Source organism: Novosphingobium sp. HR1a, from assembly GCF_015594425.1.
Taxonomy (GTDB): Bacteria; Pseudomonadota; Alphaproteobacteria; order Sphingomonadales; family Sphingomonadaceae; genus Novosphingobium; species Novosphingobium resinovorum_A.
On record NZ_JABXWS010000077.1, the window covers coordinates 1 to 57671 of the forward strand.

A 57671-nucleotide genomic window follows, 5' to 3' on the forward strand; every position below is an offset into this window, starting at 1 on the left:
GAAGGAAGCGCGTCCTGCGGAAATCCGGCAAGTATCGGGTGCCGACGGCAAACCGCACGGCCTCCGACACTTGCCGGTTCCAGCCGTCCCTCACCGGTTAGAACAGATATCCGATGCCGTGCAGGTAATCGTCGGCATTGACGAGCGTGACGACCTTGCGCCCGATCCGCCACTGGCCGTCTTCGGCCGCTTCGAGATGGTGCTCGACATCGGCGGCGATCGTGCTCAGCCGTTCGAACTTGTATTCGGCGATCTGCATCGCCGAGCGCACGACGAGAACGTCGCCGTCCCGCTCGAACACGAAGCGCGAGATCGTGCGAACCGTCCGCGCCGGCGGTGAGGCAGACATGGAGAAGCCGCTGCGCAGCCGCTTCACGCGAGCCTCGCGCATTTCGGCGTCATCATAGGCGACGTTGAGCGCATCGGCGTGGTCCTTCACGCCGAACTCGGTGGGAATGATGTAGAGGCCGTCCTGCGACCACAGCGGCAGCCATGCCTTGTAGTCGAGCCGGTCGAGAATCTCGGCCTCGCGCCAGATGAACTGCATGGCGCCGAAGGCTTCGGCGGCATCGACGGTTGCGGTCATCGCCTCGGTGCTCATGCCGTCATCATCCTCTTCCACTGCTGATAGGCGGCACGCATGCCGGTTTCGGCGCTGACGTCGCCTGCATCGTGGCCGGCTTCGGCTACCCCCTCGGGCGCATCGACTCCTCGGTTGACCATGATCCACAGATCATCGCCCGCCGCTGCACCGCGCTGGACGCGCTCCCAGCCCTCGGCGTCGTCAGGCGTGCCGAAGCCCATCGGTCCCTGGAAGTGTTCGTGCAGGCGCAGGCGCATGCGGTTGCCCGCGACAGGGCCCTCATCCATGCCGATGGCGACGTGAGTAATCTCGGTCTCGTCCACGGCCACCGGGCGCAGCACGCGGAAGAACGCCATCGAGCAGGCGACATTGGGGAACAGGTTGAGGTTGAACCCGGTGCCGCCCACCGCGCGCACCACGCGGCGCACGGTCGCGTCGTCGTGGCCTTCGGCCACCAGTTCGGCCGCCAGGTCGGCGAAGCGATCGGGGATCGGTGCCTCGAGATTGTCCTCAAGGTCGATGAGATCGGGGATCATCACCATGACGGAGTGCCCGTTGCCGAGGTTCTCTACCCAGCCGCCATGGCCCAGCACGTCGAAGATATTCTCGGTCTCCGCATCGAGGCTGTCGAGGAAGGTCTTGTGGACGATCGGGAAGTGGTAGGCGTCGGTCGTGTTCTCGAGCTGGATCTTCCAGTTTCCGGGAAAGCGGAACTTGTGTTCGCCCAGCGTCTTCACGCCGAAGCCCGCCCCCTGCTTCATGAACAGATCGATCCACTTCTTCGCGGGGCCGAGGAATTCGGCGAGCGGCTCGATGTCATCCTTGAAGGTGGCGAAAATCATGCCGTTGTAAGTTTCGACGCGCAGCGAGACGAGGCTCAACTCCGCCTTTTCCGGCTCGCTCTGGTAACCCGAGGCGTGCGGCACCTTGCGCAGCGCGCCGTCCACGCCGTAGCTCCAGCCGTGGTAAGGGCAGACGAAGACGCTCGACTTGCCCTTCTTCTTCTCGCACACACTCGCGGCGCGGTGGCGGCAGCGGTTGAGCAGGACGTGGATGGTGTCCGTCTTGTCGCGCGTGACGATGACCGGCTGGTCACCGACCCACGAGGTCTTGAAGGTGTTGGCCTTGGGCACGTCGCTTTCATGCGCGACCCAGACCCAGGTGTTCCGGAAGATCCGGTCCAGCTCCTGATCGAAGATCGCCGGATCCTTGTAGAGCGAGGTATGGACGCGGTCGTCGCGGACGAGGTGTCCGCAGTCGATCGCGACGCCGCCCCGGGAGGTCGTCGTGGTCATGGATTTTCCCTTGTTATGAAGGCCCGCAGACCGCGATTGCGATCGGCGGGCCTCTATCTTCGAACTCAGCTTGCGGCGGTGAGCCGCTTCTCGATTTCGCGCGCGCAGGCGCAAAGCCGGGCGTCGCCGTTCATGCGGCCGACGATCTGGAGACCGACCGGCAGCCCGCGATCGGACAGCAGCGGCAGCGTCACAGCCGGGTGGCCGGACAAGTTGAAGGGGCGTACCAGCCGGGTGAGCGGTACGCAGGTGCGCGGGTCGGCGGCTTCCTCGATCGTCGGCGGGACCACCGGCAGGGTCGGCAGAAGCAGCACGTCGAACCGATCGAGCAGTGCATCGATCTCGGCGGCGAACCGGGCGCGGATGGCTTCGGCTTGGATCAGGTCTTCGGGGCGTACCATGCTGCCCGCGCGAACCCGGGCGCGTACGTCCTCGCCCATGCCCGGGTGATCGACATGCTCGCCGATCGCGGTCCAGGTTTCGGCGCCCATGACCGTGATTCCCGCTGTGAAGGCATCCACGAACGAATTCGCGCGGCACGTCTCGACGTCGCCCAAGCGGGTCATGGCCGTCGCGAACGCCGCGCGCACTTCGCCGTCCGCCTCGACGTCGAGCACGCCGATCCGCAGCGCGGCAGGGGCTTCCTCGGTCGGCCACTGTTCGACGATCGTGGCCATGGTGCGCTCGACGTCATCGATTTTCGTGGCGAAGACGCCGACGCAGTCCAGCGTACTCTCGCGCGGATGAGCGCCCTCGCGGCTGACGAGACCGAAGCTGGGCTTGAAGCCGACCAGCCCGCAGCAGGCGGCGGGCATGCGGACCGAGCCGCCGGTGTCAGTACCGATCGCGATATCGGCGATGCCCGCCGCCACGCCCACGGCCGAGCCGCTCGACGAGCCGCCGGGAATGCGATCGGGCCAGCGAGGATTGACGGGCGTGCCCGCCCAGGCATTGGCGCCGGTCACGCCGAATGCGAATTCGTGCATGTTGGCCTTGCCCACGATGGTCAGCGAAGCGTCCCGGCGCAGGCGCCGGACAACCTCGGCGTCATCGGCTGCCGGCGCGGTATCCGCCATGACCGCGCTGCCCTGGAACGTCGGGTAGCCCGCGATGTCGAGGCAATCCTTGACCAGCACGCGCACCGGGCCGTCGCCGATATCGAGTTTCCGCGCGACGGCACCAAATTCGTCGGTCACTTGTCTTCACTCCCCAGGCCAAGTTCATCGAAGGGGTTAAGCGCGACGAAGCGCAGCCGCGCGTTCTCGATGAAGCTGAGCATCTGCTCGTAGACGTAGAGCGAGTCGCGGCGGCGGAAGCCCGCCAGCAGCGTGCTGGCGATCGTCACCGAGATCGCCCGCGTCTCCTTGTCGTGCAAGGTGGCCAGGCGGACCGCGTTGACTTGGTCGAAGTGCCTGTGGATCATCGCCACCAGGCGCACGTTGGGCACCACCGCCAGCCACGCCTCGCGAAACGCGACGTTGGCGTTGAACAGCGCCATCATGTCGTCTTTCTCGTAGGCTTTCTGCGCGTCCGCGAATGCAGCCTCGAGCGTGGCCAAGCTCTCCGGAGTCATCTCGACCACAGCCATTGCCGCCGCGCGAGGCTCGAGCATCTTGCGGATCTCGAAGATCTCCAGAATGTCCGCGTTGCTCGGCGTCGGCAGTCTAAAGCCTCTCGTCGAACCGACAAGGTAACCTTCGTGGACCAGCCGCAGCAGGGCTTCGCGAGCCGGCATGCGCGACATTCCCAGTTCCGCAGCAAGCGCCTTGTCCACGATGCGGTCGCCGGGGGCGATCAATCCCAGGCGCAGGCGGCCGAGAACCTCGGCGTAAGCCTCTTCGGCATTGCTGCCTTTTTCAGCATCTTCGGGGAGGAAAGCGGTCATGAACACCTCGCGCTAAGTGCATACACTTTACGCACGTATATTTCATCATGCAACCATATTTGACGCATTTATACATTTTTGGTTTGACATGGATCAATTTTCGAATGAGAACGGTATGCAGATATCGCGCTACCGCAACGAGTGGCGCAAGCGAATCGAAGCCCTTCAACGGCCGCAACAATGACCATGGCAAAACATGCATGCCTTTCGGCTTGCGTGTTGGCTTCGGGCGGCGGTGGCTGAGCGAAGTTCAGGGACAGTGCGCTTATGCAAGTCGATCCAATCCCATCGGCATTCCCGCCTCAGGCACCATCGTCGATGCAAACGCGCGGTGCCTGGGTCATCGTCGGGCTGCTGACGGTGGTATACCTGCTGTCGTATGTGGACCGGCAAATCCTTGCGCTGCTGATCGAACCGATCAAGGCCGACCTCCAGATCGACGACTTGCGCTTCAGTTTCCTGACGGGGCTGGCGTTCTCCGTGTTCTTCGCCGTCGCCGGAGTGCCGCTGGGCTGGGCCTCGGACACCTTTCGGCGCAACCGGGTCATCGGAGCGGGCATCCTGTGCTGGAGCCTGGCGACGATCGCGTCGGGGCTGGCAGACAGCTACGGCCACATCTTCATCGCGCGCATCCTTGTCGGCGTCGGCGAAGCCGCGCTGACGCCTGCGGCCTATTCGCTGATCGCCGACATCGTCGCGCCCGCCATGTTGGGCCGCGCGATCGCGTTGTTTTCCATGGGCTCCCAGTTCGGCGCGGCGACGGCCTACCTGCTTGGTGGCGGGCTGGTCGCGATGCTGTCGCGCCCCGGCGCAGGCCTGCCGCTGTTCGGCGATCTGGCCGTCTGGAAGCAGATGTTCGTGATCGTCGGCCTGCCGGGCCTCGTGCTTGCGCCGGTGATCCTCTTCGGGGTGCGCGATCCGCGCCGCAATACGGCGGCAGATCGCGTGTCATTGGCAGCAGCCTGGGCACAGCTCAAGCCGCAGCGCGCCTTCCTCGTGCGGCACTACTGCGGGTTCACCGCGCTTGCGGCGGCATTCTTCTCGATCATGGCGTGGCTGCCGGCGATGCTGGGGCGGCGGCTCGGACTGGATGCCGCGCATTTGGGGCTGACCGCGGGCGCGCTCGTCCTGGTCTGTTGCCCGCTGGGGACGTTGACCGCAGGCTGGCTGGCCGATCGCCTGTCCGCCGCCTATGGGCGCAGTGCGCCTCTGCGTGCGGCGATCATCGGCATGCTGGTCATGGTGCCCGCGATGGTGATCATCGCCGTCGCCGGGAGCGGGCCGATGCTGATGCTCGGTACGGCGATGGCGCTGTTCGTTGCGCCCTGGCCGCTCGTCCATGCATCGCAGTCGTTGCAGACCAGCGTGCCGCCGCGTGTCAGAGCGCAGATTACCGCGCTGTTCCTGCTCATCGCCAACCTCATCGGCCAGACCGGCGGGGTGAGCCTGGTAGCGCTGCTGACCGACAAGGTCCTGCGTGATCCGGCAAAAGTCCACCTGTCGCTGGCAGCGGTGTGCATCGTCGCCATGCTGTTGGCCTGGCAGCCCTTGCGCAGCGCCGCCGCGCTCGTCCGGGAGGCGCGTGATGTCTGAATCGTCCGGGACCGATGCCGCCATCGGGCAGATTTGCGAATTGCAGGCCGAGCTGAACCAGCTTCGCGCGGACGTGGCGCTGCTCCAGGCCGAGGCCGGAGCGCGCCGCACGCTGGGCCGCTACATGCGCCTGTGCGACGTGCCACGCCTCATGGCCGGGGCGAGCGAGGAGGAGCGGGCCCGGGCCATCGCGGCGCTGTTCACGCCCGATGCGATCTGGGAAGGCGTGGGCGGTGCGCATGGCGCGCAGTTCGGCAGCCAGGTCGGGCGCGAGGCGATCGCCGCGCATTTCTTGAACTTCTATACGCAGCGCGAACCCGTGCAGGTCTTCAATACGCATTACCTGTGCACCGAAAGCCTCGAGGCCACGGGCGACAGGGTCACCGGCGACTGGGTCCAGTTCCAGCCCTGGGTCGATGCCGCAGGCGGCTCGCTGCTGCGCTCCAGCCGCCTCAACGTCGCGTTCGAGCAGGTCGGCGGCGAATGGCTGATCGCGCACTATCGCACCGAAAATCTCTTCATCGCCGCTCTGCCGGACAACTGGTGGAGTTCACTCATCGCAAGGCCCGCGCTGGAAATATCCGGCGCAGGCTGACCACCGCCGAAACCGAATTTGCCGCAGGAACTATCGTGCCGGGAGAAGCAAGATGCTCGCCGGTGCTCCCATTCACTTTACCATGAGGGTTACCATGACGAAGGCTGCATTGTATCTGCGAGGCACGTTCCTTGCCACGTCTCTGATGTTCACGCTGCCCGCCAGCGCGCAGGAAGCGCCCGCTGCGGCCGACGAGCAGGCCGGCGGTGACATCATCGTCACGGCCCAGAAGCGCCCCGAACTGCTGTCGAAGGCGCCGCTGTCGATCAGCGCGGCGACCGGCGACCAGCTCAAGAGCGCGGGCATCACCGATGCATCGAACCTTGCTACCGTCATTCCGACCGTGCGCATCGATCAGGCGAACGGTCTGCAGGTGACCATCCGCGGCGTATCCAGCGCCGACGGTACGGAAAAGGGCGATCCCTCGGCAGCCTTCATGCTCAACGGCGTCTATGTGGCTCGCCCGCAGATGCTTTCGGGTGCATTCTACGACATCGGCCGCGTCGAGGTTCTGCGCGGACCGCAGGGCACGCTCTACGGTCGCAATGCGACGGCGGGTGTCGTCAATATCATCGCCAACCGTCCTTCGACCGACAAGTTCGCGGCGGCGGTCAATGCCGAATACGGGAACTACGATACCTACCGCGTCGATGCGATGGTCAACGTGCCGTTGAGCGACCGCATCGCCGTGCGCGCCGCCGGCGCCTACAACAAGCATGATAGCTACCTGATCGCGGGAACCGGCGTCGGCGACCACAAGCTCGGGCAGGACCAGGACGAATATGCCGGGCGCCTGAGCCTCGATGCCAAGTTCGGCAGCGACGACCAGGGCGAGCTTTATATCGTAGGTGACTACACCCATCAGGGCGGCGCGGGCACGCAGGCTGTCACCATGGCCAACTTCTACGGCGCGGCCACCACGACCAGTCCGGTGTACCTGCATCCCTCGTCGAGCGAGGCGCGCACGGTCAATTATCCGGTCGTCAGCGACCCCTATCAGGACAATAAGATCTACGGCGTCACGGCCGAAGCGAAGTGGGATTTCGGTCCGGTGAACCTGACGTATCTCGGTTCCTACCGCATCTTCGACCAGGACCAGCGCAGCACTTACGTCAACTACAACGCGAACCGCTACGCCGAGCAGTACCAGTACACCAAGAACAAGTCGAATTCGCAGGAACTGCGCCTCGCCACTTCCGGCGACGGACCGCTGACGGCAGTTGCGGGCCTTTACTACTTCAAGGAGAAGTCCGACTACGCGGACACGGTTCTGCATGGCTATGCGGGCTTCCCGCTCTATACCTTCCAGCAGGGGCCGGTCGAAGCGGAATCGAAGGCGGCCTTCGGCCAGGCGACTTACGAGGTGGTCAAGGGGCTGCGCCTGACCGGCGGCCTGCGCTATTCGCACGATCAGAAATCGCGCCTAGGTGCGACGATCTACGATCGCAGTTCCTCGGTCATCGGCGCGGACACCAATGTCCTCTCGTCGATCAACGATGCCGCGCGCACGGACTCCAAGCTGACCTGGAAGGCCGGCGCGGAATACGATGTCACGCCGGACATCCTGACGTACGGCACCGTATCGACCGGCTACAAGGCCGGCGGCTTCAACGACGGCTGCGCGGCCGGTTCGCCGGGCTGCACCAGCCCGGTGGTCAACCTGTACTACAACCCGGAAGAACTGACCGCCTACGAGGTCGGCGTGAAGGGCAAGGCTCTGAACCGCATGATCACGTTCAGCCTCGCGGGCTTTTATTATGACTACACCAACATGCAGCTCAGTTCGCCGGGCCTGATCGGCCTGACGACGCTCAATGCCGGCAAGGCGACGATCAAGGGCATCGAGACGCAGTTCACACTGATCCCGACCTCGCAGGATCGCGTCGATCTGTCGATCAACTACCTCGATGGGCACTATACGGAGTATCGTCCCACCACGACGGTCGATTTCGCCGGGCGTCCGCTCGACAACTCGCCCAACTGGGTGGTGACGGCGGGCTACACGCACACGTTCCCGCTCGGCAACGGTGGCGACATTGCGGCGCATGTCGATACGATGATCAGCGATGACTACTATGTCACCTATTTCGGCAATGGAACGCAGTTCCGTAACCCGAGCTATATGAAGAGCAACGCGAACATCGCGTACAATGCGCCCGATGATGCGTACTATATCAGCGCTTTCATCAAGAACATCGAGAACTCGGTGCAGTTCTCGGGCTATGGCGCGGGCCGTGTCTATGTCTCGCAGCCGCGGGTCTACGGTGTTCGGGCAGGCATGAAGTTCTGACCGAACGACGGCGCCCGGAGCATTCTCCACCCAACCCGGGCGCCGTCACGCCTTTGCAGACCAGAGAGTACCCAACCGTCATGCTCAACCGGCGTCATTGTCTGATCGCGATCGGCAAAGCCGCATTTGCGGCGGGGTTGCCTTTGCCTGCCATGGCGGCTCCCCCGCATTTCTTCGGGACTGCCGGGGCAGAGCTCGGTCTCCAGTTGTTCATGCTGGACGCACAGGCCCGGACCGATCTCGAAGGTACGCTGCGGGCCGTGGCGAGCATGGGTTACCGCGAAGTGGAGATAGCCAATCTCTATGGCCGCTCGGGTGGTACGATCGCGGCGATGCTGCGGGCCGCGGGCCTTTCGTGCCCCAGCATCCACGTGCAGGGGCGCAGTCGCGGCGACGATGCGCCCAGCTTCGACGGTCCGCTCGGCGCTCTGGTTGGCGATGCGCAGGCCATCGGCGCCCGTACCTTGACGCTGGCCTCGTTTCGATTTCCCGACGACGCTCCGGCGAGGCTCCCTGACGAGCGTTTGCGCAAATACGTGGCACGCATCGGCAATCTGATGGATGCCGGTGCGTGGCGCCGCAATGCCGACTTCCTCAACCGGACCGGCGCGATGCTCGCACGCGAGGGCTTGCGCATCGGCTATCACAACCACAACGCCGAATTCGCGCCGCTGCCCGAAGGCGGTTGCGGGATGGACATCCTGCTGGGCGAAACCGATCCGGCCTGCGTCGATTTCGAATTGGACGTGGGATGGGTCGCGGCGGCCGCGCGTGACCCGATAGCGTTGCTGCGCGCTCATCAGGGGCGTTTCACCCAGCTTCATGTCAAGGACGTGGCCGCCGCCACCCCCGATTATGCCTTCGTTCAGAAGTCCGCACCGCTCGGCCTTGGTGTGCTGGACTGGCGAGAGATCCTGCCTGTCGCCCGGAAGGCGGGCGCGGTGCACTATTTCTTCGAACAAGATCCGCCATACGAAGAAGATCCCGCCGGAATCGCGGCGCGTGCCCATTCGTATCTGGCTGCCTTGCCGACCTGACGCAAAGTCATCATTCCATAGGAAGATCCCGATGCCCATGACCTCCAGATCCCGATCGCCGCGCCGCCGCGCCGCCGCGTTGCTGCTCGCCTCGGCGCTCGCAAGCCCGATCGGGATGATGCCTGCGGCGGCCCAGACCGTCGCCGCGACTGCCGCCCCTTCGGAGCAGGAGATCGCCGCGCGGGTGAAAAGTCTGCTGGGCGAACTGACGCTGGAGGAGAAAGTGTCGCTTCTCGCTGGTGGATCGCGCATTGCGACCGCCGCGGTGCCGCGTCTGGGCATTCCGGCCGTGCGCATGGCCGATGGCCCCAATGGTATCCGCGCCAACGAAACATACAAAGCCACCTCGTTCCCGGCCAGTTCCGCGATGGCGGCTACCTGGAACCCCGCGATGGCAAGCCGGGTGGGTGAAGCCATCGGAGAGGAAGCTCGCGCGCTCGACTATTCGATCGTCCAGGGCCCCGGCCTCAACATCCAGCGCGTGCCGGTGGGCGGTCGCAACTTCGAATATTATTCCGAGGACCCCTACCTCAGCGGCCGCATGGCAGTGGGCTGGGTCAAGGGCCTCCAGTCCACCGGCGTCATGGCCACCGCCAAGCATCTGGCGGTGAACAACCAGGAAACCGATCGCCAGACCGTCAACGTCATCGTCTCGCAGCGGGCGCTGCGCGAGGTCTATCTGCCCGGCTTCGAGGCGGTGGTGAAGGAAACCGACCCGGGGCTGATGATGGCGGCCTACAACAAGGTCAACGGCTTCTATTCGACCGAGAACAAGTGGCTCCTGCGCGATGTCCTCAAGGGCGACTGGCACTATCCCGGCGTCGTCATTTCGGACTGGGGCGCAACCCATTCCACCGCGCCTGCCATCAATGCCGGACTGGACTTCGAGATGCCCGCGCCGGCCAAGTTCTTCGGCAAGGACATGGTCGCGGCGGTGCGACGCGGCGACGTGTCCCTGGCGACGCTCGACGATTCGGTGTCGCGCATGTTGCGCCTGATCATTCGCTCGGGCCGGATGGACGGCTGGACACTGCGGCCGCAGGACAAGGTGGACAGCGTAGAACACCGCGCCACTTCGCTGGCTGCCGCCGAGCAGGCGATCACCCTGCTCAAGAACGACGGCCATGCGCTTCCGCTCGATCCGGCCAAGATCCGCCGGATCGCGGTGATCGGCCCGAACGCCGATGCCCGCATGATCCAGGGCGGGGGCAGTTCCGAAGTCACCGCCATCCGCGTCACCACGCCGCTGGAAGGGCTGAGGGCGGCGCTGCCCAAGGCCCGGATCGATCACGCCATCGGCGTCACCAACGATCGCTTCGCGGCGATGGCCGACCCGCGCATGTTCTCGACCACCGCCGACCGCCACGAACAGGGGTTGACGCAGAAGCTGTGGACCAGCGGCAGCATGGACGGCGCCCCGGTGCGCACGATGACCGACGACGTCTTCATGCGCTTCTACTTCGGCCCGGAACTGTCGGAGGATGCCGGGAACAAGGTCGTCATGCAGTGGACCGGCTACTTCTGGCCGCCCACCACCGGCGACTATGATTTCAGCATGATCGACCGGGGCAACACCAGCGTGTGGGTGGACGGCAAGCCGGTCATCGCGCCGTCACAGCCCAACTCGCCCTCGCCGCTGTTCGGCGGCTTCGGCTGGCGGGAGCGCCGGACCAGCGTGCATCTGGAGGCCGGCCGCGCCTATCCGTTCCGCATGGACTTCATGCCCGCCCGGCACTGGAACCTGGCCTATCGCTTGGGCATCCAGCAGCCGGTCGGCTCCATCGCGCAGGCGGTCGAGGCGGCGAAGGGCGCGGATGCGGCGATCGTGTTCGTCGGCAGCTCGGTGACCTCTGAAAGCGAGGAGGCCGATCGTCCCAACCTGAAGCTCTACGGCGAGCAGGACAAGCTGGTCGAAGCGGTCGCGGCCGCGAACCAGCGCACCATCGTCGTGCTCAACACCGGCGGGCCGGTTGAGATGCCGTGGAAGGACAAGGTCTCGGCGATTGTCGAGGGCTGGTTCCTGGGCGGCGAGGTCGGCAACGCAGAAGCGAACGTGCTGACCGGCCGCACCAACCCATCGGGCAAGCTGCCGGTCACGTTCCCCAGGCGGATCGAGGACAACCCGACCTTCGCGACGTTCCCCGGCAAAAACCTAGAGGCGCATTACAGCGAGGACCTGCTGGTCGGCTATCGCTGGTATGACGACAAGGCGATCGAACCGCTGTTCCCCTTCGGCCACGGCCTTTCCTACACCAGTTTCGCCTATGGCGGCATGAAGCTGGTCAAGGCAGACAAGGGCTGGCGGGTCAGCTTCACCGTGCGCAACACGGGCAAGGTGGCGGGCGCGGAAATCGCGCAGCTCTACCTCGCGTTCCCGCAGGCCGCGGGCGAGCCGCAGCGCCAGCTGAAGCGTTTCGAGCGCGTCGAGCTGAAGCCCCGCCAGACCCAGCGCATCTCGTTCGACCTGACGGACGCCGACTTGCGGATATGGGATACTGCGGCGAACGACTGGAAGGTCGAGAACGGGACCTACAAGGCCTTCGTCGGCGGATCGTCGCGCGTGCTGCCGCTTTCGGTGCAGTGGACGCGTTGAGCGTGGCAGCCCTCGCGCAGGTTCGCAGCATCGCCGCCGCGCTCATCGATGCGCGGCGGCGGCAGGTAGCCCTGCCGCTGTTTCCGGAGGCCGTGCCGGACACGCTCGATGCGGCCTATGCCATCCAGCGCTGCGCCATAGAGGGATGGGATGATGCGATCGCGGGCTGGAAAGTCGGTCGCCTCGACGCCCGCTTGAGCGAACGCTACGGCGTCGATCGCTTCATAGGGCCGGTGTTCGCGCGCGATGTCGTCCATGTCGAGGATGGCCGAACGAGCGTGTTTCGTCTGATCCCGGATGGAAGCGGCGCGTTCGAGGCAGAACTGGTGGCCTTCGCCAGCGCCGACCAGCCACCGCACGTCGCGGCGTGGACGCGCGCGGGCGCGGCGGAACTCGTCGGTGCCATTCACACCGGCATCGAACTCGCGGGCAGTCCCGTAACTGGGATCGGGGCGTTGCCCACCACGGCGTCGATCGCCGCCTTCGGCAACAACGCGGGGCAGATCGTCGGGCCGCTCACGACGCTGATGCCCGGTCCGATGCTCGACGATGTTACCGTGACCAGTTCGGTCGACGGCAGCGAGGTCAGGACCGCCGAAGCCTCGGCGCTGCCCGGAGGTCCGATGGCTGCCATGGCTTTTGCCCTCGAGCAGCTACACGCATTCGGCATGCCGCTTCGCAAGGGGCAGTTCGTATCGACAGGGGCCGTGACCGGCGTGCACGAGGTCGCGACAGGCCAATGCTGGGAAGCGACGTTCCATGGGCACGGACGTCTCGTTTGCCGGGTCCATGCGCAAGATCGTTCCGATATGGACGTCTAGAACGCGATCACTGTGCCTTGCATGGATAATCCGACCTGACGTCATCGCATTCTGATCGCTTGCGGCAATATCCGGGCAACGGCGCTGCCGTTCAGACCGCTCGGCATCACATGGTTTTGCGGTGTCAATGCCGCGATCGTAGCGCCCCTGTCACATCGAGCCGATAGGCGGCGCCCATGCCTGTCTTCTCTCCCTCCCGGATGCAGTGGATCGCGCGGGAGATCATCCCGCACGAACCGGACTTGCGCCGCTGGCTCGCCACGCGTCTGCCGCCTTCGGATGTCGATGACGTGGTCCAGGAATCTTACGCAATTCTCGCCGGTATGCAGGCCGTCGATCATATTGCGGCGCCGCGCAACTATCTGTTCACCGTAGCGAAATCGGTGATGCTCAAGAGCTTGCGCAAGGGCCGTGTCGTCGAGATGGATCGGTTCGCGGAAGCCGAAAGCCTTCAGGTTCCTTGCGATCGCCCTGGCCCCGAGGTGGTGGTGGCCGATCGTCAGGAACTGAAGCGGCTCGGCGCCATGATCGAGCAACTGCCGCTCAAGTGCCGGCAGGCCTTCGTGCTGCGAAAGTTGCATGGTCTGTCGCAGCGGCAGGTTGCGGCGGAGATGGGTATTTCCGAAAATACCGTGGAAAAACATATGGCAAAGGCGATCATATTGCTCTCCGGAGCGATTGGACGTGGCGGAAACCGGCGATTGGCGACATCATTGGGAGATGATCGAATCGCGGACCCGGCATGGGGAGAGGTCGTTGGTGGCTCCTCCTCCGAACGCCATTGATGAAATTGCTGCGGCTTGGGTGGCCAGGATCGACCGGGCTCCGCTGAGCCCGGATGATCAACATGCTCTCGATACATGGATGGCGGCAAGCCCCCGCCACGCCGGGGCACTGGCGCGTGCGAGCGCGATGAATCTCTATTTGGACAAGGCCGCCGCGCTGGGACCTGCGTTCGATCCCGACCGGGGCCGGACATGGCGGATGCCGTCGTTCGGCATGGATCGACGGCAGATGCTGATCGGCGGCAGCACGATGGCGCTGGCCGTGGTGGGTACGGGTCTTTCCTATGCCGTGCTCACGCAGAAAAGCCGGGTGTCCACCGGCAAGGGCGTGATCCAGCGGCACCCGCTCGCCGACGGATCCTCGATGACCCTCAACACCGCGACTGAGGTGGCCGTGGCTTTCGACAGCGCCGTGCGCAAGGTCGAACTGCTGGACGGCGAAGCGCGCTTCGACGTCATCAAGGATGCCGCTCGTCCTTTCCTGGTGCTGGCGGGCGATGTCACCGTCCGGGCGATCGGCACCAGCTTTTCCGTCTGGCGCAATTCCGGATCGGGTACTCGCGTGGTGGTGTCCGAAGGGATCGTCGAGGTCGTTCGCGCCGGCAAGATGCTTGCGAACCGCCTGACGGCCGGGCGGATGCTCCATCTGGATGATGGCGGCGCGATCGTCGAAAAGGCGCTTTCGCCTTATGCGCTGGAACAGGTTTCGGCATGGACCTCGGGCATGGTCGACATGAACGGCCTCTCCCTGCGCGAGGCGGCGCAGGAGTTCGGCCGCTATTCCGAAACCCGGATAGAGTTGCAGGATGCCGCCGTGGCGAACTTGCGCGTTTCAGGGGTCTATTCGATCAACAATCCGGTCGGCTTCGCCCGCGACGCCGCGCTCAGCCTGGGGCTGGAAGCGGTGTCCGGCGACGGTTCGGTGCTGATCCGGCGGAAGTGAACCCGGGCCGTTGATGATTTTTTCCGGGGTGGATGGCGGGAAGCGATTTCCCTGAACTCTTCTTCACGTGGGCAGCAGATCGCTGCGCGTGAAGGGGACAGTTCATGACATCGAAGTCCTGGTTGGCGGCGGGGATCGGTATCGCCGCGCTGACCATCGCCATGCCTGCGCTTGCGCAAGTAAGAAACTTCAACATCCCGGCACAGGACCTGGGCACGGCTCTGTCGCGCTTGGCCCATCAGGCCGATATCCAGATCGTCGCGCCGGACGCGGTGACCCGCCGCTTCCGCAGCCATGCGGTGCAGGGGCAGATGGAAACCCGCGCGGCGATCGCCCGCATGATCGAGGGCAGCGGCCTGGTGGTGGCCTCGGACAGCGGCAGCGTCGTCGTGCTCGCGGCGGGAAACGACGGAGAGGCGGCTTCCGGCCCGAAGGCTGAGAGCGTCGAGCCCGAAGCCGCGGAAATCGTCGTTACCGGCGCGCACCCCATCGCCGAATCCGAGGCTGCGGCGCTAGCCCGCCAGCGCGCATCGGATTCGCTGGTCAGCGTCGTGGCGTCGGACTCGGTCGGCCGCATGCCGGACCAGAACATGGCGCAGGCACTCGGCCGTATTCCCGGCGTCGCCATCCAGCGCGATCAGGGCCGCGCCCGCTATCTCAACTTGCGCGGTGCACCGAAGAACTGGACGACGGTGTCGTTCGACGGGATCAACGTGATCAGCCCCGGTGGACGCCAGACGCTGTTCGACACCATTCCTGCGGCGATCGCCTCGCAGGTGGTCGTGCGCAAGGCCGTCACCCCGGACATGACCGGCGAAACCGTCGCGGGCAATATCGACATCGTGACCCGCTCGGGCTTCGATTTCCCCGGCCTGCACGTCGCAGGCAAGCTGGGCGGCGGCGTCCAGCGGATCGGCAACAAGGGTGAGGTGGACACGTCACTCACGGTGTCGGATCGCTTTCAGACCGGCGTGGGCGAGATCGCGGTAGTGCTGTCCGGCACGTACTATCACCGCAGTTTCCTAGTCGACAACTTCGAGAATACCTGGGCGCAGGTGGCCCGCGATACCCGCCCGGGTTCGCAGGACCGGTATTGGGCGGCGACCAGCACGAACAAGTTCTATCGCTTCACCAATACCAACTGGTCCGGCAGCGGCCGGGTCGACTGGCGCATCAACGATCGTCACCGGCTGTTCGCCTCCGCCGTCTACACCGCGCTGACGGAGAACGAGGCGCGCGACCGCTTCGTCTTCAACATGGCCGAACAGCAAAGCCGCCTGCCGACCGGGACTACGGCCTGCGCCGCTATCGCCCCGCCTGCTGCGGGCACCACCGGCTATGCCGACATCTGCACCGGCAATACGCCGCAGGCCGGAACTGTCTACGGCATCCCGCTGACCATCGGCATTTCGTACAAGGATTTCCTGCAGAGCGTCAGCACCAACACCCTGGGCGGCGACCACGAGATCGGCGACTGGAACGTGCAGTGGCGGGCCAACTATACCCGTGCGCTCGACGATCGCAGCATTCCGAACACGATGACGTATGCGACGCCCGCCTTCGGCACCAACGGTGCGGGCGCGGGCAGCCGCGTGACCGTGGGCTACGATTATTCCAACCCCTTGCTGTCGCGCCTGTCGCTGTACACCACCCAGCGCTCGACGAGCGGTGTCCTGTCGCAGGGCGGGGCGGTGTCCGACGTCAGCGCCTATCCGCTCACACTGACGGGCCTGTCGGGCCTGAAGGCGAAGGACGTGACCGACGCTTACACTGGAAAGCTCGTCCTCTCGCGCAATCTGTCGCTGCTAGGCCACGAGAGCGTGCTGACGTTCGGCGGGCAATACGATCGCCGTACCAAGATCGCCCGCGAACGCAGCCTCAAGCTGTCCACGGCGCAGGCGGCCGCAGCCGGGATAACCACCGATTACGCCTCGGCGCTGACCGACAGCATGCATGACGGTGGCCTGTCGGTCGGCTATCAGGCGCGGTATTTCGATCTCGACACCCTGCTTGCGAATCTGGCGAAAGCGGAAGCGGCGGGCGATTATGCGCCGAATACCGCCAACTATTACCGGGTCAGCGAAGAGGTTCTCGCGGGCTTCGCCATGCTCAAGACGACGTTCGACTGGGGCAATGTGGTCGCGGGTGCGCGGGTGGAGAAGGTCAGCAACGAGGGCCGCGCATTCGTGACGCTGGCGGGAGTGTCCACCCCTATCCTCGCGGGTAACGACCGCACGCTGGTGTTCCCCAGCCTGCACGCCAACGTGAACCTGGATTCCAGCAAGGTGCTGCGCCTTTCGCTCAACACCGGCGCGGCGCGTCCCGATTACTCGATCCTGCGTCCGAACTTCACCTATAGCGACACCGGCCAGACGGTTTCGGGCGGAAACCCGCAGGCCCGCCCGGAGCGCGCGAAGGGGGTGGACCTGTACTTCGAATGGTACACCAGGCCGCAAGGTTTCATCAGCCTCGGCGGCTTTTACAAGAAGCTCGACGGCGTCCTGTTCTCCGCGACCGGCATCTTCAACAGCACCGCGCTCAACAGCGGCGGCGTCGATCGTTCGGGCTACGTCTATTCGACGACACTCAACGGCGGCAGCGGCGAACTCTACGGCATCGAAGGCGTGTTCCAGCAGCAGCTGGAGCCTTACACGCAGGCGCTCGGACTGCCCGACTGGATGGGCGGCTTCGGCGTGCAGGCCAATGTCACCGTCAATCGCGGCAAGGCGAATACGCCCGACGGTCGCTCGGTGCAGTTCCCGGGCGCCTCGAAGCTGATCTACAACGTGGGCGGCTACTACGAGATGTCGGGTGTCTCGCTCCGCCTGAACTACCAGTACCGCTCGCCATGGGTCGATGCGATCGCCAGCGCCGCCGAAGGGGGAGACCTCTATTTCGCAGCGGATCGGCAACTCGACTTTTCGAGCCGCTACGCGATCAACGACCGCCTCGAAGTGTACTTCGATGTCGCCAACATCCTGAACGCCCCGCTGAGGCGTTACGCCGGCGATGCATCGCGGCCGGTCGAATTCGCCCGCTACGGCCAGCGTTACGAAGGCGGCTTCCGCTTCAACTTCTGACCGGGGGTGAACGCAACCCGCCGGACGCTTTTCAAGACATCACATTATCTCAGGAGATTACCCATGAAGATGCATTGGTTCCATGCCGCCCTTCCGATGGCGGCCGTGCTGGCAACGGCGGCATCCGCGCAGGAGACGCGCAACCCCGAGGTCTCCGGTCCTTTCGTGACTTCGCCTGTCATGCTCAACACCAGTTCGGCCTCGGTCACCGTATCGTGGCTGGAAAAGGGCGCCGACGTGACCGTGCGGCAGGGTACGGAGGTGCAGTCCAGCTTCCCCGTCGAGGTGCGCAAGACCACGTTCACGCATCTCAAGCCCGGCACCGTCTATACTTATGACGCCGGGCCGGCCGGCAAGGGCAAGTTCAAGACACCGCCGCTGGTCGGCCAGCCGTTCGAATTCCTGATGTATGCGGAATCGCGCAACGGCAACGTGTCCAATACGATCGAGCAGCAGGACAAGACCAATGGCGACGACATCCATTCGCAAATGATCGCGACGATGTCGAAGGAGGATCCCGATTTCGTGATGCATCTGGGCGATGCCATCCAGACCGGCCCGGACCAGCAGGAGTGGTTCGACTTCTTCCGCATCACCGCGCCGCTCATGCGCAAGACCAACGTTGCGCTCGTCTACGGTAACCACGAGGCGAATGCCCCGCTGGTCCACGACATGTTCAACCAGCCCAAGACCTACTATTCGTTCAACTGGGGAACATCGCATTTCATCGTGCTCGACAGCGAGTACGACCGGGTGCGGCTGGCCCAGGCGGGCAAGTCGACGGAGAGCGAGCAGGAGAAGCTCTGGCAGGAGGAACTGACCTGGTTCAAGGAAGATCTGGAGGCCAACAAGGGCGCCGACAACATCTTCGTCGCGTTCCATCTGCCGGTCCATACGGCCACTGCGTACAAGCGCCGCGACCGCAGTTTCCGCATCCAGCGTGAATGGGTGCCGCTGATCGAGAAGTACAACGCGATCGTGCTCAACGGTCACGAGCACAACTACCAGCGGGCTCAGGCCAACGGCATTCACTATTTCGTGACCGGCAGCGCAGGGGCGTCGCTGGAGAAGGTGGACTGGCCCGAGCCGGGCATCACCAAGAAAGCGCTTGCGGCTTTTGCCTACACCAAGTTCCGCGTTGACGGGAAGCACGTGACGATGGAAGCGTTCGATGTGCATGGCAAGAAGATCGACGAGGAAAACGTCCGTTAAGGCGGTTCGTCGGTCATTCTTGTCGCGATGGCGGTCGAGGCGAGACTGCCTGCCGTCACGAACGAACCCCGGGGCTGCGTCAAGCCGCCCCGGGGCCGTGCAGGCGAAGCGAGGGTATCGGCCCGTCAGAAGACCATCGAGAATACCGCGTAGAGGCCGCCCGCCAGCAGGATCGAGCAAGGCAGCGTCAGCACCCAGGCCATCAGCAGGTTGCGCACGGTGCTCATTTGCAGGCCCGACCGGTTGGCGGCCATGGTTCCTGCCACGCCCGAGGACAGCACATGCGTGGTCGATACCGGCAGGCCGAGATGGTCGGCCGCGAAGATCGTACCCATCGCCACCAGTTCGGCCGAAGCGCCCTGCGCATAAGTGAGGTGCGACTTGCCGATCTTCTCGCCCACCGTCACGACGATACGCTTCCAGCCGACCATGGTGCCAAGCCCCAGCGCGAAAGCCACTGCCACCTTGACCCAGGTGGGGATGAAGCGGGTGCCCGCATCGAGCGACTTCTTGAAGCCGTTCACCGCCTCGATCCGCGTGTCGTCGAGGTTTGCGGTGTCATCCTTGGCAAGCCGCTTGATGGCTTCGGACGCGAGATACATGTCGTTGCGCACGTTCTCGGTCGCGGCGGCGGGGACCTTGGCGAGTGAGCCGTATTCGTCGACCTGGCGATCGATGTCCTTCACCAGCGCAGCGATCGCGGGCGTGGTCTCGGGCTTGTAGGTCTTGTCGGCGATATAGGCGGTGACGGCGCGGCGCGCTTCGGCGGGGCGCATGGTCGGCGTCGTGCCGCCGCCGAGCGCGGCATAGGCCTTGTCGGCGCCGACGTGGAATTCCTGCGTGTAGCTTTCCGGCACGGCGCGGTTCAGCGCATAGGCGGTGGGCACGGTGCCGATCAGGATCAGCATGATCAGGCCCATGCCCTTCTGTCCGTCGTTCGAGCCGTGGGCGAAGCTGACGCCGGTGCAGGTGAAGATCAGCAGCACGCGGATCCACAGCGGCGGCGGGGTATCGCCCTTGGGTTCCTGGTAGAGCGCCTCGTTGCGGACCAGCACCTTCATCGCCAGGAACAGCAGCGCGGCCAGCCCGAAGCCGACCAGCGGCGAGACCAGCAGCGCCTGGCCGATCTCGGTCGCCTTGCTCCAGTCCACGCCCGCGGTGCCGCTCTTGCCGTGCATCATCGCGTTGGCGACGCCGACGCCGATGATCGAGCCGATCAGCGTGTGCGAACTGGAAGAGGGAATGCCCAGCCACCAGGTGGCGAGGTTCCATAGGATCGCGGCGATCAGCAGCGCGAAGACCATCGCGAAGCCCGCGCTGGAGCCGACCTGCAGGATCAGCTCGACCGGCAGCAGCGAGACGATCCCGAAAGCCACCGCGCCGGTGGACAGCAGGACGCCGAGGAAATTGAAGAACCCGGACCACACCACCGCGACATTGGCGGGCATGGCATTGGTGTAGATCACCGTGGCGACTGCATTGGCGGTATCGTGAAACCCGTTCACGAACTCGAAGCCCAGCGCGATGAGCAGCGCCAAGAAGAGCAGCAGGAACGGCAGCAGCGCGATGGCGGCCATGCCCGAGGCGCTGGCGTCGGCATAGACGCTGTAGGCGACATAGACGATCGCCGCCAGGATCGCCGCGCCGAAGCCCAGTTGCCCGGCGATTCCCAGGCCCTTTTCCATATCGGGGCGGGCATGGGTGTGGGCCGTTACAGTCGCGTTCACGTCAAGCTATCTCCTGGCAGGATAGCTATTTGGTTAAGACCCCCGCATGACAGCGGTGTTGCAGTGGCGCGGGCGTCGCTGGTCCGGCATCAGATAAAATCCAAGGTCTGATACCGGACTCGAAGATCAGTCGGTGGGCTTCGCCAGTCGCTCGCGCGTGATCCTTTCGAACGTCGCCAGATCGCACAGGGCCTTGCGTGAGCCGCAGCCCGGGATTTGCAGGTAGCTGCGGCTGGGCGGCGCGGCCCGGGTCAGCGGGTTCAGCGCGCGCAACTGGTCCATCGACTGCGCCTGCTGGAACGCGCGGACGAAGCGGCGGCCGGCCCGGTCGCGCACAAGCTCGAAACCGATGGCGCCGCCGGGCGCGATGTCGTCGCGCGGGTAGTCGGCCATGGTCCAGTGCATGTCGTAGAACCCGCCGAGTGCTGCGATGTTGGTGTCGTGCCCGAACAGCAGCGTCAGGCGCCCGCCCGTGCCCGACAGGGCATCGACGATACGCGTGACGATCGGGGCGGCAAGGCGCTGGGCGACATAGGCGGGGCGGGTCTCGTACTGGAACTTGACCGGGTGGAAGCGCAGGATGGCGCGGATGTCCGCCTTGCTCGCGCGGCCCCAGCCGACCTGCGCCATCGGCATGCCCTCCAGATACTGGAGCAGGATTGTCTGTCCGGCCGTCGAGCCGAACGAGAGGCCGCCCTTGAGGTCGGGCTTGTCCCCCGGCGTGGCCTTGAGCGTGGAGGCGGGATTGACCGGCACGCCAACGATGCGCTGCAGGGTGGCGAAGTCGCCCTTGCGTGCGGCGATGACGCCTTGCAGTCCGCCGGACGGGAACTGCGCCTGCGACGCTGCCAGTGCGCGGTCGCCATCAAGCGCGGTCGCCGCGGAATCGGGGTGGAACTGGTCCTCCTCGTCTTCGTTCGCCGGGTGATCCAGATTGACCTTGCAGCCGGCTTGCAGCGTCTCGACGAAGGCGAGGCCGGTCTTGATCGCGCGCGAACTGCCGCTGGCCCAGGCGCTGATAGCGCCGCCATCGGCGCATCCGGTTGCCGGAAGCAGCCCCTGCCGCGTCAGCAGATCGCGGTCGTAGGCGGCTAGGCGGCGGATGCCCTCGGCGCCGTGGGGCGTCAGGTCTCCGGCTGCGGTGGACCAGCTGGGCCAGGCATCCTTGGTCGTTCCTGCGGGCGTGGCCGGAAACTTGGTCGAGGGGCGCACGCCGTGGCGCATCAGCATGACGACGCGCTCCACCGTCATTTGCGGCTGTTCCGGCGCCGAGCGGGCAGGGCCGGAAAGCGTCAGCCCGGCGGCGATGGCAAGCACGGCGCCGATGGGGCGCGAGTGCGGCGTGTGGTTCGTCATGTGAAAGTTCCCTTGAGTGGCCGGGCTGCGGGTATGCGGGCTTTGTGACGGTTCGGAGACGGTCCCCGGTCCTCGAGGTATCGGTGCCGTCTTCGATCGGCCCGGGATCGGCATAACAGGGGCTGCAATAGTCGATTCTTAAATTTCCCTAATGTTCGCGACTGTCACAGAAGCGCAAATCGGTCTGCCTAGTGCCCCGTCTCGACGATCCACGGTGATGGTGCGCCGCGACGAATTCGCGGTGTGCAAAGAAGTAAATGGGGCAAAAATACGGCTGATCCCGCAGGTGCGGGCGATGCCTTCATGAACGAGTGATTTTATTCAAATTCACAATTCATCGAATTGTGAAAAAGGGGGCTATTTGTCGTGTCCATTTTTCTGAACAATTCAAAGTGTCGTCTTCATCTGCGTGTCGCGATGGCGGCGGTCGTCGTGTCGGGTCTGTCGCTGACCTCTGCAGCCGCGCAGGCGCAGGCCGAGACTGCCGCGCGCGCGGAGGGACGCGTGACGGGCGTGGTGGTGAACGCATCGGGAGACTTCCTGCGCGGCGCCGAAGTGCGCATCGAAGGTTCGGATATCGTGGGCGTCACCGACAGCGACGGCCGTTTCACCCTGCAGCGCGTGCCGGCAGGCACCCAGCAGCTGAGCATCACCTACATCGGCTACGAGACCGGTCACCAGTCGGTCGAGGCCGGCGTCGCCGACCTCCGCGTGGCGCTCAGGCCCCGCGCGGTGGATGCTGCGAACGACATCGTCGTGAGCGGCAGCCGCCCGATCGCCGAGTCCGAGGAAGCAGCGCTCCAGCTCAAACGTTCGTCCACCTCGCTGGTCGACGTCATCGCCGCCGACAGCGTCGGCCGCTTCCCCGACCAGAACATCGCCGCCGCCGTCAGCCGCCTGCCGGGCGTCAGCGTCGGGCGCGACCAGGGCCAGGAGCGCTACATCAGCCTGCGCGGTTCTCCGGCCAGCTGGACCACGATGGCCTTCGACGGGGTCAACGTCATCAGCCCTGCCGGGCGCGAGACGCGCTTCGACACGATCCCGTCCTCGATCGCCAGCCAGACGATCATCCGCAAGGCCGTGACCGCCGACATGCCGGGCGAGACCGTGGCGGGCAACATCAACATCGTGACGCGCAGCCCGTTCGACTATCCCGGGCTCAAGGGCGCGCTTGACGCGGGTTACGGCTACAACGACCTGGGGCAGGGCAAGCAGTACAACGTCAGCGGCTTCCTGTCCGATCGCTTTGCCAACGACACCATCGGCGTGCTGATCGGCGCCTCGCGCTACGAACGCGACATGGTGACCGACAACTTCGAGAATTCCTGGGAAATCTCGCCCGAGGATCAGGAAGAGGGCGGCGAGGAGCGGATCTGGAATTCGAAGACGCAGAACAAGCTCTATCGCCTGACGCGCAGCAACACGTCGTTCTCGGGCCGTCTGGAATGGCGTCCGGACAGCGACAACAAGGTGTTCTTCTCGACCATCTACAGCCAGTTCCGCGATGACGAACTGCGCAACGCATGGGTCTTCGACCTCGATCAGGATGCCAAGAAGACCGGCAGCAGCACGGTCGGCAAGACCACCGGCTATGCCGACATCCGCACCGGCAACACGCCGATGCAGGGCACCCTCTACGGGGCCGAGATCGAGAGCACGCTGAACTCCAACTCCTCGCGCCAGAGCATCTTCACCAACACGCTCGCGGGCGAGCATGAGATGGACACGTGGAAGGTCAAGTGGCGCCTCAACTACACCCGCGCCGACGACCGCAGCAAGCCGCCGTTCGGCTCTTCGTGGAGCAGCCCCACCGACTTCACCAAGCGCCCGACGCTGGTGTACGACTTCACCGATCCGAACCTGTCGAAGGTCCAGCTGTACAATACGGTGCTCAATTCGGACGGCACTTACAGCGCCGGAGCATCGCGCCCCTACATCTCGCCGACGGAGCTGAACTTCCTGTCGATGACGCGCAATCGCCAGCTCGATCGCACCAACGCTTATACCGCAAAGCTGGATATCGAGCACAACCTCGATCTGTTCGGCGCCGATACCGTGTTCCAGTTCGGCGGCGAATACGACAAGCGCACCAAGACCTCCACCCGCACCGTCGTCGAAGTGACCGCCGCAACGCTCGCCGCTGCCGGGCTGACCAGCCCGAAGCAGGCCGACATCAGCATCGACACGCCCTACAAGGGCAACCTGCCGATGGGCTACGGCTGGAAATACTTCTCCAGCGACCTCGGCGAAGCGCTGTTCGACAAGTATGTCGCCGCCGGGGCCTCGCAGATCCAGAAGAACACCAGCGAACAGAACAACTACCGCGTCTCCGAAGAAGTCATCGCCGGTTACGCCATGGGCACGACCTACTTCGACTGGGGCAACATCGTCTACGGCGCCCGCCTCGAGCATATCCGGAACACCGGCTCGGCGCTGTCGTCGATCGGCGGCGCCTGGACTCCGACGCGCGTGTCCAACAGCTTCACCTCGGTCTATCCCAGCATCCACATCAACTGGGACATCAACCGCGACATGAAGCTGCGCCTTTCGGGCAACACCGGCGCGGCCCGCCCGAACTATGACGAGATGCGCCCCAACTTCTCGTACAGCGACGTCGACCAGGTCGTCTCGGGCGGCAACCCCAAGGCCAAGCCCGAGCGCGCCAAGGGCGTGGACCTGTACTTCGAATGGTACATGCCCTCGCGCGGGTTCTTCTCGGTGGGCGGCTACTACAAGGACCTTCAGGACATCCTCTACGACGTCGAACTGCCGACGTTCGGATCGGACGTGCTGAACACGGCGGGCGTCGATCGCTCCGCTTATCGGTACTCGACCGTCGCGAACGGCGGTGGCGGCCACATCAAGGGGCTCGAGTTCGCCTTCTCGCAGCCGTTCGAGGGCCTTGCCCGCGCGGCCGGGCTGCCCGATTGGGCGCAAGGCTTCGGCGTTCAGGCCAACCTGACGCTCAACGACTCCAAGGCCACTACGCCGGATGGCCGCACCACCGACCTGCCGGGCGCCTCGCCGGTGATCTACAACATCTCGGGCTATTACGAGCGCTACGGCTTCTCCGCCCGGGTCAGCTACCAGTGGCAGAAGGCCTACCTGGACTCGCTGGGCAGCGGCGACATCATCGGCGATGCCTACTGGGCCAACGTCGCGCGGCTCGACGCCTCGGTGCGCTACTCGATCAACGAGAACGTCCAGCTCTATCTCGACGCCAACAACCTTACCAACGAGGCAGGCATCCGCTACCAGGGCGTCTATTCGCGCCCGATCGAACATGAACTGTTCGGCCGCCGCTACCTCGCGGGTGTGCGCGTCAACTTCTGAGCGTGACACGGGGAGGCGTCGGCAGGCGTCTCCCCGCCGCAGAGCGGACCAGCATGAGCAAGACCAAGACCATCCTTGTCGTCGAGGACGACCCGGCCACGGCCGACTTCCTCACCTCCGGCCTCGAGCAGGAAGGCTACCGCGTCGATCGCGCGGCCGACGGCCCGTGCGGGCTGGAACGGGCGCAGGCGGGCGAGTTGGACGCGATCGTGCTCGACCGGATGCTTCCCGGGATCGATGGCCTGACCCTGCTGGAGACGTTGCGCGCACAGGGCTGCGATACGCCGGTCATCATCCTGTCCGCCATCGGCTCCACGGACGAGCGGGTGCGCGGCCTGCGTGCCGGTTCGGACGACTATCTGGTCAAGCCTTTCGCCATGCCCGAACTGCTCGCCCGCCTGGAAGTGGTCCACCGCCGCCGCGCGGGCTCGCCCGCAGTAACGACCCGGCTGATTTGCGAGGATCTGACGCTGGACCTGCTCACCTCCCGCGCCGAGCGCGCCGGACAGGTGCTTCTGTTGCAGCCGCGCGCGATCCAGCTGCTCGAATTCCTGATGCGTAACCAGGGGCAGGTCGTCACCCGCTCGATGATCTTCCAGAAGGTGTGGAACTACGACTTCGATCCCGGCACCAACGTGATCGACGTCTATGTCAGCAACTTGCGCAAGGAGATCGACCGCCCCGGCCTCGTCCCTCTGCTGCGCACCGTGCGCGGCGCCGGCTACCGGCTGGGAGCAGCGCGGTGAACCTCGCCTCGCTCCTCCCCCGACGCGGACGGCGCGCACCCTGGCGATCGACTGCGGGCCGTTTCCTGCTGCTGTACATGGCGCTGTGCTTCGCGTGCACGGTCCCGGCGCTGCTCTACGTCTATTTCGAGACCGACCGCATCCTGCTGTCGAACTTCCAGCGCCCGCTGGAGCATGAGCAGGGGCATCTGCTCAGCCACTACAACCGGGGTGGCATTCCCAACCTGAGCAAGGCGGTCGCCGACCGGGCGGGGCCGGAATACAAGGACGACACCGCGATCCTGCTCGTCGATGCGCGGGGGCGCAAGCTGGCGGGCAATATCGTCGCCTGGCCCCGGGGCGTGCGCGCGCCTGCGCAGTGGCAGACCAGCCTGCTGCACCGGCTGGGCCGGGTGCGGGGGGAAGAATTCCTCGTCCTGACTACGCGCTATCCCACCGGAGAGCAACTGCTGCTGGGGGGGCTGCTCGACAACCGCATCCAGATGCAGCTGGCGCTGCTGCGCGGCCTTGCCGGGGCTCTGGCACTGGCGATCCCGATCGGCCTGCTGGGCAGCATCGTTCTGGTGCGCGAGATGAACCGCATGGTCGAGACGATCTCCCGCGTCGGCGAGCATGTCGGCGCCGGAGACTTGCGCCGCCGCGCCGAAACCGACGGCAGCGGCGATCCGGTGGACCGCCTCAAGGCGTCCCTTAACGCCATGCTCGACCGGATCGAGGCGCTGGTGGAGGAACACCGCACCCTGACCGACGCTCTGGCGCACGACTTGCGCTCTCCGCTCACACGCATCCACATCCAGGTGACCGAGGCGCTGGCGGCATCGCCGGACCCTGCCTCCCACGCACGGTTCGAGGCCATCGCCCACGAAGTCGGCATCGTCCTGCACATGCTGGAAAGCGCACTGGAGATCAGCCGCGCCGAAGCCGGCGTGGGGCGCGGCACGTTCGAGCGGTTCGACCTGGGCGCGATGCTGGCGGACCTTCGCGAGATATACCAGCCCTTGGCCTGCGCCGGCGGGGTGAAGATCACCGGCGCCTGCGCGCCCGGCCTCGATGTCCATGGCAATCGCGCTCTTGTGGCGCGGGCTCTGGCAAACCTCATCGACAACGCGCTCAAGTACGGCGCCGAGGGCGGCGTGATCGTGCTGGAGGCCGAGGCCGTCGGCGCCGAAGTGCATATCTGCGTCGCCGACCGTGCGGGCGGCATTCCGGCCGCGCGCCGGGATGAGGCACTGCGCAAGTTCGGCCGCCTCGACGCGGCCCGCAGCACGCCGGGCACCGGCCTCGGCCTCAGCCTGGCGAGCGCGGTGGCCTCGCTCCACGGCGGGCGGCTGGAACTGGAGGACAACGATCCCGGCCTGCGAGCCCGCCTCATCCTTTTGCGCCAGTCGGCGCCGTTACCCGATCAGCAAGGAGCTTGATAATGACCGCCTTTCAAACGACCCGCCGCATTCTGGCAGGAGCCGCCGCGCTTCTGCTTTCCGGCACCGCAAGTCATGCCGTGGCGCAGGAAGCGCGCAATGTGATCCTGTTCATCGGCGATGCGGGCGGCCTGCCCACGCTCAATGCGGGCGGCATTCTCGCCAATGACAAGCCGCAGTCGCTGTTCATTCATTCGATGCCCTATGTAGGCTTGTCCGATACCTCGTCGCTCAACCAGTGGGTGACGGACTCCGGCGCGGGCATGACGGCGATCATGACCGGCCGCAAGACCAACAACGCCATGGTATCGGCCGTGCCTACGGGACAGGCCGGGGCGGTGGTGCCGGTCAAGACCTTCCTCGAATATGCCGAGCAGCGCGGCCTTTCCACCGGCGTCATGACCAATATGAAGATCTGGGACGCGACCCCGGCCGCCACTTTTGCCCATGTCGGCGCGCGCAAGGACAAGGACGAGATCTTCCGTCAGATGCTGAAGCCCCGCTTCGGTGACGGCGTCGATATTCTGATCGGCAAGGGCCGGGCTGACGCCGCCGCCTCCTTCGCCAAGCAGCAGACCACGCCTGAGCAGGCCTTCGCCGCAGCCGGCTATCGCTACGGCGAGGACACTGCGATCGTGCGCGACGCAGCGCGTGTGGCGGTGCTGCGCGACGCTGATTTCGCCCCGATCCCGGCGGTGGAGGCGACGATCGCGCAGCTGGCGCGCAATCCCAAGGGTTACTTCCTGATGGTCGAGTGGGACATGCACACCGACGACCCGAAGAAGGGCCTCGGCCATGTCAGGGAAATGGACGAGATGATCCGCCGCGTCAGCCAGATTGCCGGCAAGGACACGCTGATCCTGTTCACCGCCGACCACAGCTTCGGCCTGCGCATGAGCGGCGGCACGCGTGGCGAACCTTTGGCGGCGCAGTATGACGCCGAAGTCGCCAAGCCGGGCGTCACCGATGCCACGAACGACGTCATCAGCGTCCACGGCGGCCATACGGGAGAAGAAGTGATCGCCGCGGCCTCCGGCCCCGGCGCGGACAAGGTTCACGGGTTCTTCCCGAACACCCGGCTGTTCGACGTCATGCTTTCGGCGATGGGCTGGAAGCCGGAGAAGTAAAGCGGAGCTGGCGAAGGGGAGGTCGCCGCAGATGCAGATGACCTCCCCTCCTATGGATCATCCTTGTGACCCAATTGCACTTCCGGCGGTCACAAAGGGTTTTCGGGGACCTTCATGCGTTCACGATGATGCCGCCGTTGGGATGCAGCACCTGCCCGCTCGTGTAGCTGGCGTCCTCGCACGCGAGGAACAGAAAGGCGGGTGCGACTTCATTGGGTTGTCCGGGGCGTCCCATCGGGGTCCCCTCGCCGAAGTGCTCGAGCTTTTCAGGGCTGGCGCCGCCGCTGGGGTTCAGCGGCGTCCAGATCGGCCCCGGCGCCACGGCGTTCACGCGGATGCCCTGCTCGATGAGGTTTTCGGACAGCGAGCGGTTGAAGGCGGTGATCGTCCCCTTGGTCGAGTTGTAGTCCAGCAGTTCCTTGCTGCTCCGGTACATCGTCACACTGGTGCAATTGACGATGGCGGCGCCCTTCGAAAGAACAGGCCGAAGATGTTGGTCTGGAACGTGCGCCGCAACTGCTCTTCGGAAATGTCATGTCGGACTGGCACTTCGCCCAGCGTTCCACCCTTGGGGCGGTAAACGCCGGGATGGACATGGCCATGCCCGGCGGGGCTAGCCCGTTCGGCTTTCCGGACTTCTACGCGGTCCCGCTTCGCAGCGCCGTCATGCGCGGCGAGGTTACCCAAGCCCAGATTGACAGGATGGCCCTCAATGTGATCACGCCGATGTTGCGGCTGGGTCTGGACCGGACACCCTTCGACGGGCGACGCGGCGAGCATGGGGCGACACGTTGTGCTCGCGCACGATATCGCTGCCCAGGGTACGGTGCTTCTACGCAACGAGAAGGGGTTACTCCCATTCGACAGCGGGGTGCATTCGATAGCAGTGATCGGCGACGATGCCGGCGCCCAGGTCCAGACGACGGTGATCCACGGAGGCTTCGTCGGCAGCAAGGGGCTGAGCATGACGGGCGTACTCACCATGGTGGCCTGCGGTATCTGAATTCTCCGGTGCCTTACGCGATGTATCGGTTTAGGTCACCCCGTGTCGCGCGGCGCAATACCTGTCTCTGTCGGCGGTAACAAGTTCTGCTTGACCCTGTCCCGGGTTCGCGGCGGGCTGGAACGAGAAACCCGGCGCTTCATCGGGCGGACCACCGCGTCCGAACAGCAGACGATCCACTAACGGACAGCGGGAGTCGATCCTGGAACGTCCGTTGTGAGGGCGCTGGTGACAACAGGGACGTTTCGTAAGATCATGACCTCAATGGATTTGCAAACGATCTTCCGCGCGGTGCTGGCGCTGCTTTACGCGGTAGCTGGAGCGCTCCATCTGGCCGTGCCTGCGCCGTTCGTCGCGATCGTTCCAGGCTGGGTTCCCGCACCTGAAGCGGTTGTCATGTTGACCGGTATTGCGGAAATTGCCGGCGCTGCCGGTATAGGACAAGGATGGGCGCCTCGGCTTCGCGCTGCTGCGGCATGGGGACTTGCAGCCTATGCATTGTGCGTCTGGCCTGCGAACGTCCAGCATATGCTTCTCGATCTTGCAAGGCCCGGGCATGGAATGGGACTTGCCTATCACGTACCACGCCTTGCCTTGCAGCCGGTACTCATCTGGTTGCCGTTGTGGGCGGCGAAAGTCACTGCCTGGCCTTTCCGGCCCCGCTGAGCCTTGCCATCCCGTTCCCGTGCACGCGTCAGGCGGGTCGGAACGTCAGCGCAGCCCCGTTCATGCAGTAGCGCAAACCGGTAGGCGGCGGTCCGTCGTCGAAGACGTGGCCCAGATGCCCGTCACAGCGCATGCAGCGCACCTCCTTGCGCACCATGCCCATCGAGCGGTCGGCGACGATCATCACCGCGCCGGGGAAATGGTTCCAGAAACTGGGCCAGCCCGTACCGCTTTCGAACTTGGTGGTTGAGGAGAACAACGCGAGGTCGCAGCCCCCGCACAGAAAACGGCCCTTGCGATGCTCTTTCAGCAAAGCACTCGAATAGGGACGCTCGGTGCTTCCCTGGCGCAGTACCGCATAGGCCGGAGGGGATAGCCGCTTTCGCCATTCCGCGTCCGACAGCCTTAGAGGGGCATCCGGAGCGGCGACCGCTCGCCCGCCGATCAGGGCAGCGGTGCCTGCAGCGACCACCGACGAGGAGAAGCCGCGGCGGCTCATCGGGAAAACGTGCGGAATCATGGCTTTTGCATATCCTGTGGGTTGAGAGTGTGCCGATGTCGTGGTCAAGGCATCAGACCGGTATCGTATCAACGCTCCTGTGACGGACTGGCGCCTCGCGCGGAGACGAGGACGGGACTGCTTCGATAGAGCGCAGGAAACGTCGCCTTTAGTGCAGCGACCTTGGGCAGGTCGTTTCGGCGGATATAGGCCGAATCCGGATGCAAGGTCAGGTAGTCCTGATGATAACCCTCGGCAGGGTAGAAACCCTTGAACGGTTCCACGCTGGTAACGATCGGGCGCTTCCAGGCGCTGGTCTTGCCCAGTTGGGCGATGTATCGATCGGCCGTCGCGCGCTGCCCGGGCGAAAGGGGAAACAGCGCGCTGCGATACTGGGTGCCGCGATCCGGGCCTTGCGCATTGAGCGTCGTGGGATCCGCGACCACCGAGAAAAACACATGCAGGAGTTGCCCGTAACTGACCTGCCGGGCATCGTAAGTGACCTTCACCGCCTCGGCATGGCCAGTGCCCCCGCGGGATACCACCGCGTAGTGCGCGCTGCCCCGATCGCCGCCTGCATAGCCCGATATCGCGCTGCTCACGCCGCGGACATGCTGGAATACCCCCTGAACGCCCCAAAAACAGCCGCCAGCGAACACGGCAGTCTCGCGCTTGCCTGCCTCGGGCGTCTCGAACGCCGGTGGCGGGATGCGGAACACGGCCTGGGAGGAAGCGGCTTCGACGCTGCTCTCGCGGAGAAGCGCGGCGAAGCCGGCTACCGTCCCGGCAACGGTGACAACGATCATGGCGGTGTTGGCGATACGGTTCATGGGCGGGGCTTTCGGCTTGCGTCGTCTGTAAACAGATACGACGAAACATGCCGAAAGGATGCAGGCGGTCGTCGAATTCTCCGTCAAAGAGCACTGCGTCGATCATTCATGCATCATTATGGTGCGCGGGAGTTTATGGGTCGCAGCACCAAACCCGCCCACGTACGGGAGCGGGGCGCGCTTCGGCATCTGCGGCAAGGCGACGACACCACATGATTCTCTTCCTGCTGGCTTATCTGGGGGGTGTGCTGACCATCATCAGTCCATGCATCCTGCCCGTGCTGCCTTTCGTCTTCGCGCGCGCCGACAGGCCGTTCCTGCGCAGCGGGTTGCCGCTGCTACTGGGCATGGCGTTGACCTTCGCCGCCGTCGCGACGTTGGCGGCAGTCGGGGGTGGATGGGCCGTCCAGGCGAACGCCTATGGGCGCATCGCGGCGCTCGTCGTGCTTGCCGCCTTCGGCTTGCTGCTGCTGTTTCCCGCCCTTGCCGACCGGGCGACGCGGCCACTGGTCGCGCTGGGAGGAAGATTGTCGCAGTCTGCGGACCGGGCGGATCGCGGAGCGTCGAGTTTCTTCGCCTCGCTCCTGCTGGGCGTCGCCACCGGCTTGCTGTGGGCGCCCTGCGCGGGGCCGGTGCTTGGCCTCGTTCTCACCGGGGCGGCGCTGCAGGGCGCTAGCGCGCATACGAGCCTGTTGCTGCTGGCCTACGCGGCAGGGGCCGCGACTTCCCTGGCACTGGCCTTGCTGGTGGGCGGAAAGGTCTTCGCGGCGATGAAGCGTTCGATCGGCGTAGGCGAACGCATCCGCAAGGCGTTGGGCGTCGCCGTCCTGGTTGGCGTCGTCGCTATAGCTCTGGGGCTGGACACCGGGCTGCTGACCCGCCTGTCGCTGTCAGGCACGGCGCGTTTCGAGCAGGGCTTGCTGGACCGGTTTCACCAGGACGACGCGATGTCCTCAGCCGCCATGGGCAAGGGCGGGCAACTGGTGGAAGAAGGTCGGTTCCCCTCGCTTGCGGGAGTGACCGAATGGATCGGCTCCCCGCCGCTAACCCCGGAATCACTGCGCGGGAAAGTCGTCCTGGTCGACTTCTGGACCTACAGCTGCATCAACTGCCTGCGCTCGCTGCCTTACGTTCGGGCCTGGGCGGAGAAGTACCGCGACCAGGGGCTGGTGGTGATTGGCGTCCATACACCCGAGTTCGCCTTTGAAAAGGATCCCGCCAACGTCCGCAAGGCGGTAGGTGACCTCGGCATTGCCTATCCTGTCGCGATCGACAACGATCATGGCGTGTGGCGCGCGTTCCGCAATCGCTACTGGCCGGCGCACTACTTCATCGATGGCAAGGGCCGCATCCGCTACCATCATTTCGGCGAGGGCGACTATGCGCAGTCTGAAAGGGTGATCCAGCGGCTGCTCGCGGAGAACGGCAGCGCGGTGGGTAATGCGGGAACGGTCACGGTTTCGGCGATCGGAGCCGGAGCCGCCGCGGGGCAGGGGAAGGCGCGATCGCCTGAAACCTACCTCGGCTACGGCAAGGCGATGCGGTTCGCCTCGCCGGGCGGTCTTGTCCGAGATACCCGCCATGACTACGCGGCTCCCGCTAGCCCGCAGCGCGACGCCTGGGGCCTTGCCGGTGAATGGTCGGTCGGCCGCGAACAGGCTTCGCTCGACGCTGCAGGAGGACGCATCGTCTATCGCTTTCACGCTCGTGACGTGCACCTTGTACTCGGTCCGGCGCGAGCGGGCCGGGCGGTACGGTTCCGGGTGACGATCGATGGCCAGGCGCCCGGAGCCGATCACGGCGCCGATGTCGATCCGCGCGGCAACGGGTTGGTCGATGGCCAGCGGCTCTATCAATTGGTCAGGATGCAGGGCGGCACGGCGGAGCGTACTTTCGCGATCGAGTTCCTCGACCCCGGAGTTCAGGCGTTTGCCTTCACGTTTGGCTGAGGTGCACCAGCGGTTGTGTGCACATTGGTGCACGGGCAACAAAACGTCATGGTAAAGCGGCGCAACTAACGGTTGCTCCTCGCAGTTTGCCCTTCCGACAGCGGCTGAGTTGGCCGTCTGATAAGGAGGATTTCCATGAGGGCACTGTACTTTGCGCCTTTGGGCGCGATGGCGCTCGCTCTTGCCGCGCCGGCTTTCGCGCAGGACGGGGATGCGGTGGACTGGAGCGGCCCGTATGTCGGCGGCTCGATCGGTTACACGTTCCAGCAGAATGACAGCAACGAGCATCTGCGTTTCGACACCAACGCCGATGGCAACTTCAACGACACCGTCACCACGACGGCTGGCGCGAATGCCTTTTCTCCCGGCACGTGCGGCGGTGCGGCGCGCGGCGCGACGCCTGACAGCGGCTGCCGCGGCGACAAGGATGCGCTGAGCTGGATGGGCCACGTCGGCTACGACCGGCAGTTCGGCAGCATCGTCGCGGGTGTGGTCGCCGAAGCGGGCAAGACGTATATCGACGATGCGGTGAGCGAATATTCGACGACGCCTGCCTACTACACCATGCGCCGTCAGATCGACTGGAACGGCAATCTGCGTGCCCGGCTCGGCGTGACAACGCGCAGCGGCATCATGCCCTATGTGACGGGCGGCCTGTCCTACGCCAAGGTGAGCAACAGCTTCGCGACCAGCAACGGGGCGAACAGCTTTACCGAAGTCAACCGCAAGGAAGATGCCTGGGGCTGGAACGTCGGCGGCGGCGTGGAAGCGAAGGTCGCGCGGAACTTCTCGATCGGCGCGCGCTATCTCTATACCCGCTACAATGCCGACGATTACCGTGTCGATGTCGGCGCGGGCACGGCTCCGCCGACCAACCCCTTCCGCATAACACCTTCCGGTGGGGCGAGCATCAATCGCGGCGACAAGTTCGATACCCAGAGCGTGATGGTGACCAGCAGTCTGCGTTTCTGATCAGTTCGATTGCAAGACATGGCCGCCGCGTTGAACTCTCGACGCGGCGGCTATTGCGACAGGAAAGGGGCGCAATGACGAATGGCGCTTCAACCTGATGGAGTGATCCGCCAGACCGTGTTCGACAAGTCGTCGGCGACCCGCAGCGCGCGGCGGACCGGATCGTAGGTCGCGCCTACCGCACACCCCCGGGACTTGCCGTCGGGTCCTATGAACCCGATCACGAATTCGCGCGGCTTGCCAGAAGGACGGCCGTTCGTGAAGGGAAACCATACCACCTTGTATCCCAGCCAGCTGGCGGTGATGCCAACTGCCGTGCTCACCTTCCGCACCATCTCGGGCTTCTACGGATGGACGCGCGGGTCTGCGTGATTGCCGTAGTAGCTATAGGGCCAGCCATAGAACGCGCCCGGATTAACCGAAGTCACGTAGTCCGGCACGAGATCGGCGGCACGCAGATCGCGCAAGGCCGCGTCGGTCCAGCGGATCTCGTCGTTGCTGACGTAGGATGCAGGGTCGTCAGGCGCTTCGGAAGCAGGACCGCATGCCGCCAGCGCTCAAGTCACGGGCAGCAGCGAAGAAGCGATCGACCTATTGCGCTCGGAAATCTCCTTGCAAGACTTCGATTACAATCGGTTGTAGCAGCATATGTTGCTTGCGGCGCAAAACGATGCGTATCGACCGGCTGCGCGGGAGCAGCTCGCACGGCAGCGACAGCGCGCCTGTGAACTCGCCGCGACGCCCATTCGTGAACGATCTCGGACGAACGCTCGGTGGGGCAGGCAGCCTTGGCCTCAGGTGTCTCGAGACTGCCGGTCACGCCTGGCCGCTTTGGGGAGGCTCACGGCTTTCCAGCAGGTGCTTTAGCGCGGCGAGATCCTTCTCGACCATCGCGGCGTCCTGATCGAAATCGGCTTCGCTCATGCCCGGCTGCCGGAACAGCGTGAACGCCACCTGTGTGCCGGTCCCGTTCTCGATCATGCGCAGCGGGATGTAGATGACGGGCTTGCCCGGCAGCGTGACCCAATGGTCGAGCACGCCGAATTCATTGGGAGGGCTGAACCTGATCGTGGCCTCCCCCAGCGGTGTCTCTGCCCTCCACGTTTTGCCTTCGCGGTGAAGAGAGGACGACATGCCTTCCGCCCATTCCGGAAAGTTTTCGGGCTGGCTGGCAAAGGCGTAGGCCTCTTTCATGGAACGATCGATCGTCAGGCCGATCAGGCGGGCTTCGAGACTTGCCATCGCACAACTCCTTTGCCGGTATTCCGCGCGCGCCTCTGCGGGCCGGGGCAAAGGCGTTGGCCGATCGTATCGTCAAAGTTTGCTGGGCGACATCGGGAAAGCTGCCGCCATGTCCCGATGAGCGTGATCACGCGCTGGATGGCGAGAGCTGGCCGGCGTAGGCCACTATGATTATGACCGTGATCGCACAGGCAGTTTCCAGGGCCAGCGACCATTTGAGCATTGTGACAGCGCTCGGCGAGCCCGCGACAACCGATGGAACCAAACGCCATCTGTTGAGAGCGGCAAAGCCAAGCATTGCGCCGAAAAACAGGATTTTGGCGCCGATAAGCGAAAGCCAAGATCCGTATGACAAAGTGCCGAGGCCGTCTTTTGACGGATCAGCGATCAACCAGGCGTTAACGAGACCGGAGCCGATCAGCGCGGCGACGACAATGGTTCCGGCGTCGGCGAATTCGGCAAGATCGCATATCACCTGTGCGGGCTCCAACCCGCAGAACAGCCGCGTGGTGAACGACAGGAGCGCACCTAGCCAGAGCGCCGCGGCGAACAGATGGATGACGTCGCTGGCGTGAAGCAATGTTCCCGATGCTCCTTCACCCGCGCCAGCGTGACCTGCCCAGGCCGATGTCGCAAGGGCGAGAAGCGCGAAGACGGAAAGTAGCCACGGAGTGGGACGCCATGCGAGCGCAGCGCAAAACAGCACCAGAAATGCCAGGCGTGTCTGCACTACGTTTCCCAACGGTGTTGCCCGCAGGACCATGAAGACGGTTTCGGTGTCGAGCTCGTGCAGTTCCACCCCTGCCATGGCTGCCACATTGACGATCGCCCATGCTGCGGAAGCGACGATGGCAATGACCGCTATGCACAGAAGAACGATGCGCCGGGCCGGATCGTATGGCGGCCTGCGCCGGATCGTCCCGTAAAAGGGTAGCCCCGCCGCTGCCAACAGAAACAAGTAACTTGTGAAACGGGCGACGACGAGGGCGTTCACGCAAGCGCCCTTAGCGAACCGTGAAAGTATAGGAGCCCTCGACCCGGTGCTGGTCGGCGGCTACGGCATGCCAGGACAGCATATAGCTCCCGGTCGGCAGGGGGCGGGGGAGGGCGACCGAAAGGATCTTGCCGTTTGCCTTGGCGGTAATGCCCTTGATCGGCATCGGCTTGTGATCGGCCATGCCCGGCATACCCGTCATGACGAGGTCGACACCTGATAGCGGCCCGACGAGATCTTCTGAAAACGTGAGCGAGATCGCGTTGGCCTTGCCGACCGTCGCGTTTGCCGCCGGCATTGCGTTCACGAGCTTGGGATGGGCGAATACGATGGAAGGGGCGGCGGCAACGGCAAGGGCCAGGGCGGCGGCGGTAAGGGAAACCAGGCGCATGGAATGTCCTTTATCCAGTCGGGGAAGGATTCCGACCGACTTGCACCTGAAGATACGCGGCTGTCCGTTGCATCCCTCAAACACCGCTGGAGAATTTTCGCGCCTTCCGGCACTGAGGGATGTGCGCAGGCTTCGCGTATAAAGGGACGTGATGGATCATGGCGAGACTGGGCAGATGAACGACCTTGAGGATATGTTCGGCATCTTGCGTGACGAGCGAATGCCCGATGCGCTGTCCTCTATCAACGGCGCCGTGCTGGCCGGGGTTGCGGCCGGGCAGCAGCGTCTGGCGGTTCGTCGTGGTCTGCTGACGGGGTGCGGCGTGGCGATCATAGTAGGGCTGTTTGGCGCTTATTCCCAGCAACCGTCCGTCTTCGATCTGGGGCGCAACGACCGCGACGCGTTACTGACGATACCCGATGCCGCGCCCTCCCGAATTCTGAAAGTCTGAGCATGGTGTCGCTTTATCGGTATTGCGTCGTAGCGGTTGCAACGGCCCTGATGACGCTGGCGGCGCTGTGGATCGGACAGAGCCTGCGGGCAAACATGTCGGGTGAAAGCGGTCTGCATGTTGTGCTTCATCACGATCTCACGCTGGATGCGGAACAAGGGCGTCGTATCGACAAGCTGGAGCAGGATTTTTCGGTACACCGCCGCAGAATCGAAACCGAGATGCGCGCCGCCAATGCCGATCTGGCCGCTGCGATCACCCGCGAACATGCCTATGGCCCCGATGTGGAAAAGGCGATCGACCGCTCGCACATGGCCATGGGTGAATTGCAGAAGGCGACGCTGCAGCATGTCTTCGCCATGCGCAGGGTGCTGCGTTCCGACCAGACCGGCCGTTTCGACAAGGCCGTGGCAAAGGCCCTGACGTCGCCGCCGCAGGACTGACGCTGCGGTGACGGGTTCCGCTTCCAAGGACGATGCCAGAGACGATGCAGCCGCCGTGGCGGCAGCGCTGGCGGGGAAACAGTTCGGGTTCGACGTGCTTATGGAGGCGCATCGCAGCGCGGTGTTCCGCATGGTGCGCGGCTATCTGGACCATGAGGCCGATGCGCTGGACGTCACGCAGGACAGCTTCGTGGCCGCGTTCCTGTCGCTGCATCGCTATGATCCGGCACGGCCGTTCCGCGCCTGGCTTCTGCGCATCGCGCTCAACAAGTGCCGCGACTGGACGCGGCGGCGCGCGGTGCGGCGACTGTTCGCCTTCGCGCTACCGATCGAGGATGCCGCGCACGTGCCCGATGCACAGCCCGATCCGGAGGCGGCGTTGAAGTCCCGGCAGGAAGTCGCGCGGATTCACGCCGCCATCGCAGCCCTGCCCGATACGCTCAAGGAGCCGCTGCTGCTTTGCGCCATGGAGGGGCTGCCGCAGGACGAAGCCGCCGCGATCCTGGGCGTCAGCCGCAAGGCGGTGGAAACGCGCATCTACCGCGCGCGGCAGAAATTGTCGCACCTTGTCGAGGGATAGGGCGTCCGCTGACGTATTGAGAGGCATGACTTCGCCGGACTTCACCACCATCGCCCTCGATCGCCGCCGCCTTCTCGCCATGGGCGGGGCGCTGGCGGGTACTCTCGGCTTGTCCCGGCTGTTCCCGGCATGGGCGCGCAGCGGAACCGCCGGAATCGCCCATGCCGCTGCCGGATCGGGCGTGCTATCGGGCGAGAGCATCGCGCTGCAGATCGCCGAAAGCCACTTCGCCACCGGTAGCCGCTCGGGCCATACGGTGACCGTCAACGGCACTTTGCCCGCTCCGCTGCTGCGCCTGCGCGAAGGACAGACGGTGCGCATCGCCGTAACCAACCGGCTGCGGGAGCAGACATCGATCCACTGGCATGGCCTGCTGGTGCCGTTCCAGATGGACGGCGTGCCCGGGATCAGCTTCCCCGGCATCGATCCCGGCGAGACCTTCACGTACGAGTTCGCGCTGCGTCATTCGGGTACGTTCTGGTATCATTCGCATTCCGGCATGCAGGAGGCGATGGGCCTGTTCGGCCCGATCGTCATCGACCCCGCCGCATCCGATGCGTTGGCCTTCGAGCGCGAACATGTGCTGGTCCTGAGTGACTGGAGCCCGATCCACCCGCACGAGCAGATGCGCCGCCTCAAGATGTTGAGCGGCTATTTCAACCGTCAGAAGCAGACACTGGAAGGACTGGTGGCGGGCCGCGACCAGTCGCTGTCCGATCGCGTTGCCTGGGGCCAGATGCGGATGGATGCCAGCGACATCTCCGACGTGACGGGGTCGACGTACAGCTTCCTGATCAACGGCCATGGCACGGCGGAGAACTGGACAGGGTTGTTCGCTCCGGGGGAGCGGGTACGCCTGCGGGTGATCAATGCGTCGTCGATGACCAATTTCAACTTCCGTATTCCCGGCCTGCCGCTGATGGTGGTGGCGGCGGACGGCAACCTGGTCCAGCCGGTCGAGACGGACGAAGTGCAGATCGCCATCGCCGAAACGTACGACTTCATCATCGAGCCGGGGGCCGAGCAAAGCTATGGCATCATTGCCGAGGCGCTCGATCGTTCCGGGCAGGTCCGCGCGACCCTGGCACAGCGTATGGGTCTGGCTGCGTCGGTGCCGCAGCTTCGCAAGCGCCCGCTCCTGACCATGCGCGACATGGGCATGGACATGTCCGGCATGGACATGGGGCAGGACGGCGAGATCGACCTGTCCAAGCCCGCGAACGAGAGCATGTCGGGCCATTCCATGAAGATGCGCGATGCTTCTGTGGCGCCGTCCGTGAAGATGGGACCGGGTGTCGCCACGCTATCGCCGATGCCGGTGGACCGGCTGGCGGATCGTCCCACCGGGCTGGAGAACGTCGAGCATCGTGTGCTGACGTATGCGGACCTGCGTTCGCGCGATCCGAACCCCGATCCGCGCGTGCCGACGCGGCAGGTGGAGGTGCACCTGACCGCCAACATGGAACGCTACATGTGGTCGATGGACGGCACCGCAATGTCGCAAAACCCAGCGCCGATCCCCTTCCGGCTTGGCGAGCGGGTGCGCGTCACCCTGATCAACGACACGATGATGCCGCATCCGATCCACCTGCACGGGCACTTCTTCGAACTGGTACAGGGCGATCCCGGACACCGCGCGCGCAAGCACACGGTCAACGTCCTGCCAGGCGGCAAGGCGGCGTTCGACCTGACGGCGGACGCGGAAGGCGACTGGGCCTTTCACTGCCACATGCTGCTGCACATGCATGCAGGCATGATGCGCGTGGTCACCGTACGGCGCGATTCGGCGCAGGGAGAAGGCTGATGGCGCTGCGCAAGGCACTGCTGCCGATCCTTCTCGCGGCCGCTCCCGTACCGGCTTGGGGTCAGGATCACGCGGGGATGGACCATTCCATGATGGACATGTCGGCGAACGAGGCGCCTGCGGATCAGCCGGGCGATGCGCCAGCGCCGCTGCCGCCGCAGGACCACGCCGCCGACCACGTGTTCGCACCCGAACGGATGGCCGCATCGCGCAGCGCGATGATCGGCGAGATGGATTTCAGCACTTTCGCGCTCCAGATCGACCGGCTGGAATATCGGGCGGCCAACGGCAAGGACGGCTTCGGCTGGGACGGGCAGGCCTGGTACGGCGGCGATATCGATCGCGCGGTGCTTGCCAGCGAGGGCGAGGGCACTTTCGGCGACCGGGCCGAACGTATCGAACTCAATGCCTATTGGCGTCATGCGCTGGACCCGTGGTTCAATCTGCAGTTGGGCGTGCGCCACGATTTTCGTCCCGATCCCCAGCGGACTTATGCCCTGATCGGGATCGAGGGCCTGGCGCCTTACTGGTTCGACGTTACCGGGCAATTGCTGGTGTCCGAAAAAGGCGATGTCCATGCGCGCGGCAAGGCGGGCTATCAGCAGCGCATCACCCAGTCGCTGGTGGTGGAGCCCGAAGCCGAAGTCGATTTCGCGTTTCAGGATGTACCCGCACTGGCGGTCGGATCGGGGTTCGAGCGCCTCGAACTCGGCGCGCGGCTGAGGTATGAACGCAATCGCTCCCTCGCACCTTATGTCGGTGTACACTGGGAGCGCAAGCTGGCCGGAACCGCACGACTGGCCCGCACCGCCGGCGAGGATGTGTCCGGCCTCTCCGCCGTCTTCGGCTTCAGGGCGATGTTCTAGGGCGCGATGACTTTACCTTGAATGACCAACGGTCATTCAAGGTAAAGTCATCGCTCTTTAACGAAACGCAAGTGCCGACAAAAAGCCCAGCCCGGGATCGTCCGGGCTGGGCGTCAGGTGAGGGTTGTTCGCCTCAGTGCTTATGAGGAGCGGCCGGGAAAACGAGCGCCTGCATGTTCGGGTAGAACGCATGCAACACTTCGCTGTCGCCTTCGATGCGCTGGACGACCAGCGAGATTTCATGATGCCCTGCCGGAAGCGGCAGTACGAATGAACCGTCGGCGGACTGCCGATCGACTTGGTACTTGTCGCCGATCATGGTTTTGGCTGTGCCCAGGTTGACACGCTTGATGACGATCGGATCCTGCCCGTCGAACTGGATCGATACGCGGACCGAGCAAGGGCAGCCTTCGGGGGTCACGGTCGCAAGGCCGCTGGTGAACTGAACGAGCACGTTGGACGCCGTCTTGAGATCGACGGCGACTTTGCCCAGGGTGACGGGGTCGCCCTTGTTGATGAGCACATGCTTGCGGTTGGGCGTGTTGTAGAAAGCGATCTGCGGGGTCGAGATCGCATAGGAATCGGGCAGTTCGGCATCGGCATGGCCCGGATGCGCCGACGCGGTTGCTGAAATGGTCAGGGACGCGGCGGCGAAGGCGAACAGGCCGGCTTTAAGCGAATTCATGGATGCTGCTCCGATGCTTGTATTCGTGCAGGGATGTTACGGTCGGTCGCGCGGCGCACAATTCATTAGCGCTTCTCGATCCATGCGCAGGTGTTATGCATGCGCGGACAGGACCTCTTCGCGCATGCGGCGCCTGTCTTCCCAATGAGAGACGACGCAAGTGGCGATGGTGTAGCCCAGGACATTGGTGGCCGGGCGCCCATGTCCATGAAATGATCGATCGCCAGCGAGAGCAGGCTTGTCACGCTGAACCATGCCAGCGCGCGGCCACCGATCCTTCCAAGCGCAGCGCCATTCCCCATGTGGGCAGATCCGGCCACTCGCTTTGCCCGCGCAACGAGCCGGCCACGCGGTTCAATACAATCGATGGTCGGGAACGGCGCCATGTCTGGATGTTATGCGGCCCGGCGTCGGGGGCTTTTCTCGATGAGGCGGCCACGCGCACCTTCCCTCATGGAAAGGAGCTAGCCCATAACGAAGGTTTATGGACCGCGAACAAGTCGCCAATTGAGGTCGCTGTCCTGACCCTGCATGGTGGCTTTCACGCAAGAGGACACCGATGAAGGATCTGACGCAACTCGTTCATCGCCCGCAGGTGGACCGGGCAGGCTTTTCCAGCCTTGCGGTGCCAACCCATCGTGCATCGACCATCGTGTTTCCGAACGCCGACGCCTATGCACAGCGCCGTCTGCGCGAGCCTGACGGCTACGCGTACGGCCTTGACGGGACGCCGACCACGCGCGTGCTGGAAGCGCAGATCGCTGCGCTTGAGCAGGGCGCGCGCTCGATCCTGTTGCCATCGGGGCAGGCGGCCATCGCGCTGCTGTTCCTGAGCGTGCTCAAGCCTGGCGACACCGTGCTGATCCCGGACACTGTCTACCCGCCGGTACGCGCCTTGTGCGCCGATGTGTTGGCGGCGCAGGGCATAAGGCACCGGATCTATCCTCCGCTCGCGGGCAGCGGGATAGAAGACTTCATCGACGACAGCGTTCGCTTGATCTGGACCGAGTCCCCCGGCTCCGCGACCATGGAAGTGGAGGACTTGCCCACTATAGTTTCCGTCGCGCAGCGGCGGGGCATACTGACAGGCTGCGATAATACCTGGGCGACCCCGCTGCTGTTCAAGCCGCTTGCGGCCGGGATGGATTTCTCGGTCGAAGCTCTGACGAAGTACGCGGCCGGCCATTCCGATGTCCTGCTCGGGAGCGTGACGGTGCGCGACCGGGACTGGCACGTCCGTCTGCGGGCGATGGCCAAGGTCTTGGGGATCGGAGTATCGCCCGATGATTGTGCTCTCGTATTGCGCGGTATCGAGACGCTGGGCGTGCGCATGGCCCATATAGGCAAGGTTTCGACCGGCATTGCCGGGGCATTGTGCTCTCATCCCGCCGTATCGAGAGTGCTGCATCCGGCGCTTCCCGATTGTCCTGGCCACGCTTTCTGGAAGCGCGACATGACGGGCGCCAGCGGTGTATTCAGCCTTCTCCTGCAGCCGGAACTGGACGCCCTGCTGGACGACGCGCTGGCCGCGATGCGGATATTCGTGATCGGTGCATCCTGGGGGGGGACGCGCAGTCTCGTTGCGCCGATGACGGTGCGCGGACGGCTCGGCGGCAATCCCGAAGGGCGCCTGCTGCGCATCAGCATCGGCCTGGAGGATCCGGACGATCTTCTCGCCGATCTCCTTGGCCTGCTCGACCGTCTGGGGGCAGCTAGCACCACGGCAGCGCCATGACCGTTGCCCGCGCATTCCTCTCCCTTGCGTGCCTGGTGGCCGGCAGTGTGCTGCTGGGGGCCTGCTCCGAAGGCCCGGCAACACCGGCTGCGGGTGGCCCCACGCTCGCCGAGGTGCGCGCGCGCGGATATGTTCGGTGCGGCGCGGGCAAGGACACCACCGGCTTCAGCGCTCCCGATTCGCACGGCCGCTGGCGGGGGCTGGATGTCGATACCTGCCGGGCGATCGCAGTGGCTGCGCTCGGCAGCCGGGACAAGGCGCGTTTCGTGCCGCTGACCGGCCAGCAACGGATCACCGCGCTGCTTACCGGCGAGATCGACGTGCTTCCCCGCACTACCACATGGACCCTGCAGCGCGACGCGGGCGGCATCAATTTCACGATACCCAATTATTACGACTACACCGCGTTCATGATTGGTGCCGACAGTGGCGCCAGGACGCTGCGCGACCTCGATGGTGCCACAGTATGCGTGCAGACCGGGTCGCTGACCGAGATCGTCTTCGCAGATGTCGCGCGGCGTACTCATGTCACGATGCATCCGGTGATCTTCGACAATGTGCAGAGCACGCGGCAGGCGTTCCTGGCAGGCCGCTGCGATGCGCTGGCGACCGACCAGTCTGCGCTGATCGCGCTGAGGGCGATGAAGCCAAAGCATCGTTTCGCCATCATTCCCGCCAGCGACGACATCGCTCCGCTGACCCCGGCCGTGCGGCATGGCGACGACCAGTGGTTCGACATTGTAAAGTTCTCGATCGAGGCGATGATCGTGGCCGAGCACCTGGGGATCAACCGCGCCAACGTCGAGGGCATGCGCGGTTCGCGCGATCCGGTGATCCGGCGCTTTTTGGGCGTGGAGCCAGGCAACGGGCGCGCGCTCGGCCTGCGCGACGATTTCGCCTATCAGATCGTGCGGCAGGTCGGCAACTACGCGGAAGTCTACGATGCCAACCTCGGCGCAAGCAGCGGGCTGAACATCCCGAGAGGTCCCAACCGGCTGCGCCGCGACGGCGGGCTGATGCTGCCTATCGGATTCTACTGATGGACAGGAAGATCGCTTCTCGGGACCTGGTGCGCTGGTGGCTGCCGCAGGCGCTGTTCGCGGTCCTCGTGCTTACGCTTGGGGCGAGCTTGCTGGCCGTAGCGGCACATAACCTGTCGGTCCGCGGCATGGTGCTCGATTTCGGTTTCCTCGGGAGCACGGCGCGTTTTCCGATCTCCGAAACGATACTCGCCTATTCGCCTTCGGACACTTTCGCGCGCGCGCTCGTCGTCGGGCTGGGCAACACGGTGCTGCTGGCGCTCGTCGTGATTGTCTTCTCGACCTTGCTGGGCATTCCGCTCGCCCTGGCCCGACGCTCCGAGCATCTTTTGGCGAGTGGAAGCGCACGCGTCTTCATCGATGCCGTGCGCAATACGCCGCTCGTCGTGCAGTTGCTGTTCTGGTACGGTGTTCTCACGGTGACGCTGCCCGAGCCGGGCCGCGCGCTTCAGGCGGTTCCCGGCATTTTCCTCAACGATCGCGGTCTCTACGTCACCTCCTTCGGTATTACCGGGACGGCGCTGCCGCTTTTACTGGTAGTCGTCGGCGGGCTGCTGACGGTGGCCGTGCTCGCATGGCGGGGCCGTCTGCATCTGGCGAGCGTGGTGACGCTGGCGACCGTGATATCCGCAGGTGTTCTGTGGCTGTCGCTCGGCCTCGGCGTCGCGCCCGACGTGCCGCACCTGGATCACTACAATTTCGTCGGCGGGCTGAGCATTACGCCGGAATTTGCGGCGGTTGCATTCGGCAGCGTGCTTTATGCGAGCGGCTTTGCCGCCGAGATCATCCGTGCCGGCATCGCGGCGGTGCCTTGCGGGCAATGGGATGCCTGCCGCGCCATGGGTCTTGGCGACCGCCAGAGCCTGCGCCTTGTCATTGTGCCTCAGGCCCTTCGGGTGATGGTGCCACCGATGACGAACCAGTTTGCCGCCATCCTCAAGAATTCGACGCTGGCGCTTGTCGTGGGATATCCCGACCTGAACTCCATCGCGAATACGACGATGAACCATACCGGTCATGCGCTGGAATGCGTGGGGCTGGTCGCGCTTGTCTATCTGACGCTGGCGGCGACGATCTCGCTGGGGATGGGAACGCTGGAGCGACGCAGTGCGAGGTGGGCGCGTTGAACTTCGTGCAGACCATTCCCGAGCCGGCGCAGGCTCCCCCATCCGGCCGCAAAACCGCCGGCGGCTTTTCGACGCTTTTCGGCGGCAGCGCTAACCTGCTCGCCACGCTGGTATTCGTGGCGGCGATCGAGCGGGGGCTACCGCACCTGATGGCTTGGGCTTTCGCGCATGGCGTATGGCAGGGCGACGGCGAGGCATGCCGCGATGCGGGGGCCTGCTGGGTTTTCCTGCGTTACAAGGCGCCGTTCATCCTTTTCGGCATTTACCCCGAGGCGCAGATGTGGCGGCCGATCGCCGTCGTTGCGATGCTGGCGGCGCTGACCTTGTGGACGATGCCTCGTGCTCACTGGAACCGGACGACGCTGGCGGCCTGGGGGGTGGGGCTGGTACTCGCCGTCGCGCTGATGGCCGGCGGAATAGCGGGCCTGTCACCCGTCCCGGCGGCGTCGTGGGGCGGGCTTCCGGTGACACTGCTGATGACGGTGCTCTCGCTGGCGTTTGGCTTTCCGCTGGGTCTGGCGCTGGCTTTGGCGCGACGCAGTGCTTTGCCCCTGATCCGCTATGTTGCTGGCGGGCTGGTCGAAGTGCTGCGCGGCGTGCCGGTGGTGACATTGCTGTTCGCCGCCTCGTTCCTGGCGCCGCTGCTGCTGCCCGAGACGATCCGGCTGGAGAATCTCACACGGGCGCTGGGGGTGTTCACGCTCGTCAGTGCGGCATACTTCTGCGAGGTCTTGCGCGGTGGCCTGCAGGGAGTGGCGCGCGGGCAATGGGAATCGGCGCAGGCGCTGGGCCTTCGCTCCCGCGACGTGCTGTGTGTCGTGATCCTGCCGCAGGCCGTCCGCAAGGTACTGCCGCCGCTGACCAGCACGATCATTGTGGTCATCAAGAATACCAGCCTCGTCATGGTGGTCGGGCTTTTCGATCTCGTCAGCGCGGGCAGGGTGGTGCTCAACGATCCCGCCTGGCCGATGCCTTACGCCGAAACGTACCTGATGGTGGCGCTGGTCTATTTCGTGATCTGTTACGGGGTAGCGCGGTATTCGCTGCACCTTGAGGAGACGCTTGAGGAGGGCCGACGATGACGGCGCTGTCCCTTGTCGGCGTGCATAAATGGTACGGCGATTTTCATGCCCTGCGCAATGTCACGCTGCATGTGAAGGCGGGCGAGCGGGTGGTGATCTGTGGCCCGTCAGGGTCCGGCAAGTCCACGCTGATCCGCTGCGTCAACGGGCTGGAACAGCATCAGGCCGGGGAAATCTTCGTCGCCGGGCAGGCCCTGTCCGCCGATCCGCTGGCCCTGCGCGCCATTCGAGCACGTGTGGGCATGGTGTTTCAGGATTTCAATCTGTTTCCGCACCTGACCGTGCTTCAGAATTGCACGCTCGCCCCGGTTCGGGTTCGGGGTCTGTCCGAACAGCACGCGCGCGAGATCGCATACACCATGCTGGAACGCGTGCGCATCGCGGATCAGGCGGACAAGTTCCCCGCGCGGCTTTCCGGCGGCCAGCAGCAGCGCGCGGCGATCGCGCGCGCGCTGTGCATGGATCCTGCATTGATGCTGTTCGACGAGCCCACCTCCGCGCTCGACGCCGAGATGGTCAAGGAAGTGCTCGACATCATGAAGGCCCTTGCCCGTGGCGGCATGACGATGGTTTGCGTCACTCACGAGATGGCGTTCGCCCGCGAAGTGGCCGACCGCGTGGTCTTCATGGACGAAGGCCAGATCGTCGAGATCGCGGACGGCGAAACCTTCTTCACTGATCCCCGGCACCCGCGCACACGGGCGTTCCTGGACAAGATACCCTTTTAAGGAGACCTCATGCTTCGCATCGCGAACAGGCTTGCCCAGCTCGGCATTGCCTTGCCCGAGCCATCGGCGCCCGTGGCCAATTACGTCCCGTACACGCGCTCCGGCCGGATCGTCCATGTCTCCGGGCAGTTGTCCAGGGATGCCGCGCACGAGGTGAAAGGCATTGTCGGCGAGGACGTGACGTCCGAACAGGCCACCGGGGGCGCGCGGTTGTGCGCGATCAACCTCATCGCACAATTCCGCGCGGCGTGCGGCGGCGATCTCGACCGTGTCACGCAAGTGCTGCGCCTGGGCGGCTACGTACAGGCCGGGCCATCGTTCTTCGCAGTACCGGCAGTCATCAACGGTGCCTCGAATCTCATGGTCGAGGTTTTCGGAGAGCACGGCCGTCATTCGCGTTCGGCGGTCGGCGTCTACCGGCTGCCGCTGAATTACGCCGTCGAGATCGACGCCGTCATCGAAATTCGCGCCTGAGCGGGCGCCTCATCCAGATCCAACGTTTCGGAGTGACAAGACATGACTAATCGACGGCAGTTCCTTGCCGGTGCCGGGGCGGTGTCCGCGGGCACGCTGCTGGCCGGACATGCTCTGGCGGCGCCGGCTCAGGCAGGTGTGCGCGGCAGTCTGCTGGGGGGCGGACTTTCCTTTGCGCAGACCCAGCAGCGCCTTGCCGCGCTTTATGATATCGACAGGTCGATCGTGAACTTCGACGCGGCCTACTATGGTGCGATGACGAAGTCTGTGCATGCGGCCTATCTCGACAAGGTCGCATGGGTTAACCGCTATAATTCCACCTTCCTGCGCAGCGGCGTTCCCGACATGCCCCGCGACCAGGAACTCGACAAGTCCCGACAGGCCGTCGCCGACCTGATCGGCGCGTCGCTGGAGGAAGTGGCGCTCAGCGGGGGCGGCACCGAAGGGCTCTATGCCCTGATTACCAATTATGCGCTGCTCAAGGCCGGCGATGCGGTGATCTACTGCGATGCCGACTACGACGAGATGCAATACGCAATGGATTATCTCGAGAAGAGCCGGGGTGCGCGGGTCGTGCGGTTTTCGCTGCCGGAACCGCATACTCGGGCGAATATCCTGGCTGCCTACGAGAAAGTGCTGAAGGAAACGCCGCGCGCGAAGCTACTGCTCGTCACCCACGTGTCTAACCGCAACGGGTTGATCCCGCCGGTCAAGGAAATCGTCGCGATGGCCAAGGCACGCGGGATCGACGTGATACTGGACAGCGCGCAGGCGGTCGGTCAGATGCCGTTCAACGTGGCCGATACCGGCGCCGACTTTATCGGCTTCTCGCTTCACAAGTGGGTTGCGGCGCCGCTTGGTACGGGTGGCATCTATATCCGCAAGTCGCGCCTCGGCGACATCGAGCCGTGGCTGGGCAACCGCATATATTCGGCGGACGAGATTCGCTCGCGCATTCCCAGCGGCACTGTCGATTTCGCGGCGCGCCTGACGATCCCGGCCGCGCTGGAGGTTCAGGCTGCCATGGGCATCGAGCAGAAGTTCTCGCATCTCAAGGCTTTGCGGGACTACTGGGTCACGCGCGTGCGGGACGTGCCCGGCCTGCAGCTGATGCTGCCGGATGAGCCAGGCAATTACGGGGCCATCAGCGCTTTCAGGCTCCCCGGCATGGACAGCCCCGCGAAGGCTAAGGCGGCGCAGGCCTTGTTCGTAGAGAAGCACAAGCTGCTCGTGGTCGCCAAGGCGGGGCTGGCATCTGGCGCCGGGCTGCGCGTGACGCCGGCGTTGTTCAATACCACGGCCGAACTCGACCGTCTGGTCGCCGCGATCCATCAGGAGCGTCGCGCCTTCGTCTGACGCTTGCGCGTCCCCGCCTATTGTCACCACAGTATCGGAGCATATCCATGACGCTTCTTCGCCTTGCGGCGACCTCATTCGTCTTCCTGATAGGCTTGGGATCCACGGCGGTCTCCGCCGACGAAGGTGCCGTCCTGTTCAAGCAGCGCTGCGCTGCGTGTCACAGCACCGAAGCCGGCAAGAAGTCCGGGGCGGGGCCGAACCTGTCCGGCATCGTCGGCCGTAATGCCGGTACGGGCGCCTATCCCTATTCACCTGCGCTCAAGAAGGTCAATGTCCGCTGGGATGCGCGTACGCTCGACAGCTGGTTGTCAGGCCCTTCGAAGATGGTGCCGGGAACGCGAATGTTCACCAGCGTACCCGTGCCGGACGATCGCAAGGCCATTGTCGCTTATCTCTCGGGCCTGAAGGCGCGCTGACGTCGCGGCCGCGCATGAAGAATGCGTCGCCGGGCAAGACCCATAAGTTTCATGCATGGACTCGTTCAAACCCGTCACTTGTCCCTTGGGAGGAGCCGGGCAAGATGGCGGGGACGAACCGGACAAGGGGTAAAGCTCCGGGGCATCGCAAGAATGCCCGCCGTTCGTCCGCAGGAGCGTGCAATTCTTTATCAGGGGGTAGCATGCATTTGAGATCGAACACGCCGCCAGCGCCATCCGGCGAACGCAGTGGCTGCGCTTGAACGCTACTGATGCTCGGGCGATGCCAGGGCGGCAGCGCCTGACGTAGCTGCCGGGCAGGCATTCAGAGACATCCGATCATCGCTGCCGGTCGCGGCGGCAAGGATCGTGTCCGCAAGTGACGGACCGATCTCACGCGTCTATCGATAAAACAGGGAAAACGAAGATCATGAGGCAACTTCGCAACATCGCCATGGCGTCTACCGGACTGGCAGTGCTTTCCTGCATCCTGCCGGCCACCGCAGCGTTCGCGCAGGAAGCCGGTGCGGACGGAGGTAGCGACATCGTCGTCACCGGTTCGCGTTTCGGCAGCCGATCGGCAGCGGAATCGGTCGTTCCCATCGATCGCATCAGCGTGGATGAACTGGCCCGCGGAGGGCGGACGGAAGTTCAGGACATGCTGAAGACTTCCGTTCCCAGTTTCAGCACGCCGCGCCCCAATGCATCCGGGGCGGGCGAATTCCTCACTCCGCCGACATTGCGCGGCCTCTCGACCGGACAGCTGCTTGTACTGGTGAACGGCAAGCGGCGTCACTCGTCAGGTGATCTCAGCACCAGCAACGGTATCGGTCGAGGCGACGTCGCCTACGACTTCAATGCTATCCCCAGCATGGCGCTTTCCGGTGTCGAAGTCCTTCGCGACGGCGCTTCGGCCCAGTACGGCTCGGACGCGATCGCGGGTGTCATCAATCTCACCCTCGACAAATCGACCGGCATGAAGGGCAAGATCTCGACGGGCATCACCAAACAAGGCGATGGCGAATTTATCGACGTGGGCGGCAGCGTAGGGCTGCCGGTATGGAACGGCGGCGTGATCCGCGCGACCGTGCAGTACCAGAACCATGCGTCCACCAATCGATCCCTGGACGACACCCGCCAGCAGTATTTCGGCCATAATTCGGCCGGCGGCCTGGTCGCGCCGTCCTCTTTCTACGGCTCGGGCACGGGGCTGACTGCGTCCAGCGGCGCGCTCGATCCTCGCGAAGCGACGATAGAGCGTCACACCTCGCGTCAGGGTAACTCGAACTACGAAATGAAGTCCGTTTTCCTCAATGCCGAAATCCCCACCAACGGCGGCGGGGCGACTTTCTACGGCTTTGGCGGATACAGCGACCTCGACGGGCGCACGGCATTCTACTTCCGTCGTGCCGGCCAGGACCAGACCGTGCGGGCACTGCATCCGGATGGCTTCATTCCCTACGGCGACATTCGCTTGCGCAACGTTTCGGCAACGGGTGGCCTGCGCGGCGAAAATCTTGTGGGCTTCGACTGGGACGTCTCGACCGGCTACGGCAAGAGCCTGATCGACAACGGGACCAGCAACACCAACAACGTGTCCTACGGCACCGCCAGCCCGACGGATATTCATAACGGATCCACCCGTTACGATCAGTGGACTACCAATCTCGACCTGACACGCAAATTCGACATGGGCGATGGCAGCCCTCTCAACCTGGCTCTGGGCGCGGAGTATCGCGAAGAAACCTACCATCTGCTGGCAGGCGAGGTGGCGAGTTATGCCGATGGCGGGTTCGCTATTCTCGATGGCCCGAACGCGGGCAAGGTTGCCCCGGTCGGAACCCAACCCACGCCGGGCATTTCGCCGGTCGATGCGGCCTTCGGTCGGCGCAACAGCAAGGCGATCTACGGGGAAGTGGAAAAGCTGTTCTTCGATCGCCTGACGCTCGATGCGGCGGTACGCTACGAAAAATTCTCCGACTTCGGCAGCACCACCAACTATAAACTTTCCGGTCGTTTGCAGGTGATCGAGCCGCTGGCGCTTCGCGCATCGTTCAGCACGGGTTTTCGCGCATCGCATCTTGCGCAAATGTATTTCGGAAGTTCGACGACCAGCTTCATCAATGGCGTGGCGACGCTCATTCGCAACCTGCCCGTGGATAGCGAGGCCGCGCGCCTGATCGGAGCCACCGATCTCAAGCCGGAGAAATCCAAGAACCTGTCGGCCGGCTTCGTCTACACGAGTGGAGGCCTAACCTTCACGGTTGATGGCTACCAGATCAAGCTGACCGACCGTATCGTCCAGTCCGCAGTGTTCCAAGGCACGTCGCTCATCAATTATCTGGCTGCCAACGGCGTTGCGGGGATTGCAGGGGCCAGCTATCTCACCAATGCCGTGGACACGACCACGCGCGGTGTCGATGTGACGCTGACGGACAAGTTCGATCTCGGTTCGCTTGGCGAACTGTCGGTCCTGCTCGCAGGCAACTACAACAAGACGAAGTTCGACAAGATCGCCGGCACGCCCGCCGAGATCGCGGCGCTGGGTATCACCACTCCGCTTTTCGACCTGACGCAGCAGGTTCGTATCTCCGACAGCCAGCCCCGCTCCAAGGTCCTGCTCAACCTGAACTGGAAGTCGGGCGACTTTTCACTCGGGCTGACCAATACCTACTACGGCAAGGTATCGGCAGTGGCATTCACCAGCCTGACACCCGCGCAGATCGCCGCGCTGACACCCGGCTACGATGTCACGCTGGTCCCGGTCTCCTCGACCAGCGCCAACTCGCAGGTGATCCAGCATTTCAAGGGCAAGGTCATTACCGACATTCAGGTGAATTATGACTTCACGCCCGGTATCACCCTCAGCGCGGGCGTAAACAATCTGTTCGACATCTACCCGACTCAGAACCTGCGTTCGACTGTCGCAAGCGTTGCGGCAGGGACAAACGGATCGGACAACGCCGGGACCTTGCCGTACAATGCAATCTCGCCGTTCGGCTTCAACGGCATGTCGTTCTTCGCCTCGGCTGGGTTCAAGTTCTGAGCGACCGATACGGAGTGATGCGCTGCGCCATCGTCTCGAAGCTGATTTTTCTGACGATGGCCGGCGCCGGCATACACGGGGGCATCGCTTTCGCGCGATCGGTCGCGCCGACCCCTTCCGGTGCGGCCGAGAGCGAGATTACGCTGATCGCTGCGCGGCTGGCAACGGGCAGGACCAACTGCGCCTCCATAATCGCTGGCCGACTGGACCGGATCGGGCGGCTTGACGGACCGCTTCATGCCGTGGTTGCGCTCGACCGGTCGGCACTGGCGGAAGCAGGCCGCATCGATGCGATGACCCGCACCGCGCGCCGCGCCTTGCCGCTCGCCTGCGTGCCGGTACTGGTGAAGGACAACATCGATGTCGCCGGTCTGCCGACGACATCCGGCTCTGTGGCCCTGGCCCGCAACGTTGCGGGCCGCGACGCGGATGTCGTGGCGAAGCTGAAACGGGCAGGCGCGATTGTCGTCGCCAAGACCAACATGTCCGAGTTCGCCTTCAATTACCGCGGGCGATCCTCGCTCCGGGGGCAGACCACAAGCCCCTTCGCGTTCGCGGAAAGCGCAGGCGGATCGTCTTCGGGAAACGCCGCCGCGCTTGCTGCCGGTTTCGGGGTCATAGCGCTGGGCACGGACACATCGGGATCGGCGCGGGTTCCGGCTGCACTGACCGGCGTGGTAGGTTTGCGGCCAGGTTTCGGGGTGTTGCCGATCGGCGGGGTTCTCCCGCTCAGCCCGACGCAGGACGTGATCGGCCCGATGTGCCGCTACCTCGCGGACTGTGCGAAGATGTGGTCCGTACTGACCGATACGCAAGAAGATGCCCAACACCATCCGCTGCAGGGGCTGCATGTTGGGGTGCTCGTCGCGTTCATGCGGCGCGGGGGAGGAGCGGAAGCGCAAGCGCTCGACAGCCTGCGCGCTGCAGGAGCCATCGTGACGGAATTGCATTTGCGAGACGAAACAGTTCTGGCCGGGAAGGATGCGCCTGACGGCGAGACGGCGACGTTCGCCAGTCGATCGTCCTTCGATTTCCCGGCTGCAATGGATGCCTATCTGCCCTCGCGTGCCGATGTACCGCACGATGCATCGGCGTTGCTCGCAGAGCTGCGGGAACTGCGGGATGCCGGGCGTACCGATCCGCGCGTCGTCGAGGATGTCGCGAAGTTCGGTGCCAACCGGGTCGGCGCTGCCGGGGATCCACGCTATCGCGTCAACGGCTCGTTTCGGGATCGATACGTCGCGGATCGGTTCGATGAGGCATTCGACTGCAGCGGCGGCAATGACTGCGTGGATGTCATCGTCTACCCTTCCGTGCAGGCGCCTTCAGCCGCCGTGCACACTGGACCGGAGACCCTCGGAACCCACCGGTTTGCAGCCTATTCCGGGCGTCCCGCCATCGCGCTTCCCGTAGGCTCGGCCATGACGGCCGAGGGGTTGCGTCCGGTCTCTCTCGAGTTGCTGGGGCAAAGCGGCGAGGAATGGCGCCTGCTGGAGATTGCGGCAGCCTGGCAGGCAAGTCTCTCGTTGCCCCGTACCGTCCCCTGTGAAAGCGAGAAGGCGCTCGTCTGTCTCATTGCCCCGGCCCCGAGCGCAACGCGCCGTTGAGCGCCGACACGAATTCGCGCACCAGGCGCGCGCGCTGTGCGTCCGGCCGGAACAGGATGTATGCCCTGAAATAGACTGCCGGTTCGTACGGCTTGATGATCAGCCCGCGCTGTTCGAAACCGTCCGCCGCGAAAGGATTGACGAGGCCGAGGCCAACTCCTTCGAGTGCAAGGGCGCAAACGGTCAAGGACGCCGGCGTCTCGACCACGATGTGCGGACGCGCGCCGACCGCGTCGAATGTCTCGGTCATGCGCGCGCGGGCACGGTCTTCGGGGGCCAGCGCGATGAATGCCATGTTGTGCAGGTCTTCCGCGCGGATGATGTCGCGGTCCGCGTAAGGGTGGTCCGGCGGCATTACGCAGACCGCCCTTACGCTTTGGAACACGCTGTGATCTACGCCTGAGAGGTCAACTTCGTCTGCAGCGAGGCCGATGTCGAATTGCTGGTTCACGACATGATCGCGCACTGCAGCCGAGGAAAGGATCTGCAAGGTGATCGAGACTTGCGGGTTGGTCTCCCGGAACTTCCGCACTGCCCGCGGCACCAGGGTCGAGCCTAGCGCGGCAAGGCTGGCTATACGCAGGCTGCCTGATCCAAAATCGCGGATGCGTGCGGCCGAAGCGCGCAGTGTGTCCAGACCCGTGAAGGCGTTGGACACGTCGCGGAAGAACAGTTCGCCTTCGGGCGTGGCGATGAGGCGGCCTTTCACCCGGTCGAACAGCGCGAAGCCGACGCGGTACTCGAGTTCCGAAATGGCGCGGCTGACGGCAGGCTGGGTAATGTTCAGAAGTTCGGCAGCACGTGACGCTGACCCGCCGATCATCAAAGCCTGATATATCTCGAGTTGCCGGAAATTCATGCGAGCGTGATAGGCTTGGGGCGCGGGTGAGTAAATTCTTCGTGACAGGCTGTGGATCGCCGCCCGCACGGGACGGGGCGTCTTGCTCCCGTGCGGGCGGCGAAGCTCATGCGGTGATGTACCGCGCAGGGCGGTAAGGTGCGAGGATCGGGGCCTCCACGCCGGTCATGATCTCCTGCGCCGCGTAACGGCCGAGGATCGGCGCCAGAGTGATGCCGCTGTGGGTGACCAGCACATAGGCGCCCTTGATGCCCGGCACCGGCCCTGCGATCGGCTTGTTGTCCAGCGGGTAGGGCCGGAAGCCGAGCAACACCCTGGTGGCCTTGGCTTCGGCAATGGCAGGCATGTATTCGGCAGTGCGGGCGATCAGCATGTCGCCGTGGAATTGCTGGAGCGCCGCATCCGGATAGGCCATCTGGTGCTTCAGGATTTCGGTATGCTGAGGCAGGTTCGGCGGCCCGCTGGTGAAGCTGGTGAGGTAGCGCCCATCGGCGTACTGTTTGAATTCCAGGATGCTGGAGGCTTCATAGACCAGCTTGGTGGTGACGGGACGGGGCGTGGTGTGAACCACCAGGCCCGGTTTGTGCGCAAGTTCGAGCTTGCGGTCCATCAGTGCCATGATGCGCGGCGTGTCGGTGCCGGTCACACTGACGAGGTGATCGAGTTCGAAATCACCCTTGGTCGTGGTAACGCCGGCGACTGCGCCGCCGACGACCTTTATCGCGGTCACTTCGCAGGGATAGAGCACTTTGGCGCCGAAACGCTTAGCGGCGGCGAGGTAGCGCTGGGTAGCGAAGACCGGATCGACATGGCCGTCCTTGGCCGTCTGGAAGGCGAGCTTGACCTCGTCACCGGGAAACACGCCGGGGCTGGCCTTGGTAATGCCTTCGCCGGTGAGGTAGACTGGCGGATCGTCGGTCGCTTCCAGCAATGTCGCCTTTGTCTGCAGAGAATCCTTCTTGTTGGCGTAAGCCCAGCTTATCGAGCCGCCCCAGATTGCCTTCATGCCCAGCGTGCGGTCATCGTCGAGCCAGGCATCCATGCTTTCAAGGCGCAGCTTCATGTAGTGCGCGTCGTTGACCACGGGATTGATCCAGGCGACCGACTTTTCGGTGGCTCCCGCGGCGGGACGCGTCTTTTCAAATACAATGACTTCGGCTCCCGCCTTGGCGAGTTGAGCGGCGACAGAGGCACCGATCAGGCCGCCGCCGATCACGCCGACGCGGAGCTTGCGGCCCGGCTTTGCGCAGGCCCCCGCGGCCTGCAATGCGGCCATGGCGGCGAACCCGCCAAGAATTGTCCGGCGCTGAAACGTCATGGTGATAGCTACTCCGATTTATCCAGCTTGTTTGTCTTGCCGTCCCATCGCACCGGCGAGATCAGGCAACGAACGCATTGCGGGCCATGCCGCCACCCTATGGCTTGAAGCGCCCAAGTGCGGCAGTGGCTACTTCGCCGTCTTGCGCTGAAGTTCCTCCGCTGATGCCCAGGCCTCCCACGATCTTGCCGTCGATCGACACCGGGAGACCGCCTTCCAGAGCCAGGGCGCCGTCGGCACCGCTATAGGCGACGGCGCCTGCCGCTGCGGCGTCCTGCAGGACCTTGGTGGGCTTGCGGAAGCGGGCCGCCGAGCGGGCCTTGGCCGGGGCGATGGCGGTGGAGGCATATTGGGTGCCATCCATCACTTCGATCAGGATCGGATCCCCAGACGGCCCTGTGACCGCTACGGCCATCGCTAGGCCGCGTGCATGCGCTTCATCCCTCGCCAGTCGCGCAAGCGCTTGAGCGGCTCGAAGCGTGATCGGCTCTCCGTAGCGCGGGGCCGGCGTCTCCGTGCCCATGGCGCCGGACGATGCTGACAGCGCCCAGAGGAAGACCAGCGCCGCTGCGGGCTTGGCCAGACGGATGTTCATGAAAGCGGCGACCTTCTCGAGCTTGCGGATTTCCTGATCCTTTGTTCGCCCGCGCAGCGATTACCGGCAATGGTTGATCCGTTGTAAGTCCATGACTGAATGTTATAGGATGCCCGTCCTTAAACCGTTCCAGTTAACGGTCTGCGTCTGGTAGTTGGAGAAATATAATACTATTATCAGTAGCTTCATGAGAATATTTGTTTGATCGGCCAATGCCGGAGCGGGTTGAGGCGTGAGCCGCATCTCGGGCGGGAGGAGGTGACAAGGCGGCTGCGTCCGGTTATCAAGCCGGCTGTGCGCCGCTCCGCTTTCCTTCTGCTACTCGTCAGCCTTCTGCTTACGCTCGGCGTAGGCTCTTTGGCGCATGCGACGGAAAGCCTCGCGCAGCATGACGAGGAGGCTACGGCGTGGCATTGGCAGGGAGATGGAGATCATTCCCCCCCGGACCAGGACAGCGCCGTTCCCCATCATCACGGTAGCTGCCATGGCCA

General features: G+C 64.5%; 50 protein-coding genes and 2 pseudogenes. 34 read left to right on the forward strand and 18 right to left on the reverse strand.

The features are described 5' to 3' along the window. Positions 1-97: 97 nt before the first annotated feature. The 4 genes from HWN72_RS20690 to HWN72_RS20705 form a co-directional block, all read right to left on the reverse strand. Positions 98-601 carry an aromatic-ring-hydroxylating dioxygenase subunit beta gene (locus HWN72_RS20690; protein WP_211151256.1) on the reverse strand — a complete coding sequence of 168 codons (504 nt, stop codon included), beginning with the start codon at positions 599-601 and terminating at the stop codon, positions 98-100. Next, positions 598-1878, reverse strand: a complete 1281-nt coding sequence (locus tag HWN72_RS20695; RefSeq protein ID WP_008829760.1) for a Rieske 2Fe-2S domain-containing protein — start codon at positions 1876-1878, stop codon at positions 598-600. Before HWN72_RS20695 ends, HWN72_RS20690 begins: the two co-directional genes overlap by 4 nt. Positions 1879-1943: 65 nt before the next feature. Beyond that, positions 1944-3074 (reverse strand): amidase, encoded by a 1131-nt coding sequence (locus tag HWN72_RS20700; protein WP_008829761.1) that lies wholly within the window; start codon positions 3072-3074, stop codon positions 1944-1946. Continuing rightward, positions 3071-3763 carry a GntR family transcriptional regulator gene (locus HWN72_RS20705; protein ID WP_008829762.1) on the reverse strand — a complete coding sequence of 231 codons (693 nt, stop codon included), beginning with the start codon at positions 3761-3763 and terminating at the stop codon, positions 3071-3073. The genes HWN72_RS20700 and HWN72_RS20705 overlap by 4 nt, the downstream gene beginning before the upstream one ends. A 318-nt stretch (positions 3764-4081) precedes the next feature. On the opposite strand from HWN72_RS20705, the gene HWN72_RS20710 reads away from it, so the two are divergent. From HWN72_RS20710 to HWN72_RS20755, 11 genes and pseudogenes are all read left to right on the forward strand, one after another. Continuing rightward, positions 4082-5356 carry an MFS transporter gene (locus tag HWN72_RS20710; protein ID WP_008829763.1) on the forward strand — a complete coding sequence of 425 codons (1275 nt, stop codon included), beginning with the start codon at positions 4082-4084 and terminating at the stop codon, positions 5354-5356. Continuing rightward, complete coding sequence (locus tag HWN72_RS20715) at positions 5349-5951, forward strand: nuclear transport factor 2 family protein (RefSeq protein WP_008829764.1); 603 nt, start codon at positions 5349-5351, stop codon at positions 5949-5951. Before HWN72_RS20710 ends, HWN72_RS20715 begins: the two co-directional genes overlap by 8 nt. A 94-nt stretch (positions 5952-6045) precedes the next feature. Further along, positions 6046-8241 (forward strand): TonB-dependent receptor, encoded by a 2196-nt coding sequence (locus HWN72_RS20720; protein WP_008829765.1) that lies wholly within the window; start codon positions 6046-6048, stop codon positions 8239-8241. Between the two features lie 152 nt (positions 8242-8393). After that, positions 8394-9278, forward strand: a complete 885-nt coding sequence (locus tag HWN72_RS20725; RefSeq protein ID WP_211151257.1) for a sugar phosphate isomerase/epimerase — start codon at positions 8394-8396, stop codon at positions 9276-9278. Between the two features lie 37 nt (positions 9279-9315). Then, positions 9316-11871, forward strand: coding sequence for a glycoside hydrolase family 3 C-terminal domain-containing protein (locus HWN72_RS20730; RefSeq protein ID WP_051211470.1), 2556 nt, complete (start codon positions 9316-9318; stop codon positions 11869-11871). Then, positions 11868-12692 (forward strand): 2-keto-4-pentenoate hydratase, encoded by an 825-nt coding sequence (locus HWN72_RS20735; protein ID WP_008829768.1) that lies wholly within the window; start codon positions 11868-11870, stop codon positions 12690-12692. Before HWN72_RS20730 ends, HWN72_RS20735 begins: the two co-directional genes overlap by 4 nt. A gap of 200 nt (positions 12693-12892) precedes the next feature. Continuing rightward, complete coding sequence (locus HWN72_RS20740; protein ID WP_172705022.1) at positions 12893-13477, forward strand: RNA polymerase sigma factor; 585 nt, start codon at positions 12893-12895, stop codon at positions 13475-13477. Next, positions 13413-13592, forward strand: a pseudogene (locus tag HWN72_RS32040) (FecR/PupR family sigma factor regulator); the annotation flags it as partial. The gene HWN72_RS20740 and the pseudogene HWN72_RS32040, both read left to right, overlap by 65 nt. Positions 13593-13604: 12 nt before the next feature. Then, positions 13605-14420, forward strand: coding sequence for a FecR family protein (locus HWN72_RS20745; protein WP_248006195.1), 816 nt, complete (start codon positions 13605-13607; stop codon positions 14418-14420). Between the two features lie 104 nt (positions 14421-14524). Continuing rightward, positions 14525-17500: a TonB-dependent receptor gene (locus tag HWN72_RS20750; RefSeq protein WP_211151258.1), complete on the forward strand. Its 2976-nt coding sequence runs from the start codon at positions 14525-14527 to the stop codon at positions 17498-17500. A 63-nt stretch (positions 17501-17563) separates the two neighbouring features. Continuing rightward, positions 17564-18712, forward strand: a complete 1149-nt coding sequence (locus tag HWN72_RS20755; RefSeq protein ID WP_008829772.1) for a metallophosphoesterase — start codon at positions 17564-17566, stop codon at positions 18710-18712. A 125-nt stretch (positions 18713-18837) separates the two neighbouring features. On the opposite strand, the gene HWN72_RS20760 is transcribed toward HWN72_RS20755, so the two are convergent. After that, on the reverse strand, positions 18838-20397 hold the full coding sequence (locus HWN72_RS20760) for an inorganic phosphate transporter (protein WP_051211472.1): 1560 nt from the start codon (positions 20395-20397) through the stop codon (positions 18838-18840). A gap of 168 nt (positions 20398-20565) precedes the next feature. Next, entirely contained in the window at positions 20566-21795 is a 1230-nt protein-coding gene (locus HWN72_RS20765) for a histidine-type phosphatase (RefSeq protein WP_008829774.1), read from the reverse strand. Positions 21796-22161: 366 nt separating this feature from the next. On the opposite strand from HWN72_RS20765, the gene HWN72_RS20770 reads away from it, so the two are divergent. The 4 genes from HWN72_RS20770 to HWN72_RS20785 are packed head-to-tail and all read left to right on the forward strand — an operon-like array spanning position 22162 to position 28419. Next, positions 22162-25128: a TonB-dependent receptor gene (locus HWN72_RS20770; RefSeq protein WP_211151259.1), complete on the forward strand. Its 2967-nt coding sequence runs from the start codon at positions 22162-22164 to the stop codon at positions 25126-25128. Positions 25129-25181: 53 nt separating this feature from the next. Continuing rightward, a complete protein-coding gene (locus tag HWN72_RS20775) occupies positions 25182-25874 on the forward strand; it encodes a response regulator transcription factor (protein WP_008829775.1) in 693 nt (230 codons plus the stop codon). Beyond that, a complete protein-coding gene (locus HWN72_RS31885; protein ID WP_008829776.1) occupies positions 25871-27292 on the forward strand; it encodes a HAMP domain-containing sensor histidine kinase in 1422 nt (473 codons plus the stop codon). Before HWN72_RS20775 ends, HWN72_RS31885 begins: the two co-directional genes overlap by 4 nt. A 2-nt stretch (positions 27293-27294) precedes the next feature. After that, positions 27295-28419: an alkaline phosphatase gene (locus tag HWN72_RS20785; RefSeq protein WP_211151260.1), complete on the forward strand. Its 1125-nt coding sequence runs from the start codon at positions 27295-27297 to the stop codon at positions 28417-28419. Between the two features lie 112 nt (positions 28420-28531). Here HWN72_RS20785 and HWN72_RS20790 read toward each other — a convergent pair. Then, a pseudogene (locus HWN72_RS20790) lies at positions 28532-28953 on the reverse strand (SDR family oxidoreductase); the annotation flags it as partial. 337 nt (positions 28954-29290) lie between these two features. Between HWN72_RS20790 and HWN72_RS31635 the strand changes: the two are divergent. Further along, a complete protein-coding gene (locus HWN72_RS31635) occupies positions 29291-29422 on the forward strand; it encodes a hypothetical protein (RefSeq protein ID WP_256434604.1) in 132 nt (43 codons plus the stop codon). A 264-nt stretch (positions 29423-29686) separates the two neighbouring features. After that, a complete protein-coding gene (locus tag HWN72_RS20800) occupies positions 29687-30088 on the forward strand; it encodes a DoxX family protein (protein WP_081799170.1) in 402 nt (133 codons plus the stop codon). Positions 30089-30116: 28 nt separating this feature from the next. Here the strand turns inward: HWN72_RS20800 and msrB are convergent, their stop codons facing one another. Then, positions 30117-30608, reverse strand: coding sequence for a peptide-methionine (R)-S-oxide reductase MsrB (msrB, locus tag HWN72_RS20805; protein ID WP_008831417.1), 492 nt, complete (start codon positions 30606-30608; stop codon positions 30117-30119). Positions 30609-30676: 68 nt separating this feature from the next. Further along, positions 30677-31417 (reverse strand): peptide-methionine (S)-S-oxide reductase MsrA, encoded by a 741-nt coding sequence (msrA, locus tag HWN72_RS20810; protein WP_008831416.1) that lies wholly within the window; start codon positions 31415-31417, stop codon positions 30677-30679. Between the two features lie 212 nt (positions 31418-31629). On the opposite strand from msrA, the gene HWN72_RS20815 reads away from it, so the two are divergent. Both HWN72_RS20815 and HWN72_RS20820 read left to right on the forward strand, forming a co-directional pair. Beyond that, entirely contained in the window at positions 31630-33366 is a 1737-nt protein-coding gene (locus HWN72_RS20815; protein WP_008831415.1) for a cytochrome c biogenesis protein DipZ, read from the forward strand. A 135-nt stretch (positions 33367-33501) separates the two neighbouring features. Next, positions 33502-34338, forward strand: a complete 837-nt coding sequence (locus HWN72_RS20820; RefSeq protein ID WP_036528856.1) for an outer membrane protein — start codon at positions 33502-33504, stop codon at positions 34336-34338. A gap of 89 nt (positions 34339-34427) precedes the next feature. Here the strand turns inward: HWN72_RS20820 and HWN72_RS20825 are convergent, their stop codons facing one another. The 5 genes from HWN72_RS20825 to copC all read right to left on the reverse strand — a co-directional run bounded on the left by HWN72_RS20825 (position 34428) and on the right by copC (position 36965). After that, positions 34428-34661, reverse strand: a complete 234-nt coding sequence (locus HWN72_RS20825) for a hypothetical protein (RefSeq protein ID WP_236727446.1) — start codon at positions 34659-34661, stop codon at positions 34428-34430. A gap of 21 nt (positions 34662-34682) precedes the next feature. Next, on the reverse strand, positions 34683-34805 hold the full coding sequence (locus tag HWN72_RS31640) for a hypothetical protein (RefSeq protein WP_008831492.1): 123 nt from the start codon (positions 34803-34805) through the stop codon (positions 34683-34685). Positions 34806-35154: 349 nt separating this feature from the next. Beyond that, positions 35155-35580 (reverse strand): polyketide cyclase, encoded by a 426-nt coding sequence (locus tag HWN72_RS20830; RefSeq protein ID WP_008831491.1) that lies wholly within the window; start codon positions 35578-35580, stop codon positions 35155-35157. A gap of 127 nt (positions 35581-35707) precedes the next feature. Continuing rightward, the gene (gene copD, locus HWN72_RS20835; protein ID WP_008831490.1) at positions 35708-36574 is read right to left on the reverse strand and encodes a copper homeostasis membrane protein CopD; all 867 of its coding nucleotides are present in this window, start codon (positions 36572-36574) and stop codon (positions 35708-35710) included. Between the two features lie 10 nt (positions 36575-36584). Further along, the gene (gene copC, locus HWN72_RS20840) at positions 36585-36965 is read right to left on the reverse strand and encodes a copper homeostasis periplasmic binding protein CopC (protein WP_008831489.1); all 381 of its coding nucleotides are present in this window, start codon (positions 36963-36965) and stop codon (positions 36585-36587) included. Positions 36966-37140: 175 nt separating this feature from the next. Here copC and HWN72_RS20845 point away from each other — a divergent pair, with 175 nt between their 5' ends. Genes HWN72_RS20845 through HWN72_RS20865 form a run of 5 tightly spaced genes read left to right on the forward strand, consistent with a single transcriptional unit; the run spans position 37141 to position 41109 of the window. Next, entirely contained in the window at positions 37141-37416 is a 276-nt protein-coding gene (locus tag HWN72_RS20845) for a hypothetical protein (protein ID WP_172705117.1), read from the forward strand. A gap of 2 nt (positions 37417-37418) precedes the next feature. Beyond that, positions 37419-37859 carry a periplasmic heavy metal sensor gene (locus HWN72_RS20850; RefSeq protein ID WP_008831487.1) on the forward strand — a complete coding sequence of 147 codons (441 nt, stop codon included), beginning with the start codon at positions 37419-37421 and terminating at the stop codon, positions 37857-37859. A 7-nt stretch (positions 37860-37866) separates the two neighbouring features. Beyond that, on the forward strand, positions 37867-38439 hold the full coding sequence (locus tag HWN72_RS20855) for an RNA polymerase sigma factor (RefSeq protein ID WP_008831486.1): 573 nt from the start codon (positions 37867-37869) through the stop codon (positions 38437-38439). Between the two features lie 25 nt (positions 38440-38464). Next, positions 38465-40243, forward strand: a complete 1779-nt coding sequence (locus HWN72_RS20860; protein WP_008831485.1) for a copper resistance system multicopper oxidase — start codon at positions 38465-38467, stop codon at positions 40241-40243. Further along, positions 40243-41109: a copper resistance protein B gene (locus HWN72_RS20865; RefSeq protein ID WP_211151263.1), complete on the forward strand. Its 867-nt coding sequence runs from the start codon at positions 40243-40245 to the stop codon at positions 41107-41109. Before HWN72_RS20860 ends, HWN72_RS20865 begins: the two co-directional genes overlap by 1 nt. Positions 41110-41242: 133 nt before the next feature. Here HWN72_RS20865 and HWN72_RS20870 read toward each other — a convergent pair whose 3' ends face one another. Continuing rightward, positions 41243-41794 carry a hypothetical protein gene (locus tag HWN72_RS20870; RefSeq protein WP_008832317.1) on the reverse strand — a complete coding sequence of 184 codons (552 nt, stop codon included), beginning with the start codon at positions 41792-41794 and terminating at the stop codon, positions 41243-41245. A 559-nt stretch (positions 41795-42353) separates the two neighbouring features. Between HWN72_RS20870 and HWN72_RS20875 the strand changes: the two genes are divergently transcribed. The 10 genes from HWN72_RS20875 (at position 42354) to HWN72_RS20920 (ending at position 54408) form a co-directional block, all read left to right on the forward strand. Next, positions 42354-43529 carry a PLP-dependent aspartate aminotransferase family protein gene (locus tag HWN72_RS20875; protein WP_008832318.1) on the forward strand — a complete coding sequence of 392 codons (1176 nt, stop codon included), beginning with the start codon at positions 42354-42356 and terminating at the stop codon, positions 43527-43529. Beyond that, positions 43526-44569 carry an amino acid ABC transporter substrate-binding protein gene (locus HWN72_RS20880; protein ID WP_211151264.1) on the forward strand — a complete coding sequence of 348 codons (1044 nt, stop codon included), beginning with the start codon at positions 43526-43528 and terminating at the stop codon, positions 44567-44569. Before HWN72_RS20875 ends, HWN72_RS20880 begins: the two co-directional genes overlap by 4 nt. Continuing rightward, on the forward strand, positions 44569-45696 hold the full coding sequence (locus HWN72_RS20885; protein WP_211151265.1) for an ABC transporter permease subunit: 1128 nt from the start codon (positions 44569-44571) through the stop codon (positions 45694-45696). Before HWN72_RS20880 ends, HWN72_RS20885 begins: the two co-directional genes overlap by 1 nt. Positions 45697-45701: 5 nt before the next feature. Continuing rightward, positions 45702-46778: an amino acid ABC transporter permease gene (locus HWN72_RS20890; protein WP_289357284.1), complete on the forward strand. Its 1077-nt coding sequence runs from the start codon at positions 45702-45704 to the stop codon at positions 46776-46778. Beyond that, positions 46775-47506 (forward strand): amino acid ABC transporter ATP-binding protein, encoded by a 732-nt coding sequence (locus tag HWN72_RS20895; protein WP_008830615.1) that lies wholly within the window; start codon positions 46775-46777, stop codon positions 47504-47506. The genes HWN72_RS20890 and HWN72_RS20895 overlap by 4 nt, the downstream gene beginning before the upstream one ends. A gap of 9 nt (positions 47507-47515) precedes the next feature. Next, a complete protein-coding gene (locus HWN72_RS20900; RefSeq protein WP_008830614.1) occupies positions 47516-47980 on the forward strand; it encodes a RidA family protein in 465 nt (154 codons plus the stop codon). 42 nt (positions 47981-48022) lie between these two features. Continuing rightward, on the forward strand, positions 48023-49336 hold the full coding sequence (locus HWN72_RS20905; protein ID WP_211151267.1) for an aminotransferase class V-fold PLP-dependent enzyme: 1314 nt from the start codon (positions 48023-48025) through the stop codon (positions 49334-49336). 47 nt (positions 49337-49383) lie between these two features. Next, the gene (locus tag HWN72_RS20910; RefSeq protein WP_008830612.1) at positions 49384-49755 is read left to right on the forward strand and encodes a c-type cytochrome; all 372 of its coding nucleotides are present in this window, start codon (positions 49384-49386) and stop codon (positions 49753-49755) included. 430 nt (positions 49756-50185) lie between these two features. Then, positions 50186-52801: a TonB-dependent siderophore receptor gene (locus HWN72_RS20915; RefSeq protein WP_211151268.1), complete on the forward strand. Its 2616-nt coding sequence runs from the start codon at positions 50186-50188 to the stop codon at positions 52799-52801. Between the two features lie 17 nt (positions 52802-52818). Then, a complete protein-coding gene (locus HWN72_RS20920) occupies positions 52819-54408 on the forward strand; it encodes an amidase (protein WP_248006196.1) in 1590 nt (529 codons plus the stop codon). Here HWN72_RS20920 and HWN72_RS20925 read toward each other — a convergent pair. From HWN72_RS20925 to HWN72_RS20935, 3 genes are all read right to left on the reverse strand, one after another. Beyond that, positions 54374-55267 (reverse strand): LysR substrate-binding domain-containing protein, encoded by an 894-nt coding sequence (locus tag HWN72_RS20925; protein WP_008832210.1) that lies wholly within the window; start codon positions 55265-55267, stop codon positions 54374-54376. The genes HWN72_RS20920 and HWN72_RS20925 overlap by 35 nt on opposite strands. Before the next feature lie 106 nt (positions 55268-55373). Continuing rightward, a complete protein-coding gene (locus tag HWN72_RS20930) occupies positions 55374-56585 on the reverse strand; it encodes an FAD-binding oxidoreductase (protein ID WP_008832209.1) in 1212 nt (403 codons plus the stop codon). 97 nt (positions 56586-56682) lie between these two features. After that, complete coding sequence (locus tag HWN72_RS20935; RefSeq protein WP_008832208.1) at positions 56683-57180, reverse strand: heme-binding protein; 498 nt, start codon at positions 57178-57180, stop codon at positions 56683-56685. Positions 57181-57671 lie beyond the last annotated feature (491 nt).

Excerpts from the sequence above, each read along its gene's own strand:
- HWN72_RS20930 (WP_008832209.1), bottom strand. The coding sequence starts at position 56,585 with ATGACGTTTCAGCGCCGGACAATTCTTGGCGGGTTCGCCGCCATGGCC.
- HWN72_RS20915 (WP_211151268.1), top strand. The coding sequence starts at position 50,186 with ATGAGGCAACTTCGCAACATCGCCATGGCGTCTACCGGACTGGCAGTG.
- copC (WP_008831489.1), bottom strand. The coding sequence starts at position 36,965 with ATGCGCCTGGTTTCCCTTACCGCCGCCGCCCTGGCCCTTGCCGTTGCC.
- HWN72_RS20740 (WP_172705022.1), top strand. The coding sequence starts at position 12,893 with ATGCAGTGGATCGCGCGGGAGATCATCCCGCACGAACCGGACTTGCGC.
- HWN72_RS20910 (WP_008830612.1), top strand. The coding sequence starts at position 49,384 with ATGACGCTTCTTCGCCTTGCGGCGACCTCATTCGTCTTCCTGATAGGC.
- msrB (WP_008831417.1), bottom strand. The coding sequence starts at position 30,608 with ATGATTCCGCACGTTTTCCCGATGAGCCGCCGCGGCTTCTCCTCGTCG.
- HWN72_RS20730 (WP_051211470.1), top strand. The coding sequence starts at position 9,316 with ATGACCTCCAGATCCCGATCGCCGCGCCGCCGCGCCGCCGCGTTGCTG.
- HWN72_RS20920 (WP_248006196.1), top strand. The coding sequence starts at position 52,819 with ATGCGCTGCGCCATCGTCTCGAAGCTGATTTTTCTGACGATGGCCGGC.
- HWN72_RS20715 (WP_008829764.1), top strand. The coding sequence starts at position 5,349 with ATGTCTGAATCGTCCGGGACCGATGCCGCCATCGGGCAGATTTGCGAA.
- HWN72_RS20745 (WP_248006195.1), top strand. The coding sequence starts at position 13,605 with ATGAATCTCTATTTGGACAAGGCCGCCGCGCTGGGACCTGCGTTCGAT.
- HWN72_RS20845 (WP_172705117.1), top strand. The coding sequence starts at position 37,141 with ATGAACGACCTTGAGGATATGTTCGGCATCTTGCGTGACGAGCGAATG.
- HWN72_RS20800 (WP_081799170.1), top strand. The coding sequence starts at position 29,687 with ATGGATTTGCAAACGATCTTCCGCGCGGTGCTGGCGCTGCTTTACGCG.
- HWN72_RS20760 (WP_051211472.1), bottom strand. The coding sequence starts at position 20,397 with ATGGAAAAGGGCCTGGGAATCGCCGGGCAACTGGGCTTCGGCGCGGCG.
- HWN72_RS20880 (WP_211151264.1), top strand. The coding sequence starts at position 43,526 with ATGACCGTTGCCCGCGCATTCCTCTCCCTTGCGTGCCTGGTGGCCGGC.
- HWN72_RS20870 (WP_008832317.1), bottom strand. The coding sequence starts at position 41,794 with ATGAATTCGCTTAAAGCCGGCCTGTTCGCCTTCGCCGCCGCGTCCCTG.
- HWN72_RS20705 (WP_008829762.1), bottom strand. The coding sequence starts at position 3,763 with ATGACCGCTTTCCTCCCCGAAGATGCTGAAAAAGGCAGCAATGCCGAA.
- HWN72_RS20725 (WP_211151257.1), top strand. The coding sequence starts at position 8,394 with ATGGCGGCTCCCCCGCATTTCTTCGGGACTGCCGGGGCAGAGCTCGGT.
- HWN72_RS20820 (WP_036528856.1), top strand. The coding sequence starts at position 33,502 with ATGAGGGCACTGTACTTTGCGCCTTTGGGCGCGATGGCGCTCGCTCTT.
- HWN72_RS20755 (WP_008829772.1), top strand. The coding sequence starts at position 17,564 with ATGAAGATGCATTGGTTCCATGCCGCCCTTCCGATGGCGGCCGTGCTG.
- HWN72_RS20720 (WP_008829765.1), top strand. The coding sequence starts at position 6,046 with ATGACGAAGGCTGCATTGTATCTGCGAGGCACGTTCCTTGCCACGTCT.
- HWN72_RS20690 (WP_211151256.1), bottom strand. The coding sequence starts at position 601 with ATGAGCACCGAGGCGATGACCGCAACCGTCGATGCCGCCGAAGCCTTC.
- HWN72_RS20935 (WP_008832208.1), bottom strand. The coding sequence starts at position 57,180 with ATGAACATCCGTCTGGCCAAGCCCGCAGCGGCGCTGGTCTTCCTCTGG.
- HWN72_RS20885 (WP_211151265.1), top strand. The coding sequence starts at position 44,569 with ATGGACAGGAAGATCGCTTCTCGGGACCTGGTGCGCTGGTGGCTGCCG.
- HWN72_RS20865 (WP_211151263.1), top strand. The coding sequence starts at position 40,243 with ATGGCGCTGCGCAAGGCACTGCTGCCGATCCTTCTCGCGGCCGCTCCC.
- HWN72_RS20900 (WP_008830614.1), top strand. The coding sequence starts at position 47,516 with ATGCTTCGCATCGCGAACAGGCTTGCCCAGCTCGGCATTGCCTTGCCC.
- HWN72_RS20785 (WP_211151260.1), top strand. The coding sequence starts at position 27,295 with ATGACCGCCTTTCAAACGACCCGCCGCATTCTGGCAGGAGCCGCCGCG.
- HWN72_RS20815 (WP_008831415.1), top strand. The coding sequence starts at position 31,630 with ATGATTCTCTTCCTGCTGGCTTATCTGGGGGGTGTGCTGACCATCATC.
- HWN72_RS20895 (WP_008830615.1), top strand. The coding sequence starts at position 46,775 with ATGACGGCGCTGTCCCTTGTCGGCGTGCATAAATGGTACGGCGATTTT.
- HWN72_RS20765 (WP_008829774.1), bottom strand. The coding sequence starts at position 21,795 with ATGACGAACCACACGCCGCACTCGCGCCCCATCGGCGCCGTGCTTGCC.
- HWN72_RS20850 (WP_008831487.1), top strand. The coding sequence starts at position 37,419 with ATGGTGTCGCTTTATCGGTATTGCGTCGTAGCGGTTGCAACGGCCCTG.
- HWN72_RS20875 (WP_008832318.1), top strand. The coding sequence starts at position 42,354 with ATGAAGGATCTGACGCAACTCGTTCATCGCCCGCAGGTGGACCGGGCA.
- HWN72_RS20860 (WP_008831485.1), top strand. The coding sequence starts at position 38,465 with ATGACTTCGCCGGACTTCACCACCATCGCCCTCGATCGCCGCCGCCTT.
- HWN72_RS20830 (WP_008831491.1), bottom strand. The coding sequence starts at position 35,580 with ATGGCAAGTCTCGAAGCCCGCCTGATCGGCCTGACGATCGATCGTTCC.
- HWN72_RS20695 (WP_008829760.1), bottom strand. The coding sequence starts at position 1,878 with ATGACCACGACGACCTCCCGGGGCGGCGTCGCGATCGACTGCGGACAC.
- HWN72_RS20775 (WP_008829775.1), top strand. The coding sequence starts at position 25,182 with ATGAGCAAGACCAAGACCATCCTTGTCGTCGAGGACGACCCGGCCACG.
- msrA (WP_008831416.1), bottom strand. The coding sequence starts at position 31,417 with ATGAACCGTATCGCCAACACCGCCATGATCGTTGTCACCGTTGCCGGG.
- HWN72_RS20750 (WP_211151258.1), top strand. The coding sequence starts at position 14,525 with ATGACATCGAAGTCCTGGTTGGCGGCGGGGATCGGTATCGCCGCGCTG.
- HWN72_RS20710 (WP_008829763.1), top strand. The coding sequence starts at position 4,082 with ATGCAAACGCGCGGTGCCTGGGTCATCGTCGGGCTGCTGACGGTGGTA.
- HWN72_RS20925 (WP_008832210.1), bottom strand. The coding sequence starts at position 55,267 with ATGAATTTCCGGCAACTCGAGATATATCAGGCTTTGATGATCGGCGGG.
- HWN72_RS20905 (WP_211151267.1), top strand. The coding sequence starts at position 48,023 with ATGACTAATCGACGGCAGTTCCTTGCCGGTGCCGGGGCGGTGTCCGCG.